Source organism: Enterobacter cloacae complex sp. P47BA (genome assembly GCF_014930485.1).
GTDB lineage: Bacteria > Pseudomonadota > Gammaproteobacteria > Enterobacterales > Enterobacteriaceae > Enterobacter > Enterobacter bugandensis.
The window spans coordinates 171293-228742 of record NZ_JADBRF010000001.1 but is presented as its reverse complement, the minus strand read 5'-3'; the positions used below and the strand labels follow the sequence as shown (position 1 = coordinate 228742).

54 protein-coding genes (2 of these 54 only partly in view) are annotated in these 57450 nt (G+C 58.4%); 32 read left to right on the top strand and 22 right to left on the bottom strand.

What is annotated here, in order from left to right:
• From IM299_RS01085 to IM299_RS01070, 4 genes are all read left to right on the top strand, one after another.
• On the top strand, positions 1-848 hold the 3' portion of the coding sequence (locus tag IM299_RS01085) for a PAS domain-containing hybrid sensor histidine kinase/response regulator (RefSeq protein WP_193356869.1). It extends 1819 nt beyond the left edge of the window; 848 of the gene's 2667 nt are visible here — the last part of the coding sequence; its start codon lies beyond the left edge, outside the window; its stop codon occupies positions 846-848.
• Positions 845-3019, top strand: a complete 2175-nt coding sequence (locus IM299_RS01080; protein WP_193356868.1) for a glycoside hydrolase family 2 TIM barrel-domain containing protein — start codon at positions 845-847, stop codon at positions 3017-3019. Before IM299_RS01085 ends, IM299_RS01080 begins: the two co-directional genes overlap by 4 nt.
• Before the next feature lie 94 nt (positions 3020-3113).
• Positions 3114-3401 (top strand): VF530 family DNA-binding protein, encoded by a 288-nt coding sequence (locus IM299_RS01075; protein WP_041909918.1) that lies wholly within the window; start codon positions 3114-3116, stop codon positions 3399-3401.
• Positions 3402-3408: 7 nt separating this feature from the next.
• Positions 3409-4701: a glycoside hydrolase family 10 protein gene (locus tag IM299_RS01070; protein ID WP_028013206.1), complete on the top strand. Its 1293-nt coding sequence runs from the start codon at positions 3409-3411 to the stop codon at positions 4699-4701.
• Positions 4702-4741: 40 nt separating this feature from the next.
• On the opposite strand, the gene dsbG is transcribed toward IM299_RS01070, so the two are convergent.
• The 14 genes from dsbG to IM299_RS01000 form a co-directional block, all read right to left on the bottom strand.
• Positions 4742-5500, bottom strand: coding sequence for a thiol:disulfide interchange protein DsbG (gene dsbG, locus IM299_RS01065; RefSeq protein WP_193356867.1), 759 nt, complete (start codon positions 5498-5500; stop codon positions 4742-4744).
• A 41-nt stretch (positions 5501-5541) separates the two neighbouring features.
• Positions 5542-6153: a DsbA family protein gene (locus IM299_RS01060; protein ID WP_193356866.1), complete on the bottom strand. Its 612-nt coding sequence runs from the start codon at positions 6151-6153 to the stop codon at positions 5542-5544.
• A 6-nt stretch (positions 6154-6159) separates the two neighbouring features.
• Positions 6160-8184, bottom strand: a complete 2025-nt coding sequence (locus tag IM299_RS01055; RefSeq protein WP_193356865.1) for a protein-disulfide reductase DsbD — start codon at positions 8182-8184, stop codon at positions 6160-6162.
• Between the two features lie 48 nt (positions 8185-8232).
• Entirely contained in the window at positions 8233-8601 is a 369-nt protein-coding gene (locus tag IM299_RS01050; RefSeq protein ID WP_028013210.1) for a hypothetical protein, read from the bottom strand.
• A gap of 87 nt (positions 8602-8688) precedes the next feature.
• Positions 8689-9249: an RNA polymerase sigma factor gene (locus IM299_RS01045; RefSeq protein ID WP_045630592.1), complete on the bottom strand. Its 561-nt coding sequence runs from the start codon at positions 9247-9249 to the stop codon at positions 8689-8691.
• A gap of 5 nt (positions 9250-9254) precedes the next feature.
• The gene (locus tag IM299_RS01040; protein WP_047365118.1) at positions 9255-9674 is read right to left on the bottom strand and encodes a hypothetical protein; all 420 of its coding nucleotides are present in this window, start codon (positions 9672-9674) and stop codon (positions 9255-9257) included.
• Between the two features lie 202 nt (positions 9675-9876).
• The gene (locus IM299_RS01035) at positions 9877-11427 is read right to left on the bottom strand and encodes a methyl-accepting chemotaxis protein (protein ID WP_193356864.1); all 1551 of its coding nucleotides are present in this window, start codon (positions 11425-11427) and stop codon (positions 9877-9879) included.
• An 89-nt stretch (positions 11428-11516) separates the two neighbouring features.
• A complete protein-coding gene (locus tag IM299_RS01030) occupies positions 11517-12533 on the bottom strand; it encodes a LacI family DNA-binding transcriptional regulator (RefSeq protein WP_193356863.1) in 1017 nt (338 codons plus the stop codon).
• A 28-nt stretch (positions 12534-12561) separates the two neighbouring features.
• The gene (locus IM299_RS01025) at positions 12562-13968 is read right to left on the bottom strand and encodes a sucrose-6-phosphate hydrolase (protein ID WP_193356862.1); all 1407 of its coding nucleotides are present in this window, start codon (positions 13966-13968) and stop codon (positions 12562-12564) included.
• Positions 13968-15338: a sucrose-specific PTS transporter subunit IIBC gene (locus IM299_RS01020; protein ID WP_193356861.1), complete on the bottom strand. Its 1371-nt coding sequence runs from the start codon at positions 15336-15338 to the stop codon at positions 13968-13970. Before IM299_RS01020 ends, IM299_RS01025 begins: the two co-directional genes overlap by 1 nt.
• A gap of 66 nt (positions 15339-15404) precedes the next feature.
• Positions 15405-16922 carry a carbohydrate porin gene (locus IM299_RS01015; protein WP_193356860.1) on the bottom strand — a complete coding sequence of 506 codons (1518 nt, stop codon included), beginning with the start codon at positions 16920-16922 and terminating at the stop codon, positions 15405-15407.
• Positions 16923-17094: 172 nt separating this feature from the next.
• Positions 17095-17985: an aminoimidazole riboside kinase gene (locus IM299_RS01010; RefSeq protein ID WP_193356859.1), complete on the bottom strand. Its 891-nt coding sequence runs from the start codon at positions 17983-17985 to the stop codon at positions 17095-17097.
• Positions 17986-18073: 88 nt separating this feature from the next.
• Complete coding sequence (locus IM299_RS01005; RefSeq protein WP_028013219.1) at positions 18074-19285, bottom strand: diguanylate phosphodiesterase; 1212 nt, start codon at positions 19283-19285, stop codon at positions 18074-18076.
• Between the two features lie 95 nt (positions 19286-19380).
• On the bottom strand, positions 19381-20862 hold the full coding sequence (locus IM299_RS01000; protein WP_193356858.1) for an alpha/beta hydrolase: 1482 nt from the start codon (positions 20860-20862) through the stop codon (positions 19381-19383).
• A gap of 267 nt (positions 20863-21129) precedes the next feature.
• Between IM299_RS01000 and IM299_RS00995 the strand changes: the two genes are divergently transcribed.
• Genes IM299_RS00995 through IM299_RS00965 form a run of 7 tightly spaced genes read left to right on the top strand, consistent with a single transcriptional unit; the run spans position 21130 to position 27963 of the window.
• A complete protein-coding gene (locus IM299_RS00995; RefSeq protein WP_045630451.1) occupies positions 21130-21984 on the top strand; it encodes a MurR/RpiR family transcriptional regulator in 855 nt (284 codons plus the stop codon).
• A gap of 12 nt (positions 21985-21996) precedes the next feature.
• Positions 21997-22572 carry a D-alanyl-D-alanine dipeptidase gene (gene ddpX, locus IM299_RS00990; protein WP_028013222.1) on the top strand — a complete coding sequence of 192 codons (576 nt, stop codon included), beginning with the start codon at positions 21997-21999 and terminating at the stop codon, positions 22570-22572.
• A 14-nt stretch (positions 22573-22586) separates the two neighbouring features.
• Entirely contained in the window at positions 22587-24119 is a 1533-nt protein-coding gene (locus IM299_RS00985; RefSeq protein WP_193356857.1) for an ABC transporter substrate-binding protein, read from the top strand.
• A gap of 23 nt (positions 24120-24142) precedes the next feature.
• Positions 24143-25165, top strand: coding sequence for an ABC transporter permease (locus IM299_RS00980; protein WP_041909885.1), 1023 nt, complete (start codon positions 24143-24145; stop codon positions 25163-25165).
• A complete protein-coding gene (gene ddpC / locus IM299_RS00975; protein WP_048958273.1) occupies positions 25162-26055 on the top strand; it encodes a D,D-dipeptide ABC transporter permease in 894 nt (297 codons plus the stop codon). The genes IM299_RS00980 and ddpC overlap by 4 nt, the downstream gene beginning before the upstream one ends.
• Positions 26055-27041, top strand: a complete 987-nt coding sequence (locus IM299_RS00970) for an ABC transporter ATP-binding protein (protein WP_182033811.1) — start codon at positions 26055-26057, stop codon at positions 27039-27041. The genes ddpC and IM299_RS00970 overlap by 1 nt, the downstream gene beginning before the upstream one ends.
• Positions 27034-27963, top strand: coding sequence for an ABC transporter ATP-binding protein (locus tag IM299_RS00965; protein ID WP_041909880.1), 930 nt, complete (start codon positions 27034-27036; stop codon positions 27961-27963). Before IM299_RS00970 ends, IM299_RS00965 begins: the two co-directional genes overlap by 8 nt.
• Here IM299_RS00965 and IM299_RS00960 read toward each other — a convergent pair.
• On the bottom strand, positions 27960-28709 hold the full coding sequence (locus IM299_RS00960) for an SDR family NAD(P)-dependent oxidoreductase (protein WP_193356856.1): 750 nt from the start codon (positions 28707-28709) through the stop codon (positions 27960-27962). The two genes, IM299_RS00965 and IM299_RS00960, sit on opposite strands and share 4 nt — an antisense overlap.
• Positions 28710-28821: 112 nt before the next feature.
• Here IM299_RS00960 and IM299_RS00955 point away from each other — a divergent pair, with 112 nt between their 5' ends.
• Positions 28822-29727 carry a LysR family transcriptional regulator gene (locus IM299_RS00955; RefSeq protein WP_193356855.1) on the top strand — a complete coding sequence of 302 codons (906 nt, stop codon included), beginning with the start codon at positions 28822-28824 and terminating at the stop codon, positions 29725-29727.
• 23 nt (positions 29728-29750) lie between these two features.
• Here the strand turns inward: IM299_RS00955 and IM299_RS00950 are convergent, their stop codons facing one another.
• Positions 29751-30179, bottom strand: a complete 429-nt coding sequence (locus IM299_RS00950; RefSeq protein WP_028013230.1) for an OsmC family protein — start codon at positions 30177-30179, stop codon at positions 29751-29753.
• 115 nt (positions 30180-30294) lie between these two features.
• On the opposite strand from IM299_RS00950, the gene IM299_RS00945 reads away from it, so the two are divergent.
• Entirely contained in the window at positions 30295-31254 is a 960-nt protein-coding gene (locus IM299_RS00945) for a hypothetical protein (RefSeq protein WP_193356854.1), read from the top strand.
• A 7-nt stretch (positions 31255-31261) separates the two neighbouring features.
• Here the strand turns inward: IM299_RS00945 and IM299_RS00940 are convergent, their stop codons facing one another.
• The gene (locus IM299_RS00940; protein ID WP_047365094.1) at positions 31262-32137 is read right to left on the bottom strand and encodes a LysR family transcriptional regulator; all 876 of its coding nucleotides are present in this window, start codon (positions 32135-32137) and stop codon (positions 31262-31264) included.
• Positions 32138-32247: 110 nt separating this feature from the next.
• Here IM299_RS00940 and IM299_RS00935 point away from each other — a divergent pair, with 110 nt between their 5' ends.
• The 8 genes from IM299_RS00935 to adhP all read left to right on the top strand — a co-directional run bounded on the left by IM299_RS00935 (position 32248) and on the right by adhP (position 40310).
• Positions 32248-33099: a Vmh family MBL fold metallo-hydrolase gene (locus tag IM299_RS00935; protein WP_048958280.1), complete on the top strand. Its 852-nt coding sequence runs from the start codon at positions 32248-32250 to the stop codon at positions 33097-33099.
• Between the two features lie 232 nt (positions 33100-33331).
• Positions 33332-33547, top strand: a complete 216-nt coding sequence (gene bdm / locus IM299_RS00930; protein ID WP_023335793.1) for a biofilm-dependent modulation protein — start codon at positions 33332-33334, stop codon at positions 33545-33547.
• 95 nt (positions 33548-33642) lie between these two features.
• Positions 33643-33780, top strand: a complete 138-nt coding sequence (gene sra, locus IM299_RS00925) for a stationary-phase-induced ribosome-associated protein (RefSeq protein ID WP_008501714.1) — start codon at positions 33643-33645, stop codon at positions 33778-33780.
• Positions 33781-33956: 176 nt separating this feature from the next.
• Complete coding sequence (locus tag IM299_RS00920; RefSeq protein WP_028013235.1) at positions 33957-35654, top strand: NAD-dependent malic enzyme; 1698 nt, start codon at positions 33957-33959, stop codon at positions 35652-35654.
• Between the two features lie 248 nt (positions 35655-35902).
• A complete protein-coding gene (locus IM299_RS00915; protein ID WP_041909869.1) occupies positions 35903-36388 on the top strand; it encodes an Hcp family type VI secretion system effector in 486 nt (161 codons plus the stop codon).
• Positions 36385-36867 carry a DUF2778 domain-containing protein gene (locus tag IM299_RS00910; RefSeq protein ID WP_071993720.1) on the top strand — a complete coding sequence of 161 codons (483 nt, stop codon included), beginning with the start codon at positions 36385-36387 and terminating at the stop codon, positions 36865-36867. The genes IM299_RS00915 and IM299_RS00910 overlap by 4 nt, the downstream gene beginning before the upstream one ends.
• Positions 36868-37390: 523 nt before the next feature.
• Positions 37391-39103: an ABC-F family ATP-binding cassette domain-containing protein gene (locus IM299_RS00905; RefSeq protein ID WP_048958282.1), complete on the top strand. Its 1713-nt coding sequence runs from the start codon at positions 37391-37393 to the stop codon at positions 39101-39103.
• 196 nt (positions 39104-39299) lie between these two features.
• Entirely contained in the window at positions 39300-40310 is a 1011-nt protein-coding gene (gene adhP, locus IM299_RS00900; protein WP_041909867.1) for an alcohol dehydrogenase AdhP, read from the top strand.
• 43 nt (positions 40311-40353) lie between these two features.
• Here the strand turns inward: adhP and IM299_RS00895 are convergent, their stop codons facing one another.
• Positions 40354-40860, bottom strand: coding sequence for an Rrf2 family transcriptional regulator (locus tag IM299_RS00895; protein WP_028013240.1), 507 nt, complete (start codon positions 40858-40860; stop codon positions 40354-40356).
• A gap of 130 nt (positions 40861-40990) precedes the next feature.
• Here IM299_RS00895 and IM299_RS00890 point away from each other — a divergent pair, with 130 nt between their 5' ends.
• The 7 genes from IM299_RS00890 to IM299_RS00860 all read left to right on the top strand — a co-directional run bounded on the left by IM299_RS00890 (position 40991) and on the right by IM299_RS00860 (position 49448).
• Positions 40991-42193, top strand: coding sequence for an NAD(P)/FAD-dependent oxidoreductase (locus tag IM299_RS00890; protein ID WP_193356853.1), 1203 nt, complete (start codon positions 40991-40993; stop codon positions 42191-42193).
• A gap of 140 nt (positions 42194-42333) precedes the next feature.
• Positions 42334-43953, top strand: coding sequence for a TIGR04028 family ABC transporter substrate-binding protein (locus IM299_RS00885; protein WP_193356852.1), 1620 nt, complete (start codon positions 42334-42336; stop codon positions 43951-43953).
• 10 nt (positions 43954-43963) lie between these two features.
• Complete coding sequence (locus IM299_RS00880) at positions 43964-44908, top strand: ABC transporter permease (RefSeq protein WP_193356851.1); 945 nt, start codon at positions 43964-43966, stop codon at positions 44906-44908.
• Entirely contained in the window at positions 44905-45756 is an 852-nt protein-coding gene (locus tag IM299_RS00875) for an ABC transporter permease (RefSeq protein WP_193356850.1), read from the top strand. The genes IM299_RS00880 and IM299_RS00875 overlap by 4 nt, the downstream gene beginning before the upstream one ends.
• Positions 45753-47360 (top strand): ABC transporter ATP-binding protein, encoded by a 1608-nt coding sequence (locus tag IM299_RS00870; RefSeq protein WP_193356849.1) that lies wholly within the window; start codon positions 45753-45755, stop codon positions 47358-47360. Before IM299_RS00875 ends, IM299_RS00870 begins: the two co-directional genes overlap by 4 nt.
• The gene (locus tag IM299_RS00865; protein WP_163332288.1) at positions 47357-48346 is read left to right on the top strand and encodes a putative FMN-dependent luciferase-like monooxygenase; all 990 of its coding nucleotides are present in this window, start codon (positions 47357-47359) and stop codon (positions 48344-48346) included. The genes IM299_RS00870 and IM299_RS00865 overlap by 4 nt, the downstream gene beginning before the upstream one ends.
• 10 nt (positions 48347-48356) lie before the next feature.
• Positions 48357-49448, top strand: a complete 1092-nt coding sequence (locus IM299_RS00860) for an alkylhydroperoxidase domain protein (protein WP_193356848.1) — start codon at positions 48357-48359, stop codon at positions 49446-49448.
• A gap of 6 nt (positions 49449-49454) precedes the next feature.
• On the opposite strand, the gene araJ is transcribed toward IM299_RS00860, so the two are convergent.
• The gene (araJ, locus tag IM299_RS00855) at positions 49455-50630 is read right to left on the bottom strand and encodes an MFS transporter AraJ (protein WP_045630463.1); all 1176 of its coding nucleotides are present in this window, start codon (positions 50628-50630) and stop codon (positions 49455-49457) included.
• 166 nt (positions 50631-50796) lie between these two features.
• Here araJ and ppk2 point away from each other — a divergent pair, with 166 nt between their 5' ends.
• From ppk2 to IM299_RS00840, 3 genes are all read left to right on the top strand, one after another.
• Entirely contained in the window at positions 50797-51615 is an 819-nt protein-coding gene (gene ppk2, locus IM299_RS00850; RefSeq protein ID WP_023327546.1) for a polyphosphate kinase 2, read from the top strand.
• Positions 51616-51714: 99 nt separating this feature from the next.
• Complete coding sequence (locus IM299_RS00845) at positions 51715-51903, top strand: type II toxin-antitoxin system CcdA family antitoxin (protein ID WP_165586899.1); 189 nt, start codon at positions 51715-51717, stop codon at positions 51901-51903.
• Positions 51903-52226 carry a CcdB family protein gene (locus tag IM299_RS00840; protein ID WP_041909843.1) on the top strand — a complete coding sequence of 108 codons (324 nt, stop codon included), beginning with the start codon at positions 51903-51905 and terminating at the stop codon, positions 52224-52226. The genes IM299_RS00845 and IM299_RS00840 overlap by 1 nt, the downstream gene beginning before the upstream one ends.
• A gap of 60 nt (positions 52227-52286) precedes the next feature.
• Here IM299_RS00840 and fdnI read toward each other — a convergent pair whose 3' ends face one another.
• The 3 genes from fdnI to fdnG are packed head-to-tail and all read right to left on the bottom strand — an operon-like array spanning position 52287 to position 56879.
• A complete protein-coding gene (fdnI, locus tag IM299_RS00835; protein WP_028013252.1) occupies positions 52287-52943 on the bottom strand; it encodes a formate dehydrogenase-N subunit gamma in 657 nt (218 codons plus the stop codon).
• A complete protein-coding gene (gene fdxH, locus IM299_RS00830; RefSeq protein ID WP_045260592.1) occupies positions 52936-53820 on the bottom strand; it encodes a formate dehydrogenase subunit beta in 885 nt (294 codons plus the stop codon). The genes fdnI and fdxH overlap by 8 nt, the downstream gene beginning before the upstream one ends.
• An 11-nt stretch (positions 53821-53831) precedes the next feature.
• Positions 53832-56879 carry a formate dehydrogenase-N subunit alpha gene (gene fdnG, locus IM299_RS00825; protein WP_193356847.1) on the bottom strand — a complete coding sequence of 1016 codons (3048 nt, stop codon included), beginning with the start codon at positions 56877-56879 and terminating at the stop codon, positions 53832-53834.
• Positions 56880-57100: 221 nt separating this feature from the next.
• On the opposite strand from fdnG, the gene yddG reads away from it, so the two are divergent.
• Positions 57101-57450, top strand: the beginning of a protein-coding gene (gene yddG, locus IM299_RS00820; RefSeq protein WP_028013255.1) for an aromatic amino acid DMT transporter YddG. It continues 529 nt past the right edge of the window; only the first 350 of its 879 coding nucleotides appear in the window; the start codon lies at positions 57101-57103; its stop codon lies off the right edge, out of view.

The window sequence follows — 57450 nt, the reverse complement described above, 5'->3', positions numbered from 1 at the left end:
GCTATCTGCATAAGCCTATCGCCCAGGATGAATTACATCAGGCGATTGCCGCCGCGTTTGAACGTTCGCCAGCACCCGTGGGTGAAAGCACGCCCACGCCTGTCGCCTCGCCTGCAGCCACGGGACTGCGGATCCTGCTGGCTGAAGATAATCTGGTCAACCAGAAGGTCGCCGCGCGCCTGCTCGAGCGGCTCGGCCATAGCTGTCAGATCGTCGACAATGGCGTCGCGCTGCTGGAACGCTGGCGCGCGGATACGTGGGACGTTTTACTGATCGACCTTCAGATGCCAGAGATGGACGGTGAGACCGCCATTCGCCTGCTTCGTGAAGAAGAGCAGTCCCGGCCCGGACCGCCTCAACCCACCGTCGCCATGACCGCACACGCCATGCAGGGGGATAAAGAGCGCTGCCTGAATATGGGGTTCGACGGCTACATTGCCAAACCCATCAGCCAGGAGCGTCTCGCTGAAGAGATTGCCCGCGTGCTCCAGCACCACGAAGACGCCTCCGGTTTTCCGGATGAAGCACGCCTGCTGAAGCAGTGCGCTGACGATCCCACCCTGGTACAGGAGCTGCTGGCCCTGTTTGGCGAAGGGCTAAATGAAGCAATCAAAACCATTACCCAGGCGATCGACTGCAACGACCGCGAGGCGCTGCGACGCGCGGCCCACAAGCTGCGCGGAGAAGCCGTCACCCTGGACTTCAGCACGCTCGCACAGCAGTTGCAGGTGCTGGAAAGCGACGCGCATACGCTGGATGGGCGCCAGCTTGCGGCCCTGAAAGAAAATCTTCGCCAGGAATCGCTGCGCCTGATGGCGTGGCTCAACGCGCGCGGGGTAAACAAATGAACGCTCGCAACTGCACGCTGCTCGTTGCCCTGTTGACCACCCACGCGGTGGCGAATTCTGCGCCGGTCAGTTGGTCTCTGGCCGGAGAATGGCAGGTTCAGGATGCCAATGACAGCGCACATCCTGCCGCATCAGGCTGGCACCCGCTTCAGGTTCCTGCCAACTGGTACAGCGCCGGGTACGATCATCAGGGTGCGCTGTGGTACAAGCACGCGTTTACCCTGCCCGTGCAGCCCCCCGACGTGATGAGTACCCTGGTGTTTGACGGCGTCGATTACCTGGCAGAGGTGACCCTGAACGGCCAGCCGCTGGGCAAGCATGAGGGCTACTTTCAGCGTTTTTCGCTGGACTCCAGCCCGGCGTTACAACGTCACAATCGGCTCATCGTCAGGGTAGACAGCCCCTACGAAGATCCGCACAAGATCTGGCCTTTGCATAAAACGGCCATGAAGGGGGTTCTGAATCAGCATGACACGCGTCCCGGTGGCGCCTGGTCGCCGGAAGGACAGGACGCTAACTCGGGCGGCATCTGGGCACCGGTCCGGCTGCACCTTAGCCGGGGCGCCACCCTTGATGAGACCATCCTGCGGCCCGACTGGTCGCAGGGGCTGACTCTCCCGACGCTAAAAGCGGAGATTCGCTACCGCGCGCTCGGTCAGGGCCCGGCGACCGTGCGGCTCACCGCCACGCCCGCCAACTTCAGCGGTAGGCCCTATCAGGCTGACTTTCCGGTTACCCTCGAAAGCGGTGCCCATTCCGTGCAGGTGACGCTGCCCATGCCGAAGGCAAAGCTGTGGTGGCCGATCGGCACGGGGAAACCCCACCTGTATAACGTTCGCGTGGCGTTGCGGGATGCAAACGGCTTAATGGACACGGCGGTAACCCGCACCGGGCTGCGCAAAATCGTCGAGCAGCCCGACAATAAGGGCTGGCTCATAAACGACAGGCGCCTTTTTATTAAGGGCAGCAATTACATCGGTTCCCCCTGGCTCGGTACCATGACGCGAAAAAAATACCGACGCGACCTTCGTCTGGTGGAAGCCATGAACGCCAACGCCATACGCGTGCACGGACACGTTGCCGGGCGCGCGCTGTATGACGTGGCCGATGAGATGGGCATGATGATCTGGCAGGATGTTCCGCTGCAGTGGGGCTACAACAACAGTGCGGCTTTCACGGAAAATGCGGTTCGACAGACGCGGGAGATGATCGAACAGTTTGGCAATTCCCCCGCCATCATCGTCTGGGGCGGGCATAACGAACCGCCGTGGAACTCGCCGTGGATGCAAAAACGCTTCCCGGACTGGAATAAAGATCTTAATCGCGAGCTCACGAAGCGTGTAGCGGATACGCTTGCCAAAGATACCTCCCGCATCGTGCACCGCTTCTCCGCCGTTGAGGAGCATTACTGGGCGGGCTGGTACTTCGGCACCGTGCGCGACCTGCTTGCCCCAGCCAAAACGGGGATCATTACCGAGTTCGGCGCGCAGGCGCTTCCCCGCCTGTCAACGCTAAAAACCATCATCCCGGCGGCGTCGCTCTGGCCAAAAACGACCGCCGCCGACGATCCCGGCTGGACCGTCTGGAAATACCATAATTTTCAGCCCTTCCAGACCTTTAAGTTCGCCGGTATTTCGCGCGGGAAGAATATTCAGGCGATGATACGCAATACCCAGGCGTACCAGTCTCAGTTGGTGGCCACGGCGGCCGAAAGCTATCGCCGACAGCGATACCAGCCGGTGACGGCCCTGTTCCACTTTATGTTTGTGGAAACCTGGCCCTCCATCAACTGGGGCGTAGTGGACTACCTTCGTAAACCTAAAGCCGGGTTTTACGCGCTCCAGCGCGCGTACCAGCCTGTTTTGCCGTCCATTGAACCGGTTACCGCGCAGTGGCAATCCGGCGCGGCGGCGACCGTGCGCCTCTGGGCCATCAACGACACCTGGAAACCGTGCAGCGAATGCCGCCTGACCTGGCGTATCACGCAGCGCGACAAGGTGCTGGCTAAAGGCACGACGACAATGACGATCGCAGCAGACTCGGGAACGATGGTCAAAACGCTGACGGCTACGCCCGTGGGCCAGGACGACGTGTCGATTCGGTTTACGATTGAAAACAGCGCGGGAAAAATTGTCGGTGAAAATCAGCGCACGGAGTCCGTCATAAAGTGAGCGAGGGGAAAAGGAAAATTGCCGCTTCCCCTGCTTTCTTGTACCCTTTCAGCGTTTACCCCAATCCCCTAAAAATCGAGACATCCGGACACCTATGACTGCACACATTTCCAAAGATCCTTTACATGGCGTAACGCTGGAGATGATGGTCAACGCCCTGGTGGCGAAGTATGGCTGGAGCGAATTGGGCGACCGCATCAAAATTAACTGTTTCAGAAAAGATCCCAGCGTTAAATCGAGCCTGAAATTCCTGCGCCGCACCCCGTGGGCGCGCGCGGAAGTTGAAGCCCTGTATCTGGACTCCCTCAACGATGAGGAAAGCGCAGAACAGGCGGCGCCCGCCTTTAATCCCTGGGCTAACAGTCGGATTATCAAGAGCTAATACGCAAATGACGCGACACGTAAAACGGATCGGTGCGCTGGCTGCCTGCGCGCTTTTACTTGTAAGCTGCTCCTCAAAACCACCAAAATCACTGGTTACCCCTCTTCCCACCGCCAGCAAACCGACGCAGCAGGCAAACGAGCCGATGCGCGGGGTCTGGCTGGCGACCGTCTCTCGTCTCGACTGGCCGCCGGTGGCCTCGGTGAACGGCCGCAGCGCCGACCAGCGCATCACCATGCAAAAGCAGGCGCTGATCGGCAAGCTCGACAACCTTAAGCGCCTCGGGATTAACACCGTATTTTTCCAGGTGAAGCCGGACAGCACCGCGCTCTGGTCATCAAAAATTCTACCGTGGTCAGATATGCTGACGGGCAACATCGGCGAATATCCGGGTTACGACCCGCTGCAGTTTATGCTGGATGAAGCGCACAAGCGCGGCATGAAGGTTCATGCCTGGTTCAACCCTTACCGCGTGTCGACCAATACTAAGCCCTCAACCATCGCCGCCCTGAATCGGACTTCATATCTGACCCCGTCCAGCGTCTATGTTCAGCACCCGGAATGGGTACGCGTCTCCGGCGATCGTTTTGTTCTCGACCCGGGCATTCCCGAAGTACGCGACTGGATAACCAAAGTGGTGACCGAAGTGGTGGCGAACTACCCGGTAGACGGCGTGCAGTTTGATGATTACTTTTACGCCGAATCGCCGGGATCCGCGCTCAACGACGCGCAAACCTGGCGGCAGTACGGCCAGGGATTTGCCTCAAAAGCCGACTGGCGCAGACACAATACGCAGCAGCTGATCGTGCAGGTCTCCCGCGCGATCAAGCAGACCAGGCCCAACGTGGAGTTTGGCGTCAGCCCGGCGGGCGTGTGGCGGAACCGCTCCTTTGACCCGGCGGGTTCGGACACGCGCGGCGCCGCGGCCTACGATGAATCCTACGCCGATACGCGTCAGTGGGTGCAGCAGGGCCTGCTGGACTACATTGCCCCGCAGATATACTGGCCCTTCTCCCGGGACGCCGCGCGCTACGACGTGCTGACCAAATGGTGGGCCGACGTCGTCAAGCCGACCCACACCCGCCTGTATATCGGTATCGCGTTTTACAAGGTGGGCGAACCGTCGAAAAATGAGCCGGACTGGACGGTACAGGGCGGCGTGCCGGAGCTAAAAAAACAGCTCGACCTTAACGATTCGCTGCCCAACGTGAACGGCACCATCCTGTTCCGGGAAGATTACCTGAACCAGCCGCAGACCCAGCAGGCGGTGAACTACCTCAAAGGACGCTGGGGTAGCTAAGTGACTATCAGGCAGAAACACCCCGTTTCTGCCTGATTTCTTACGGCTTCGGCCCGAACATTGCCTCAAGCTGCTGCGCGTCCGGCATACCGACCACCTGCTGCAGTTCGTTTTCCGCATTCAGATAGTAAATGGCCGGCGTGGCGTTTGCGCCCAGGCTGTCCATCAGCGCCTGATGCTTTTGCAGGATCGCTACCGTTTCGCGGGAAGCGTCCCCTTCAGGTTTTGGCAATTTTTTCCCACCGGAAAGCTCGTATTCGCGCCAGGCCGAAACCGGATCTTTCGCATTCAGGATCGCAGAGGCGTTACGCCCGCTGTTGGGGTTAAGAAACGCCACCAGCAGCGTGTTGAGCTGAACCTTGCCCGCCTTCACCCACGGCTGCGCTTCAGCCCAGAACTGCTTGCAGTACGGGCAGAACGGATCGGCGAAGACGAAGACCTTACGCGGGGCGTTATCTGCCCCTTCCTTCAGGGGATGCGCCGCGTTGAGGTTCTTCCACATCTCGCGCCCCATCGGAGCGTAGATCTCTTTCTGGAAATAGCCTTCGCTGAGGTTTTTTCCTTTTTCATCGTACAGATAGCCCGAGATGACGTGCTTGCCGTCCGGCGTTAAAAACAGCGTCACGCCCATGTCCTGATACTGCCCCAGCCAGGCTGGCGCCCCGCCAGGGGCATCCAGTTTCTTAATGATTTTGATCTGCTGCTGCTCGCTGAACTGCTTCACCACATCCGGTATGGCATCAGCGGCCTGGGCCAGCCCTGAGGTCGCCAGCGCCGAAAGTAACAGTAATTTTTTCATTTCCCTCTCCGGTTTGTCGGGGGCATTCCGCCCCCTTCAGGTTAGCGGTTTTTCAGTGCCTCACTGACCATTTCGTCGAACTGTTCAAAAGGAACCCAGCCGGGCAGCAGCCCTTCGCCGATAAGCGTGGCGGGCGTGCCCTGAATTCCCATTTTTTCCGCGACGATCAGGCTGCGTTTGATCGAAACCATGCTCTCATCATCCGGCGCGGTGACGCTCACCCCCGCCCGCTTTTGCGCCTCCTGAATGCTGGCGTCATCGTGATATCCCTTTTTTGCCATCAGGGTATGGTTAAATTTCATAAACTGCTCGGGATGCGCGCGCCAGACGGTTAACGCGTCGCGCGCGGCGGTCAGCGAACTTTCCGAGCGGAAAGGTAAAAACTTAAAGACCACCGCCACATCAGGGTGTTTTTCGACGATCTTCTCCAGGTAAGGATCGAATTTCTTACAGTACGGGCAGTTATAGTCGGTAAACACCACCAGGGTGAGCTTTGGGTTTTTCGCGCCGATGCGCGGCGAATCCGGATCGTTAAACAGGAAATCAGCGATCATCTTCTGCGCGCGCTGTTCCTGGTCCGGCGTCAGCGGTTGGGCTGCCATGACCTGAGCCGAGGTCAGCAGGAGCATAAGCGTAATAAAGAATTTTTTCATAATGCATCAGCCTTTTGCGTTGTTCAGGGTGGTGACCAGGGTGCGCTTGTCCAGCAGCGGCGAGAGGATGTCCCCCTCAGGCGTGCCAGGGCCATAGACCTCATTAAAGGGAATGGCGTAGCGGTTTCGCTTCGCGAGAAACTCTGCGATCAGCGCGGAGGGCTGGCTCCAGTCTCCGCGCAGGGCCACCACGTCCGGCTGGCTCAGCGCGGCAATAACGTCCGGCTGACGCAGTACCCGGTGCTCGTTAACTTTGCAGGTCACGCACCAGTCCGCCGAGATATCCACAAACACCCGTTTCCCCTGCGCCAGCGCCTGCTCAATGGCCTCCTCGCTGAGCGGCTGCCACGGGATGGTCTGTGCGACGCTTTGCGTGGTGGCGTCAGACGGTGTGTTGAGCAACCCGCGCAGCTGATACCCGCCGAACACCGACAGCGCGATGACCACGACCCAGAATAACGGCGAGGAGGTTTGCCCCTTCTTCGCGAACAGCGCCAGCGCGATAACGATCAGCACCAGCATCACGATCTGGCTGACCGCCTCACCGAGATGCAGGCTCAGCAGCGTGACCAGCCAGAGGCTGGAGGCCAGCATCATCAGGCCCAGGATCGTTTTGAGCGTGTTCATCCAGCGGCCGGGTTTTGGCAGCAGCATGGCCGTTTTCGGCACCAGGGCAACGAACAGCCACGGCAGGCTCATGCCCACGCCCAGCATCAGGAAGATCAGCCACAGGGCGTGCAGCGGCGCGCCAAGGGCAAAGGCAACCGCCGTGCCGAGGAACGGCGCGGAGCACGGCGTGGCAAGCAGCGTGGCGAACATCCCTTCGCAGAAGCTGCCGCCAAGCCCTGTGCCCCCTGCCGTTGCCAGCCGCCCGGCGGCAGCTGAAGGCAGCAGCATCTCAAACGCCCCAAACAGGTTCAGCGCAAAGAGGAAGGTCACGGCAACCATCAGGCCGATAAACCACGGGTTCTGGAACTGAATGCCCCACCCCAGCGACGCCCCGGTCAGCTTAAGCGCGGTCACCATCGCGGCGAGCAGCGCAAAGGAGGTGAGGATCCCGGCGCTGGTGGCCAGGAAGCGCAGCCGGATGGCGCGCCTGTCCGATCCCGCCTGCAGGATGCTGTTAAGCTTCATGCCCATTACCGGCAGCACGCAGGGCATCAGGTTCAGGATCAATCCGCCCAGCAGGGCAAAAAGTACCATTTTACCCGTTCCTTCAGGCGCGGAAGGCTCTGCGGGAGTTGCCCCAACGGTCATGGTGGTTTGCTGCGCGTAACCGCCATTGGTCAGCACAAACGATAGCCTCTTGCCTTCCAGCGAGGCGGGTTTATCGCCCCATTCGTCGGTCACGGGTACCGTCACCCGAAGCGTGTTGCCGTCGTGCTTAATGGCCGGCTCGCCGGGCAGAATGTCACCCTCCAGCGGGTCAAAGTAGATCCCCGGATTGTCCCACTTCCCGTCCGTCGTACCGGTAATCACCAGCTTGTCGCCGGATAGCCATGCGGAAAGATCTGCGGATACGCCAGACGTGCCCGGAACGGCGCGCATCGCTTGCTCGAACTCGCTACGGAAGCCCTCATCCACCGGCTGGGTAAAATCGAGATGCAGCGGATAGTCCGTCAGCAGGCAGACGTTGCTGCAGGTGGAGAGCGTGAGCGTTCCATTGAGCGCGTCGCTCTTCACCCCGTCGAGAACGATCGGAATCGTGACCTTATCGTGATACCCCTGCGTGGTCATGCCGGAGATATCGAAGCGCGACGGTACCGGCCAGGACCAGCTGTCCGTTACGCCTTCCGGCCAGCTGATTTTTGGCGCGACGCCGCCCTCGCCCGGCGATCGCCAGTAGGTTTTCCAGCCGGGCTTTAGCTCAACGGTGAGCAGGCCCTTAATGTGCGTTTGTTCCCTCTCCGCCTGAAAGCGGATGCGGGCGTGATCGTTTTGTGGGGAGACCAGCCAGCCGGTGTCTGCCGCATGGGCAATGCCGATGCAGGACAGCCACAGGAGGACGAATCCCCTGAAGAGGTTAACCATGTATTACTCCGTGAACAGTGAAAAATTATCGTGTGGTGACGATGATTTTCATTCACGGAAAACGCAGTTTTTAAGGTGTATTCGGGGAGGCGGAGCCTGAACGGGCTGTTCCGCGGGAGCAAAGGCCCGCCCTTGCGTCAGCAGCTGTAACAGCGCGAAGAAGATAATGATAGCCGGCAGCGCGCCGTCGAAGAACAGCGGCTGGGCACAAAGAAGCGACTGGGCGCCCAGCTGGCAGGGCGATGGCCCGGACTGCTCGGTGCTGCTTTGGGTTGGGGCATCTGCACTCAGTGAAATCTGCGGATCCAGTCCCTGTAAAAAATGGTTGAGCATCACCGCACGCTGCACGAGGCAAATCGCCATCGCGAGACAGGTGATGATCAAAAGCCATTTTCCGAGGAGCTGACGGTTGCGCATAATATTCCAGAGTAACAAGACGCCCCGATCATAAACGATAGTGATGAATCTACAAGTGCCGGAAGTGTAAGGTTTTGTCTGTCGCCGCTATTCCCCCGTCAGCGCGTCGTAGATATCCCGCAGGCGCGTGCGCAGAAACAGCACCGCCTTGTGCTTGCGGGATAACAGCGCCTGCTCGCTGGCCCCCGTCTCCTCAGCCAGCATTTTAATGCTGTACCCGTGCAGCTCGGTCTTTTCAAACACTTCGCGCTGCGGTGGCGGGAGTTCAGATAGCGCCTGCCCCAGCTCTTCCCACAGCAGCGTTTTGAGATACTCCTCCTCCGGCGTTTGCGGAACGCCGAACAGGGTTTCGGCCAGCTCGTCCTCGGGAAAACCCTCTTCGTCTTCGCCCGTAAAATAGCCGGAGAGCGGCACCTCGCGCTTTTTACGCGCCCGGTCTGTCATCTCGTTACGCGCCGCGCGGAACAGCCAGGCCGCGACGTTTTCGACCGGCTGCTCCACTTTCATCAGCTGATACGTGACTTCCTGCAAAATGTCGTCGGCATCATCGCGAACGGACGTCCGTCCGCGAATGAAGGCTTTCAGCCGGGCGCGGCAGGCATTGAGCGCCGACATCAGCATGGATCCGCCCGCCTCCCCGGCTTTCATTTCGCTCACTCGGCTTCGGGGGTTTTGGGCGCGGCGTCATCGCGCTTATCGTCACGATGGCCGTGCCAGCCGCAGTGACCGCGACCGTGACGACCAAAGCCTTCGCGACGCTGCTGAATAAACGCCTCGCGCTGCTCGGGCGTCATGTTCATCCAGCGCTCGTGCATCCGCCGGTGCGCGCCAAACATCCCCGGGCGGAAACCTAATCCGCCAAACAGAATGCGGCTCAGCACCAGAATGCCCAGCGCCTGCCAGAATCCGATGGCCTTCACGCCGAGGATCGCCGGGAGCAAGGCGTTCCACAGGGACATCACCAGCAGGCCGAGCACGATGAAAATCACCGCGCCGATGATTAAGCCCTTACCCATACGGTGGCGACCGAATCCGCGCCCGTGACCTCTGCCGTGCATTTCAAAATCTCTCATGGTGTTTACCTCGTTTACAGTAATTGATTATGGCGTGTGATGAGGTAGACGGATGAGGATGGGAAATATTGCTGGGGGGAATGAAATAATTACTCTGGCCGCACATTCGCGGTTATTGCCCAGCGGCGCGCTGACGCTTGCACGGGCCTGCAGGTTTCGTAGGCCGGGTAAGCGTCAGCGCCACCCGGCACGTGTCAAAGACTTACGCCTGCACCGGCAACCTAAAACTCGAAATACTCCGCGAAAGCTGCTGCGCCTGCTCTTCCAGCGAGGCCGCTGCCGCCGCGGACTGCTGCACCAGCGCGGCGTTCTGCTGGGTTACGCCATCCATCTCGGTCACCGCCTGCCCGACCTGGCTAATCCCGCGGCTCTGCTCTTCGGAGGCGACGGAGATCTGCTCCATCAGCGTATTCACTTTATTCACCGACGAAATGATCGCGTCAATCACCTCGCCCGAGCGGCTCACCAGCTCCGCACCGTTTTTGACGCTGGAGACCGACTGCGCAATCAGGCTTTCGATGTCTTTAGCCGCCACCGCGCTTTTCTGCGCCAGAGTGCGCACTTCGCTGGCCACCACTGCAAAACCGCGGCCCTGCGTTCCGGCGCGCGCCGCTTCAACCGCCGCGTTAAGTGCCAGAATGTTGGTCTGGAAGGCGATGCTGTTGATCACGCTGGTAATGTCTTCGATGCGCTTCGAGTTCGCCGCGATGGTGTTCATCGTGTCGATGACTTCCCGGGTCACCGCTTCCCCGGTGTGGGCATTATTCACCGCGTCCTGCACCAGTTTTCCGGCCTGATAGACATTATCGGTATTGTTCGCCACCGTCGCGCTCAGCTCCTCCATGCTCGCCGCCGTCTGGGTCAACGCGGAAGCCTGCTGCTCGGTACGCGAAGCCAGATCGATATTCCCGGAGGCAATCTCCTGCGCCGCGTGCGTCACGGTATGGCTCGCATCGCGCACCTGGGCGATGGTCGCCAGCAGTGCCTGACGCATCTGCTCCATCGAACCCATAAGGTGGTCGATTTCGTTATGTGAACTGCCCTTCACCGGCACCGGAATGTCCAGCTTGCCCGCCGCAATCTGGCTGCAGTGCTCGCGCGCCAGGTTTACCGGGGCAAAGACAAAGCGCTTCATGAAGATGCTGACTGCAACGATCACCACCACAAACAGGCAGGCAATAACGGCAATCATCACCAGGCCGGAGACGAAATTGCTGCTCGCATCCTCGTTCAGGCTTTTGGCGTATTTCTGGTGGACGGAAAGGACCTGGTCGAGAATGATTTCGTACTGGCGGTCGAGACGGGAAACTTCCGGGATCAGGGCGTTAAATTTGGCGACATCGTGCGCCGCAGCGGCATCGATCAGCGGCGCCAGCCCCTGGTTGCGGTAGTTTTGCCAGGCGTCCTGATAGGCACTCACCAGGGGCGCTTCATCCGTCAGACGCGGCGAAGCCATAAACGCCGCAAAGGCATTATCCGCTTTGGTCAGCGCCTCTTTCACTGCGGCAAGCTTTGCAGACTCGTCCGTCGCGTTGCCCGCTTCCACCATCTTCACGTACTCCATCACCCGCACGCGCAGCGTACGGCTGTGGTTGATGGGGTCAATAATCGACAGCACCACCTGGATCTCTTTGTTTACGTTATCCAGCGAGTTATTACTTTTAATGATGAGGCCAACGCTCGTCACGGTGCTGACGATAAAGAACAAAAGCAGCGAGAACAGGACAATCAGGGACGACTTTTTCAACGACATAAACCAATACCTCAAGGAGAATTATTCCTTATGGTTATCGGCGCTTCCAAAACTTAAATTAATTAAAGTTATTGATATATCGCCTGGGGCTATACCGCTGACTTATAGCGCCGCTGCAGGGTGGCATCCAGCTTGCGCTGCAATGGCTGCGGAGTCTCTCCTTCGATCAATTTGCCAATCAGATCAAAGCAGTGCCACGCCAGCTGGCGGTTGTCCTGACGAATGGTATCCACCGGGATCGTCAGTGAATCGTAGAGATAGTGATCGTCAAAGCTGGCTAATCTGATATCGCTTTGCAACAGGTTATGCTGGCCCATATAGCGCAGTACCCCTTCCAGCAGCCCGCAGGCGGCGGTGAAAAGCGCTTTTGGCGGACGCCCCAGGCGGGCGCAAAGTTCGGCAAACATCTCGTACCCGGAGCTCGGGTGGTAGTTACCGTGAATGATCCACTCGGGGCGAAGCTCCACGCCGGCCTCTCGCAGACCTTGCTTAAAACCGTCCAGACGGTCGCGCGTCGGAGACAGGCGCGGCTGGCCGCCGAGGAAGTAGAATTCATCCGGATGCTGGCGCGCAATGTCCGCTACCAGCGCCGCTGTCGGGGAAATGGAGTCGGTGATCACCAGCGGCAGCGCGCTGTCGTTCATGTGCCGGTCAAAAAGCACCACGGGCAGCTGCTCGCTGAGCTTCAGGTAGTCCGCATCGTTCAGCATGCTGGAGGCCACAATCAGCCCGTCCACCTGACGCGCCACCATATTGTTCACCACCACCGTCTCCTGCCCTGGGTTTTCATCGCTGCAGGAGATCAGCAACTGAACACCCGCCTCGCGGCACAGCGTCTCCAGCTCGTGAGAAAACACGGCAAAACCGTAGTTAGTGATCTCCGGGACCACCAGACCAACGGTGTGGCTGCGGTTATCGCGCAGCGACCGGGCGTGAATGCTGGGCTGATAGTGGTGCTCTTTTGCAATCGCCAGCACGCGCTCGCGCGTCTCTTCCGCCACGCGAAGCTCTTTGCTGCGCCCGTTCAGGACCAGGCTGGCGGTGGCTTTTGACACACCCGCCAGCTCCGCGATGTCTTTTATGGTGACGCGTTTTGTTTTTCTCACAACGACTTAGATCCGGCTGCCAAAACCCTCATTCTATCATGCAGGCGCGCAGCGACCAGTAGCGTAATGTGATGTCGGACGCACCTTCGAATCGCACCCGGGCCGGATGGTCAGGAAAATAGCGGCTGCTCATCACCCCTTCACCGTGATTGATGAAAATTTCAACGCTTGAGCAGTCGCACAGAACGCGTAAATGACGAACCTCACCCTGCCAGTAGCGGGTCAATGTTTCACCGGTTTTCAGGCTCGCGCGTTCAAGGCGTAAACCCTGCTCATCGACCGTGAGGCGCAGCGCGCCTGCGAAATCGACATTCACCTGCGATGCGCCCAGCTCATACTCCAGGCGCGTCGCGTCCAGTTCCGGCGCCTCGCTGGCGCGCCCCTGCCAGCGCTGCTCATCTTCACGCAGCGCCGCCAGCTCGCGCGCCGGGGTCTGCCAGAGCCTGCCGTCGCGATAGCTGAGTTCACGCGGGCAGGTCATCTGGTGCATCCAGCCGTGCGCCCGCGTTGGCTGAAGCATCTCTTCCCCGTCCGGTACGCCCATCCAGCCGATCAGAATGCGGCGTCCGTCTTCTGCTAACGTGGTTTGCGGGGCGTAGAATTCAAAGCCCGCGTCCAGCTCGTGAAGCTCGCCGTGATCGAATGCGGCGCTGGCATAGTCAAACGCCCCGCTCATCCAGATGGCCGGATAGGTATTGAGGTAGCGATGCGGCTCGCGCGCCAGCCCCTGCGGGCAGCAGATCAGGACGTGCGTTCCGTCGAGGGCGAACAGGTCCGGGCACTCCCACATATACCCCGCTTCCGTCAGGCCGTTGACGCCGTGACCAGCGATCTCCCCGCAGGACGTCCAGGCATGCAAATCGGCTGATTTAAACAGCAGCACCTTGCCGCGCTTTTGCACATCCTGCGCACCCAGCACCATGTACCACTCCCCGTCGTGCTGCCATACCTTCGGGTCACGCACGTGGCCGGTGTAGCCTTCCGGCAGCGCCAGCACCGGCCCCAGCTTCGTAAAGGTTCCGTCCTGCTGCTCCACGGCGAGGCACTGCCAGGCGGTGCGGCTGCCGTCATCAAACTTAACGTTGCCTGTGTAGCACAGCGTGAGAACGCCGTGATTGTCCACGGCGCTACCGGAGTAGCAGCCGTTGCGTTCATACTCTTCGTCGGGCATCAGCGCCAGCGGCTCATGCTGCCAGTGCACCAGGTCCGCAGAGCTCCAGTGCCCCCAGCATTTAAAGCGATGCTCGCAGGCCAGCGGGTTCCACTGATAAAACAGGTGGTAGCGTCCGGCAAACCAGATAAACCCGTTCGGGTCGTTCATCAGCCCCGTCACCGGCGCGGGGTGCCACTGCGGGTAATGGCTATCCGCCAGCGCCCGCGGCTGCCCTTTCATAACGGCCTGTAGGATCGCAGGCCAGCGGGAAAGTTGCGTCATTATTCAGAGTCCGTTTTATATTTCAGCAGCAGCGAGACGGTAAACGCCACGCCGAAGGCAATCACCATGCCGATAATATAGTTAAGGAGCGAACTGGCCTGAACGATAGCCATGCCCGGAATGGCGGTCAGCCCGACGGCGGTCATGTAGACATGCACGGAGACCACCCAGGCCCCGCCCACCGCACCGCCAATCAGCGCGGCGATAAACGGCTTCACGAAGCGCAGGTTGATACCAAAAATGGCCGCTTCGGTGATGCCCAGCATCGCAGAGAACGCCGACGGTAAGGTAATGGCTTTGATTTTGGCATCTTTGGTTTTGAACCACACCGCCAGACAGGCACCGCCCTGCGCCACGTTCGCCATGGCCCAGATAGGCAGCAGGAAGTTAACGCCAATCGACGGGTTACCCAGCAGCCCGGCTTCAATCGCGTGGAAGCTGTGGTGAATACCGGTGATCACAATCACCGAGTACAGCCCACCGAACAGCAGCCCGGCCAGCCAGCCCGCGTGTTCAATCAGCGTGCTCAGAATAAAGGAGATGCCGTCGCCCAGCACGCGCCCTGCCGGGCCGATAATCAGCAAGGCGATGAAGCCAGAGATAACGACGGTAAGGAACGGCGTCAAAATCAGATCCAGCGCGTCCGGGATCGCGCGGCGCAGGTTTTTCTCGACGATGCTCATAAACCAGACGGCCAGCAGCACCGGGAATACCGTGCCCTGGTAGCCAATCATCGCGATCTCAAGGCCGAAGAAGTTCATGGTGTGGAAGCCGGAGGCCACGCCCCAGGCGTTGGTCAGCGCCGGGTGAGTCAGAATGCCGCCCAGCGTCGCGCCCAGATACGGGTTCCCGCCAAATTCCCGCGCCGCGGTAAAGCCGATCAGGATTGGCAGAATGATAAACGCCGCCGAGCTGCACATGTCCAGCATGATGTAGAGGGCGTTATCCGCATTGACCCAGCCGTAGGTTTTCACCATGCCGAGCAGGCCCATCAGCAGGCCGGACGCCACAATGGCGGGAATGATCGGGACAAAGATATTGGAAAGCAAACGCGCAATGCGCTGGAACGGGTTCAGCTTGCGCGCCGCGATATCCGCCGCTTCAGACTTGCTGGACTCGCTAATCCCCGCCGCCTGAATAAACGCGGCGTAGACCTTATTCACCACGCCCGTGCCGAAAATGACCTGCATCTGCCCGGCGTTATGAAAACAGCCCTTCACGCCCTCAACCTTGCCAATCGCCTGCCGATCGGCAAGCGCGTCGTCGACCAGCACCAGACGAAGACGCGTAGCGCAGTGCGCGGCGCTGGCGATATTTTCCTTGCCGCCCAGCAGCGGAATAAGCTCGTGGGCGATTTGATTAACATCCATAGATACCTCTGCCTGACTTCTTTTTATGATGTGCGAAACGCCCCCGCCGGGCGGGAGCGTGATGGGTTAAAACCAGGTTTCCATCTGGACCCCAAAGTTCCATTCCCCGCCAGCGTTGAAGCCGCTGCTGCCAAAGGCATCATCGCTGGCGTAATTATCCAGTTTGCTGCTCCAGTCCATCCAGGTGGCAAACAGGCGCAGCTCCGGGCGGCTGAAGAAATCGCCGATTTTGCTCGCTTTTAACGTTGGCGCAAAGGTCAGCTTGTAGAAACTGCCGTTAACGGCGTTGCGGTCCTTATAGCCCTCCGGATGTAAATCCATGTACTGATAGCTTCCCTCAAACGCCAGCGCGAAGTTCTGGGTTAGCTCTTTAATCAGGCGGGTGTTGAGCGTCACCCACTCATAGCTGTCGCCCTTGACGTAGCGATCTTTGCTGCTCTGCGCCAGCACGGCAGGCGCGATACTCCAGCCACCGCCAACAGGCGTGACACCGTAACTTGCGAAGCGCCAGGTATCGGCGTCAGACAGCAGCGCCCCGTCGGAACCGATGCTCTTAACTTCTGCACCCAGGCCGTGACCGTACAGCAGCGCCGTTTTGGCATTCCCTTCCCGCAGGCCATAGAAGCTCTCGTTGTGCAGCCCCACCAGGGCATGAACGCCGTTATTGGCCGCGTCGGTTTTGATGAGATCGCCGTTAGCGTCTTTACGATCGTCGTTATCCTTCGCCCGCAGGCCGCTCACCATCACCTGCAGCGGGCCGGCGAAGTGGTTCATGCTGAGGATGTAGTTCTGAACGTTATTGTCGGTCTGCTCCACGCTGCCGAAGTTGCGGCCGTAGATCGAGAAGTTGCTGCGCAGCGAGTCGTTCCACTTCACGTCGTAGACGCCGCCGCCGGTACCGGCCAGGAATACCACGTCGGAATCCAGCCAGTGAATGTCAAAGTTGTCGCGGTCGAAGCGTTTACCCGCCCAGAATGTGCTGCCCTTCAGCGCGCCGGTAAAATCAGGCAGGTTACCCAGCTCCGCAAAGGCCTGGCGAATATTGAGATCGCTGGTATCGGCTGACCAGTCGTTATAGGTTCGCTGACCGTCGGCCAGCATCGCCTTGAAGCGCGTGGTCGCCCCGTTATCCAGGGTTTGCTTGTGCTCCAGGTTCAGCTCGACGTAGGTGTCGGCTTCGTTACCCAGACGCCCTACCGCACCGCCGGTTTCCCCGGCTGGCGTCAGGTAAGGGCCGCTTTTGCTGCTGGAGGCCGCGTCGTTCATCAGCAGGCCAGAGCGGGCATAGCCGTGGAACTCAAACCCGCTGCTCTGATCCGCCTTCTTCTCCAGCGCGGTGGTGCGCTGCGCCACCGCCTGGGTTGTGGTTTGCGTCTGCTGCTGGGCGGCGACCAGCTGCTGCGTTTTTTGTTCGGCTTCGGTGGCGCGTTTTTCAGCGACCTGCGCACGCGCTTCAGCAGCCTGAAGGCGCTGCTCCATCGCGGCAAGGCGCGCTTCGATACTTGTCATATCCGTCTGGGCAAAAACAGAGGTACTGCCGGCCAGCATGCCTATCATCACGGCAAGTCTGCGTTTTTTATACATTTTGTCGCATCCCTAAAAGTATTAATCGAACGTGCTAAATTGCTAAACCGGTTTAGGTTGCTGATACTAAACCTGGGAATTTTGGATCGGCAATCTTTTTTGCTAAACCGATTTAGTAAGTGTGATCGAGGCGACAATTCAGGCCGCCGGACGGCGGCCAGTGAAGGAAGGATTACAGGTCGTGCTGCCAGGGCAACGCGGTCATCGCCCCCTTTGCCGTGGTGGCTAACGCGCCACAGCGCTGGGCTAAGGCGATTGCCGGAACCAGCTCCTGACCGGCGGCCAGCCCGTAGAGCAGCCCGGCGACGAAGGCATCGCCCGCGCCAGTGGTATCGACACATTGCACAGGGGTAGCCGGATAGTGTTTCACCGCGCCCTGATGCCAGGCGATAACGCCCTCTTTTCCCTGGGTGACCAGCACCAGGCGCGCCGGGCAGCGCTGCATCAGCGTGTTCAGACCTTCTCTTACATCCGCATCGCCGGTTAAAAATGCCAGTTCCTCAACGGAGAGCTTGACCACGTCGGCGCTCTGCAGGGCCTGTTGCAGGCAGCGACGCAGCGCGTTCTCATCCGGCCAGAGATCCGGGCGAATATTGGGGTCGAAGCTCACGTAGCCGCCCGCCTTCCGGATGGCGTCCATCGCCTGAAAGGTCGCCGAGCGGCTCGGCTCTGCGCTTAGCGCGATGGAACAGACGTGCAGCCACTCGCCCGCGCTGAACGTCGGCAGGTCAGCGGGTTCAAGAAACAGATCGGCGCTCGGGCGCACCATGAAGGTAAACGAGCGTTCGCCGTGGTCGTCCAGATCCACCACCACCGTAGAGGTGCGGTGGGCCGGGTCAAGGCGCATATGCTTCACGTCGACCCGCTCGTCAGCGAGCGTTTTCGCCATAAAGCGCCCGAAAGGATCGTCGCCAACCCTGCCGATAAACGCGCTTTTGCCCCCCAGCCGGGCAATGCCCACCGCGACGTTTGCCGGTGCGCCACCGGGGCACTGCAGTAATTTCCCTTCGCCATCGGGCAATAAATCCACCACCGCATCGCCAAGTACCCAGATTTTTTCCATGTGATCCTCTTAGCTAAACTATGTTAAACCGTTTTAGCTATTTAAGCACAGGCAGGGAAAAGGGGAAATAACGCGGGAGGAAAATTGCCTAACGCTTCAGATGAGGCCAGCGAATATCGCCAACGCCGTTAAGCTGCGGACGGGCAAACAGGAAGCCCTGGAAGCGGCGGATCCCGGCAGATTCTAACCAGCACCACTCCTCTATTTTCTCGATCCCTTCGGCCACCAGGGTAATTTCAAGATCGGAGCAGCAGCTGATGATGGAGCGCACAATCGCCTGCTTCGGGCCGCTGAGATGGATATCGCTGATGATTTCGCGATCGATTTTGATTTTATCCGGCTGGAAGCGGGTCAACAGCGAAAGCCCGGCATAGCCGGAACCGAAATCATCAATCGCCAGGCCAACCCCCTCACCGCGAAGCCGTTTTATGGCGCTGTTAAACTGGTTAAACCCGGAGATCATCTCGTTTTCAGTGACTTCAATGACCACCTGCTCCGGCTGAAGGCCATGTTTTTTAATCTCATCGACCAGAAATTCCACCGCGCCAGGGACATTCACCAGCGACATGGGCAGCAGGTTTACCGCGATTTTATGGCTACCAATGCCCAGCTTTTCCGCCAGCGCGAAGGCATACGCTTTCGTCTGGAGATCGACTTCATAGATTTTCGCCGGGTCCAGGGAGCTGAAGAAATGTTCCGGGCTGCCGCCGTCATTGCTACGGATAAGCGCCTCAAGGGAGCTGATTTTCCCTTCCGAGGGCTCGACAATTGGCTGCAGCGCAAACTGGCAGGTTTGCCCGGCAATCAGGCCCAGATGTTCGCCAAAGGGTAGCGCTTCGGTCGAGAGCGTCCATTTGTCCGAGGTGTAACGCGTCCCCGACGGGGCCGGACGTTTACCGGTTATAAAGGTCTGAATAAATTTGAACACCCGATCGTCGGAGGTCAGATAGCTGTCCAGCTTGCTGTAGCGCAGCACCGACTGCAGCACCTCTTTCGGCGACTGCGTTTGCAGGTCGAACAGCAGCATACCGACGTTTTCGAAGCGTCTGCGCGGACCATAGTCCCGCAGCAGTTCAACCACCCCGCTGTGACGCTTGTCCTCACGGATGGTGTGGAACAGTTTGACCACACTCTCTTCCGACCCTTCGAGGATCTGCAGAACGTCATTCCCTTTTGCCAGGAGGACGCCGGTAATATCCAGTTTTGTGTTGCGGCCTCTGGCGCGCTCCACCAGCTCCCGCAGTTCGGTAGACGGGCGGGATAAATTCAACTGGCTTCGGTAGATCAGCGTCGTCAGCACAAAAAGGGGTTCCAATGATAAAGAGAGGTGCCTTGAAGCTACTATGTAACATACTTAATCAATGCGACCTAACATATTCACGCCACAAGGGAACGTTACTTTTCCCCATCGCCAATCCTGCTGTCGATCCTCTCCTGCATATAGTCGTAAAACGGGTTCGAGGTGACCCGCATCAGCGCCTCTTTACCAACGCTCAACACGGACGTTTCTCCCCACAGCGCAATCGTTCCCAGGCTTATCCCGTAGCGGTTTTTCACCCCAGGTTCACGACCATAGAGATCGTCATCCGGCGGGAACGGCACGGCGATATGCGACAAGGAATAGACATCCTGCGGCCAGGTCTGCACAAGCGGCACAACCGTCTCCCGCGTGCTGCCTGCTGGCGTTGTTTTCGCCACCGTCGAGAAACTGTGTGCGTCCGCATTGGTAATAATCGTGACACCGTAACGTCTCTGCGCAACCGGCAGCAGCTCCGAGGTTGCCGTCCACGACGACGGCTTGAACAGCGGGCGGAAGCTGGCCGCCTGGTTGATATCAAACACCACCAGCTCGCTGCCGTTTGCCGGAAGCTGGTCAAACAGGCCGGTCACCACCGCGCGGGTGCTGACCGTAGAATCCATGACCGACTGGAACGCCAGCACCGGTGGCAAATTCGCCAGCCTGTTCTCCCGCGCCTCACGGCCAATCTGCTCCTGCAGGGCCTTCGTCAGCAGCCACGACTGGCGGGCGGCGTTCACCGGGAACGAGTTGTATTTATACGGATTATATTCCGGGGAGATATTCAGCCACGCCGCTTTGGCAAACGGCGGCAGCAGCGCCGGTAGCCCCGCAAAACCGGCAAAGCGCGCAAAGGCCGTCACGCCGATCATCGGTGAGAGTAAGATTACCTGCTGCGGTCGACGAAGCGCAGAGGAATCCAGCGCATCGAGAGCATATTTCATCGCCAGCGCCCCGCCGTTGGAGTACCCCACCAGATGCAGCGGCACGTTATCCCCCGTCAGGCGCGTGGCTTCCCGCACGGCAAGACGCGTCGCCGCGAGCCACATCTCCCAGTCAACGTCGGTCAGCGCGCCGGGCGCGGTGCCGTGTCCGGGCAGGCGCGGAACCACGGCCACGAAGCCGTGCTGTTGATAATTTTCGGCAAGGTGCCTGACGCTATAAGGCGAGTCCGTCAGTCCGTGCAGCAATACCACCGCGCCACGGGGTTTTCCTGCTGGCATCAGCACAAACGAACGGTTGGCATCGGGCGTGAACTGTCCCGGCCAAACCAGGCTTTGGCGATAATAGCGGTTTAGCGGCGTTTGTTCCTCGCCCGCTGTTTTCGCCGTCACCGCCCTATCAAGCTCGGCGAAAATGGCGTTTTCCCGGGCAACATACCCGGCAAAGTTGGTGTTATCGAGTTCACGCACGGACATCTCGTTCGCCCGCCAGGTGTGCCAGAGGTGCAGGTCCGGCCCCTGCTGCGAGAGATAGACCCGCACCGCCAACAGGACGACCAGGACGATCCCCACGACCATCCCTGTTTTCTTTGCAAGCGCCGTCAGGCGCACGCTGATTCGCCGGGGCAAATTCGCCATGCCGGGATCCCTTTTGTGTTCACTGTCCTTTTATCTTATCAAAAATGTGAACGGACTGACGTATTCATCAAATTCATACCTGCCGCGTCAGCCGCTGCACCAAAAGTGAACTACGCTGCACAAATGTTGATCATTGGTTAACTAAATATTGCGTGAAATTAACAGCACGGCGGGTTTTTTACCTCACCGTGAACATGGCACGCGTCGTGCATTGTTAACCCGGTAACACAAATCCAGCTTTTGACAGCCAGTTAACAGCGAGGCGGTATGACGACGAAACCCGAGATGTTGAGCCGTATCGAAGCGACGTTCAGCCAGCTCACTCCCAGCGAAAAGCGGGTCGGGAGCTGGCTGCTGGCGCACGCCGCGCAAATCCCGTTTGAAACCGCGGAAAGCGTCGGTCTGGCGAGCGGGACCAGCGGGATCACCGTCGGACGCTTCCTGCGCAAGCTGGGGTATCGCAACCTGGAAGATGTCAAAAAGAGCCTGCGCGATCCGTATCAGCCCTGGGGCATGAACGAGCGGCTGGACTCCTGGCAGCAGCAGCGTCCCCTGCCCAACCGCCTTCAGCATGCCCTCTCGCTGGAGGTGGACGCCATTACGCAGGTGTATCAGCTGGCGCAAACGGACGCCTTCCGTCAGGTGGTGCACAACCTGGCTCACGCCGACGCGGTGTTTGTGCTCGGGATCCAGTCCACGCGCGGGATCGCCAACGCCTTCTTCAGCCATCTCGAGTACCTTCGCCCGCGCGTGAGCTATTCCGAAGGCGCGTCCGGCAGTTGGGTGGAATCCCTCAACTCCGGGTTTTCGCACCCTTACGTTGTGCTGACCGATACGCGCACCTACTCCACGATGGCCCGCCAGTACTGCCGCGTGGCGAGCGAAAAAGGGATCCCACTGGCCTTAATCACCGACATCTGGTGCCCGTGGGCACGAGATTACCCGATGGATTTACTGCAGGTGAAAACCGATACCGGTCATTTCTGGGATTCGCTTGCCCCCGTGAGCTGTCTGTTCAACCTGCTGCTGTCGGGCGTGGTGGAAGCGCTGGGTGATGCGCTCCCGGCGCGTCTGGCGGTAAACCGACAATTACAACAAGAGTTTGGTCAATTCGAACGCTAAAGGAGCGGAGCTATGCCCGATGAGAGTGAACTGATTGACGTGGCGAAGACGTTTCCCACGCTGCATATCGATCTGAAGTACGCCACCGCCGACAACATCACCGGCAGGCCGATCTATCAGGAGGCGCTGTGCCTGCTGCATACCGACGCCGCCACCGCGCTGGCAAAAGCCATCAGCATTGCCGCCCTGGCCGGGCTGAAGCTGGTGGTGTACGACGCCTACCGGCCGCAGCAGGCGCAGGCCCAGCTGTGGGACGCCTGCCCGAACCCGGAGTATGTGGTCGACGTGGCAATTGGCTCCAATCACAGCCGCGGTACGGCCATCGACGTCACGCTGATGGACGAGCATAACAGCGTGCTGGATATGGGCGCCGGTTTTGACGAAATGCATGACCGTTCGCATCCCTATCACCCTTCCGTACCCCCGCACGCCCAGCGCAACCGTCTGCTGCTGAACGCCATCATGTTCGGCGGCGGTTTTGTGGGGATTAGCAGCGAATGGTGGCACTTCGAACTGCCGAACGCCGCCAGCTACCCGCTGCTTGATGACCGTTTTGCCTGTTTTCCCCTGACGCACACCTCTCTTTAACCTGGAGCACTGCCATGAAAACATCGCTTCTCACGACTCTGATTGCCGCCACGCTGGCGTTGAGCGCCCCGCTGGCGCTGGCCGCCGTCCCGAAAGACATGCTGGCGATCGGTAAAGCCGCCGACCCGCAAACGCTCGACCCTGCCATCACCATCGATAACAACGACTGGACCGTCACCTATCCTTCCTACCAGCGTCTGGTCAAGTACAAGCCCGGCTCTACCGAGGTGGAGGGCGATCTGTCGACGGGCTGGAAGGCGTCCGACGACCAGAAAGAGTGGACCTTTACCCTGGCGGATAACGCCAAATTCTCCGACGGCACGCCGGTCACCGCCGAAGCGGTCAAGCTCTCCTTTGAGCGCCTGCTGAAGCTCGGCCAGGGGCCGTCTGAAGCCTTCCCGAAAGATCTGAAAATTGATGCCGTCGATGACCACACGGTGAAATTCACCCTCAGCCAGCCGTTCGCGCCTTTCCTCTACACGCTGGCAAACGACGGGGCGTCCATCATTAACCCGGCGGTGCTGAAGGCTAATGCCGCGGATGACGCGCGCGGTTTTCTGGCGCAAAATACCGCCGGTTCCGGGCCGTTTATGCTGAAGAGCTGGCAGAAAGGCCAGCAGCTGATCCTGGTGCCGAACCCTCACTGGCCGGGCGACAAGCCGCACTTTAAGCGCGTCTCGGTAAAAATTATCGGTGAAAGCGCCTCGCGCCGACTGCAGCTTTCCCGCGGCGATCTGGACATTGCCGACTCCCTGCCGGTCGATCAGCTGGCGGCCCTGAAGCAGGAAGGCAAAGTCGCCGTCGCGGAATACCCCTCCCTGCGCGTGACCTATCTCTATCTCAACAACAGCAAAGCGCCGCTCAATCAGGTGGATTTACGCCGGGCCATCTCCTGGGCGACGGACTATCAGGGAATGGTAAAAGGCATTCTGAGCGGCAACGGCAAGCAGATGCGCGGCCCGATCCCGGAAGGGATGTGGGGCTTTGACGCCGCGGCAATGCAGTACAGCTTCGACGAAGCCAAAGCCAAAGCGGCGCTGGATAAGGTCAAAGACAAACCCGCCAGCCTGACCTTCCTTTACTCGGACAACGATCCGAACTGGGAGCCTATCGCCCTCTCCACTCAGGCGAGCCTCGGCAAGATCGGCATTAACGTCAAGCTGGAAAAACTGGCCAATGCCACCATGCGCGACCGCGTCGGTAAAGGCGATTACGACATTGCCATCGGCAACTGGAGCCCGGACTTTGCCGACCCGTACATGTTCATGAACTACTGGTTCGAATCGGACAAAAAAGGGCTGCCGGGCAACCGCTCGTTCTATGTGAACAAAGAGGTGGATTCGCTGCTGCAGGCCGCGCTGAAAACCACCGACCAGGCGGAACGCACCAAAGATTACCAGCAGGCGCAAAAGGTGGTGATTGACGAAGCGGCCTACGTCTATCTGTTCCAGAAGAACTACCAGCTGGCGATGAACAAAGAGGTCAAAGGCTTCACCTTTAATCCTATGCTCGAGCAGGTGTTCAACATCGCCACCATGAGTAAATAACGGTTCTCGTCGGGGGAAAGCGTATGACGTTCTGGAGCATCGTGCGCCAGCGCTGCTGGGGGTTACTCCTGGTGGTGGCCGGTGTCTGTATTATTACCTTTATTATTTCACACATGATCCCCGGCGACCCGGCGCGTTTGCTGGCGGGCGATCGCGCCAGCGACGAAATCGTGCAGAACATTCGCCAGCAGCTGGGGCTGGATCGGCCGCTCTATGTGCAGTTTGGCCGCTACGTGGACGCCCTGGCCCACGGTGATTTAGGCACCTCCATCCGTACCGGACGCCCGGTTGCGGAAGACCTGAAGGCCTTTTTCCCCGCCACGCTGGAGCTGGCCTTTTGTTCTTTGCTGCTGGCGCTGGTTATCGGCGTGCCGCTGGGGATCTTGTCGGCGGTGTACCGCAACCGCTGGCTGGATCACCTGGTGCGTTTAATGGCGATGACCGGGATTTCCACGCCTGCATTCTGGCTTGGGCTGGGCGTGATTGTCCTGTTTTACGGGCATCTGCAGATTCTGCCGGGCGGCGGCAGGCTGGACGACTGGCTCGATCCGCCGACGCACGTCACCGGGTTTTATCTGCTGGACGCCCTGCTGGAAGGCAACGGTGAAGTCTTTTTCAACGCGCTGCAGCACCTGATTTTACCCTCGCTGACGCTGGCGTTTGTTCACCTGGGCATCGTGGCGCGCCAGGTGCGCTCGGCGATGCTGGAGCAGCTTAGCGAGGACTACATCCGCACCGCACGCGCCAGCGGGCTGCCCGGCTGGTACATCGTCCTGCGCTACGCCCTGCCGAATGCGATGATCCCGTCCATTACCGTGCTCGGGCTGGCGCTGGGCGACCTGCTTTACGGCGCCGTCCTGACCGAAACCGTCTTTGCCTGGCCGGGTATGGGCGCCTGGGTGGTGACTTCCATTCAGGCGCTGGACTTCCCGGCGGTGATGGGCTTTGCCGTCGTCGTTTCGCTGGCCTACGTGCTGGTTAATCTGGTGGTCGATCTGCTTTACCTGTGGATTGACCCGCGAATCGGGCGCGGAGGTGCCGAATGATGTTAACGCAGGAAACACCCGTCCCGGTGAAAACCACCAGACAACGCATCAACTGGGCAAAGCTGTTCTGGATGCTGCGCCAAAGCCCGCTCACGATTGTCGGCGGCGTCATTATGGTCGCGATGCTTTTGCTGATGGTGACCTCGCCGTGGATAGTGCCGCATGACCCGAACGCGCTGGATCTCACCGCCCGCCTGCAGGCACCTTCTGCGCAACACTGGTTTGGCACCGATGAGGTGGGACGCGACCTGTTCAGCCGCGTGCTGACGGGCAGCCAGCAGTCGATTACCGCCGGGCTGGCGGTGGTGGTGATTGCGGGCGGCATTGGCTCGCTCCTGGGCTGTTTGTCCGGCGTCCTGGGCGGGCGCGGCGACGCCGTCATCATGCGGGTGATGGACATTATGCTCTCCATTCCTTCTCTGGTGTTGACCATGGCGCTGGCCGCCGCGCTCGGTCCGAGCCTGTTTAACGCCATGCTGGCGATTGCGATTGTCCGCATACCGTTCTACGTGCGGCTGGCGCGCGGGCAAACCCTGGTGGTGCGTCAGTTCACCTACGTTCAGGCCGCCCGCACCTTTGGCGCCTCCCGCTGGCATTTGATCCGCTGGCATATCCTGCGCAACGCCCTGCCGCCACTGATCGTGCAGGCGTCGCTGGATATCGGCAGCGCCATTCTGATGGCCGCCACGCTGGGGTTTATTGGCCTGGGCGCGCAGCAGCCCACCGCCGAATGGGGCGCGATGGTGGCCGTGGGCCGTAACTACGTTCTGGACCAGTGGTGGTACTGCGCCTTTCCAGGTGCGGCAATTTTGATTACCGCCGTGGGCTTTAATCTGTTTGGCGACGGTATCCGCGATCTGCTGGATCCGAAGTCAGGAGGCAAACAGTAATGACCGAACCGGTACTCAATATTGAAGACCTGCATCTGAGCTTCCCGGTTTTTCGCGGGGAGGTTCATGCGCTGAACCACGTTTCGCTTGAGATCGGCAGGGGCGAAATTGTCGGCGTGGTGGGCGAATCAGGGTCGGGCAAATCCGTTACCGCCATGCTCGCCATGCGCCTGCTGCCAGAGGGCAGCTACCGTATTCATCACGGTCAGGTGAGATTACTCGGTGAAAACGTCCTGACGGCGTCCGAGAAACAGCTTCGCCAGTGGCGCGGCGCTAAAGTGGCGATGATTTTTCAGGAGCCCATGACCGCCCTAAACCCGACACGGCGGATTGGCAAACAGATGGTGGAGGTGATTCGCCAGCATCAGCCGCTTTCCCGGCGCGAGGCGCAGCAGAAGGCGATCGCCCTGTTGGAAGAGATGCAAATTCCGGACGCGAAGGAGGTCATGGCGCGTTATCCGTTTGAACTCTCCGGCGGCATGCGCCAGCGGGTGATGATCGCCCTTGCCTTCTCCTGCGAGCCGGAGCTGATCATCGCCGACGAGCCGACCACCGCGCTGGACGTAACCGTCCAGCTCCAGGTGCTGCGCTTACTGAAGCATAAGGCGAAGGCCAGCGGCACCTCGGTGCTGTTTATCAGCCATGATATGGCCGTAGTGTCCCAGCTCTGCGACAGAATGTACGTAATGTATGCGGGCAGCGTGATAGAGAGCGGTGCCACGCAAACGCTGATCCACCGCCCTGTGCATCCCTATTCTATCGGCCTGCTGCGGTGCGCGCCGGAAAACGGCCAGCCGCGCGATCTGCTGCCCGCCATTCCCGGAACGGTGCCCAACCTCAGCCAGCTTCCGCAGGGGTGCGCTTTCCGCGATCGCTGCTTTGCCGCGGGGGCAAAATGCAGCGAAACGCCGCGCCTGCAGCCCCATGGCGCAGAGGGCCAACAGGCTGCCTGCTGGTATCCACAACGGGAGAAACACCATGTCTGATGTACTGCTGGAACTGGATAGCGTGCACGTGAACTTTGCGGCGCGCAAAAACTGGCTGGGCCGCGTGACGGAACGGGTCCATGCGCTCAACGGGCTGGATCTCCAGATCCGTCGGGGCGAAACGCTGGGCGTTGTCGGGGAGTCCGGCTGTGGGAAAAGCACGCTGGCGCAGCTGCTGATGGGGATGCTTAAACCCAGCGCCGGCGCATGCCAGCGTGCCCACCATGCCGGTGGCATGCAGATGGTGTTTCAGGATCCGCTCTCCTCGCTCGACCCTCGATTGCCGGTCTGGCGCATCATTACCGAGCCGGTGTGGGTGCAAAAACGCAGCAGCGAGCGCGAGCGCCGTCAGCTGGCGGCGGATCTGGCGCTGCAGGTGGGCATTCGCCCGGAATATCTCGACCGCCTTCCACACGCCTTCTCCGGCGGGCAGCGCCAGCGCATTGCCATCGCCCGGGCGCTTTCGTCCGACCCGGATATCATCGTGCTCGATGAACCCACCAGCGCGCTGGATATCTCCGTGCAGGCGCAAATCCTCAACCTGCTGGTGACGCTACAGCAGCAGCGTAATCTGACCTACGTACTGATCTCGCATAACGTCTCGGTGGTCAGACACATGAGCGACCGCGTGGCGGTGATGTATCTCGGACAGATTGTGGAGCTGGGCAGCGCCGCGCAGGTACTTGGCGAGCCGCGCCACCCCTATACCCGCCTGCTGCTCGATTCGGTTCCCCGCACCGGAGAGCCGCTGGATGAAACGCTGGCGTTACGCAAAACGGAGCTTCCCGGCAACCGTCACCTGCCCGAAGGCTGTTTTTTCCGCGACCGCTGCCCGATGGCCGCGCAGGGGTGCGAACGTCCTCAGCCGCTACAGCCCTCTCGCGAGGGCCGTCACGTTCGCTGCTGGCGCAGCCTGGGTTAAATTTGCGCCATCCCGCCGTCCACAAACAGCTCGGTGGCGTTGATAAAGCTGGCCGCGTCGGAGGCCAGAAACGCCACCGCTTTACCCACCTCGAGCGGCGCGCCTAAACGTCCGAGCGGCACCTGCGCGGCCAGCGCGTCGTACAGCCCCTGGCGGTGTTCTTCCGGCACCAGATCCCCTAAACCAGGCGTTTTGATCGGGCCCGGGCTTACGACATTGACGCGGATCCCACGGCCCTGCAAATCCAGCGCCCAGGAGCGGGCAAAGTTACGCACCGCGGCCTTACTGGCGCTGTAGACGCTGAAGTTAGCCGTCCCCTTAACCGACACCGTCGAGCCGGTCAGAATGATCGACGAGCCTGTTGATAACAGCGGCAGCGCCTTCTGCACCGTGAACAGCACCCCGCGAACGTTGGTGCCAAAAATCCGGTCAAACTGTTCTTCGGTGATCGCGCCCAGCGGCAGCATATCGCCGCCACCCGCATTGGCGAACAGAATATCGAGACGGCCTTCTTCTTTTGCTATCCGGGCATAAACCGCATCCAGATCGGCAAGCTTAGAGACGTCCGCGCGAATGCCCACTGCGTCAGAAGCAATCTCTTCTACCGCGGCGTCAAGTTCGGCCTGACGACGCCCGGTGATGTACACCTTCGCGCCCTGTGCCGCCAGCTCCTGCGCCGTGGCAAGACCAATACCGGTGCTGCCGCCGGTGACCAGTGCAATTTTTCCTGAGAGAGTCGTGTTCATGTCATTTACCTTTTTGTGTTTGCGTTGGACAGACTTTATCCCTTGCGACATTTATGAAAAATGGGCAAAAATGAAAATGACTATTCACCCATGGAAATAATCAGAGGTCATCATGGATCAGCTTATGGCGATGCGCGCCTTCACGCGGGTGGTGGAATCCGGCAGCTTTACCCGCGCGGCGGACTCGCTGAATATGCCGATCGCCACGCTGAGCAAACTGGTTAAATCCCTTGAGGCGCACCTGGCGATACGTCTCCTTCACCGGACGACTCGTCGGGTGGTCACGACGCCTGAAGGGCTGGAATACTATGAAAAAGCGCGCCGGGTGCTGATTGATATCGAAGATATCGACACCTCGTTTCGCGTTTCCCGCGCGACGCCCAAGGGACATTTGCGGGTTGACGTGGGCGGTTCCACCGCACGGGACGTGCTCATCCCCCTGCTGCCGGATTTTATGCAGCGCTACCCGGATATCCGTATCGATCTTGGCGTGGCCGATCGTCCGGTCGATCTTATCAGCGGTAACGTAGACTGCGTGATCCGCGGCGGCCCGCTGAACGATTCAACACTTATCGCACGTCATCTCGGTGACGCTCAGATGGTCACCTGCGCGACGCCGGGTTACCTTAAAAACCACGGCGTTCCGGCCTATCCGCAGGAGCTGCGCAACGGCCACAAGCTTGTTAGTTATCTCTCTCCCGTCACCGGGCGGTCGTTTCCGTTTCGCTTCCGGCAAAACGGCGAGGCGCTGGAAATCACTCTTCCGCACTATCTCGGCGTCAATGAAAGTAACGCTCATCTGGCGGCAGCCGCGGCGGGTCTGGGGATCGTTCAAACCTTTGAGTATTCAGCAAAGACCTATTTGCAGGCGGGAGCGCTGGTGGCGATTCTGGGTGACTGGCAGCCTGCCGCGTACCCGTTTCACGTGGTCTACCCGCAGAACCGGCATTTGACGCACAGACTGAAGGTGTTTATCGCCTGGCTGGCGGAGGTGTTCCCCGCCGCGCTGAAGGGATAGCCGGGCACAAACCCGGCTGTGATTTAGTTAAGCTTATAGTCCAGGGTAATTTCGGCCTTGAGCAACTGCGACACCGGACAGCCCGCTTTGGCTTTCTGAATAATGCCGTCAAACTGCTGTGGCGCAATGCCCGGAACGGTGACCTTACTTTGCAGCGCAACCTTAGTGATGGCAAAGCCGCCGTCGGTTTTATCCAGAGAGACGTCCGCGGTCGTATCAATCGAATCAGCGGTATAGCCCGCTTCACCCAGCATCAGCGACAGCGCCATGGAAAAACAAGCCGCATGTGCCGCGCCGATCAGTTCTTCCGGGTTAGTCCCCTTTTCACCCTCAAAGCGGGTGTTAAAGCCGTAAGGCTGTTGGTTGAGAACGCCGCTCTCGGTGGAAACCGTTCCTTTCCCGCGCTTAATGTCGCCAGACCAGTGTGCCGAACCGTGCTTATGAATCGTCATTCTTGCTCTCCTTTTGGCTTACAAAGGGTTAAGTATAGACTACACATCTGACACGCCCTGGAACACAGACGATTCCGTGTCTTTCACCTGCTGTACCGACAACAAGGATAATGATATGACGCTAAAAATCAGGATGGCCGTCGCGGTAGCCACGCTGGCTCTCTCTCTTTCTTCACTGGCCAAAACGCCGGAAAACTTTATCTATACCAGCTCAGGCGACCTCGACGCGGCGCTCCCGCTGGTTGCGCGTGGCGACATCGGCGGCGTGCAGATCGTGTACAACTGGCGCCAGCTTGAACCCGAGAAGGACAGCTATGACTTCTCGCGGATTGAGCAGGATCTGGCGCGTCTTAAGGCCGCCCGGAAAAAACTCTTTATTCAGATCCAGGATCGTTTCTTTGAGCCGGACGCCCGCTACGTCCCGGACTATCTGATGCACGATAAGCAATACAGCGGCGGGATTGCGCCGCAGTTTGATAACCCCGGCGAGGGCAAGCCTGTCGGCGCGGGATGGGTAGCGCGTCAGTGGGACCCCACGGTGCGCCAGCGCTACCAGGCACTGCTGGCAGCGCTCGCAAAACGCTTTGATGGCGAGGTGTATGGCGTAAACCTGCCTGAAACCGCGATTGATATTGACGAGAAAAATCCGCCAGCGGGCTTCACCTGCGATAGCTATTTCGCGGGTGAGATGGAAAATCTGGCCTTTGCGCGCAAGGTTTTTCAGAAATCACATGTGGTGCAGTACGTGAACTTCTGGCCGTGCGAGTGGGATAACGACCACAACTATATGGGACGTGTTTTTGCGTATGCCAGCGCCAACAATATCGGCCTGGGCGGGCCGGACATTGTGCCCAACCGCAAGGCGCACATGAAGAATGCCTATCCCTTCTTCCATAAAAATAAACAGGCGCTGCCGCTCATCGCCATGGCGGTTCAGGAGCCGACTCTGACCTATAAGGATCCTCAGACCGGAAAACCGTTCACCAAAGCCGAGTTTGTCCGCTTCGGCGAAAATTATCTCGGGGCCAATATTATTTTCTGGAGCACGGCCTCTCCCTGGCTAAAGGCAAAATAATCGCCCCTCAGGCAAGGTGGCGGGACAGTTCGTCAAGAAACACGCGCAGCGCGGCAGGCTGGTATTCCCGTGACTGATAAATGCCGTGGATGGCAAGCGGTTTCGGCTCCAGCGACGCCAGTACCGGCACCAGTAATCCCTGCTCAAGCGCGGCGCGCGCTTCGCGCTCCGGCAGCATGGCGATGCCGCAGTGCTCGATCGCCGCGTTCATGAGCAGTGAAGAGATACTGGCGCTCAGGTTGCCGCTGACGGCCACGCTCAGGCTTTCGCCTTCCGGGGTCAGGAAGTGCCAGGACTGCCCGGCGAAAAAGCTGTAGTGCAGGCAGTTATGCTGCGCCAGTTCTTCGGGGCTGACGGGCGTGCCGTGCTGTGCCAGATACGCCGGCGAGGCGCAGAGCACCGATCGACACTCCCCCAGCCGGCGGGCGATCATGCCGGGCTCCGGGTTATCGGTAATGCGCACCGCGACGTCAATGCGCTCTCCCACCAGGCTGACCGGATGGTTGTTCACGTCCAGCTCAATGCGCAGCTGCGGGTAGCGCGAGAGCAGGCCGGGCAGGACCGGCGCAATCAGGTGCATGGCGGTAAAGTGCGCGCAGGCTACCCGTAGCGTGCCGGACGGCAGATCTTTTTCCGACTGACCTTCGATTTCCTGCGAGATCTGCGAGAGCGTCCGCGTTTTTTGCAGCACCTTTTCCCCTGCCGCCGTCAGCGTCAGCTTGCGCGTGGAGCGGTTTACCAGCCGCGTCCCCGCCCACTTCTCCATTTGTTCAAGGTAACGGCTCACCATCGGCCGGGAAATGCCCAGCGCGCGGGCGGCCGCGCTCAGGCTTCCCAGCTCGCATATCCGGTTATAGACCTGAGCGGCAATAACGCGATCCATATAAGCTCCATCTGCTCGATTTATGAAACTAAGCATGTCTTGTTTCAGGAATTCTGGCAAATGAGAATATCCGTACAATAGAGACATTCCTGAACAACAGAGACAACAGCATGAAACTCCCCCATATTGCCCTGCTTTCCACCCTTTTCGCTCCGGCCGTTTTTGCCGCGCCGTTGACGATTGATACCTATAACCCGCAGGATAAAGGCATTTTCGCGGTCTCCTCCACGCTCGTTTCCGGCCCGAAAGAGGCGGTGCTGTTTGACGCGCAGTTCAGCGTGAAGGATGGCGAAGCGCTGGTAGAGAAAATTCGCCGCAGCGGTAAAACGCTGAATAAGATTGTGATCACCTCCGGCGATCCGGATTTCTATTTTGGCCTGCAGCCGCTGGTGAAGGCCTTCCCGAACGCCAAAGTGGTGGCCACGCAGCAGGTGGTTGACCATATTAAGGCCACCAAAGACGCCAAGCTCGCCTTCTGGGGCCCGCAGATGAAAGACGGCGCGCCAACGGAACTGGTGGTGCCGCAGGTGCTTGCCTCCACCACCTTTATGATTGACGGGGAAAAGGTCGATATCGAGCAGCCGGACAGCTATGCGGCCTACGTGTGGATCCCGTCCGTGAAAACCATCCTCGGCGGCACCGGGGTCTCCTGGGGGATTCACGTCTGGACGGCTGATACCCAGACGCCGGCTCGCCGTCAGCAGTGGCAGCAGACCCTGGACAACATGGCCGCGCACAAGCCGGAACGCGTGATCCCAGGCCACTACCTGGGCACGCCACCGTCCGGAACCGGGGCTATTGATTTTACCCGTGGCTATCTGCAGCATTTTGAACAGGCGTTGTCGGCACATAAAAACTCTGCGGGCGTCATCGGTGCACTGAAAAAACAGTATCCGGGTCTGGCAGAAGAGAGCTCTCTGGAATTAAGCGCCAAAGTGAATACTGGCGAAATGAAGTGGTAATTTAAAAACGGCTCCTGCTATATTCCCGCGATAGCAGGAGCACCGCCATAATATCCGCACTGCCTCACGCCAATATATCCCTCCGTTTTAAAAGCGCATAAAAGCATGCACTTATGTCATTTTTATTTCTAAGATGAATCTGAGACACAACCGGGGAAATATTTGCCATTCTGTTTATGAATTAAATTTTTTGCGAGCCGTACCATTAAACAGACAACGACACGGAGGCAGCATGTTTACTTATTACCCGGCTAATACCACAGCAGCACAACCTGAACTCGTTAACGCGATTGCGCAGGGTCTTCACGCCGAGCACGGTGCTGTGACTGAAGATGACATTTTAATGGAACTGACCAAGTGGGTGGAATCCACGGATAATGACATCCTCAGTGACATCTACCAGCAGACCATTAACTACGTCGTCAGCGGGCAAAACGCACCTTTGTAAAAACCTGCTAAGCTGGATCTGCAACCTAAGGGGTTACATTTCGTTTGCGAAAGCAAACTGGTCCTTAAAACTATCAACAGGATTGAGGAGTTAACATGAAATCGAACCGTCAGGCACGCCACATTCTGGGACTGAACTACAAGCTTTCAAATCAGCGCAAAGTGGTGATTGAAGGCGACCACGAAACGCAAGTCACTCACGCCACCGGCAGAAAACGCCACGCGGGCAAGTAAGTTCCAGACTGAGATCCAGAACACCATCGGCAAAACCGATGGTGTTTTTGTTTATGTGTTGCGGTAATTAATATTTAGCTCCTTTATAATACCGCCTGACCGCACCCCGTAGCACAGGCCAGAAAGATGACAAACAGCAGTGTCAGGGACGGATCTTCAAAAAAAGAGTGAGTGACATGGACAACAAACTGAAAAAACATCGTTCCTTATATATCCCTTATGCCGGCCCGGTTTTACTCGAATTCCCCCTGCTCAACAAAGGCAGCGCCTTCAGCATGGAAGAGCGCAGCAGCTTTAACCTGCTTGGCCTGCTGCCGGAAGTGGTTGAAACCATTGAAGAGCAGGCAGAGCGCGCGTGGATCCAGTATCAGGGCTTCAAAACCGAGATCGACAAACACATCTACCTGCGCAACATCCAGGACACCAACGAAACCCTCTTCTATCGCCTGGTGCAAAACCATCTCGAAGAGATGATGCCGGTGATCTACACCCCAACGGTGGGTGCGGCGTGCGAACGCTTCTCTGAGATCTACCGTCGCTCACGCGGCGTCTTTATCTCTTATCAGAACCGTCACAACATGGACGACATTCTGCAGAACGTGCCGAACCACAATATTAAAGTGATTGTGGTGACGGACGGGGAACGTATTCTCGGCCTCGGCGACCAGGGCATTGGCGGGATGGGGATCCCAATCGGTAAACTCTCTCTCTACACCGCCTGCGGCGGCATCAGCCCGGCGTACACCCTGCCGGTGGTGCTGGATGTCGGCACCAACAACCAGCAACTGTTGAACGATCCGCTGTACATGGGCTGGCGTCATCCGCGTATTACCGACGACGAGTACTATCAGTTTGTCGACGATTTCATTCAGGCCGTGAAGCACCGCTGGCCGGACGTTCTGCTGCAGTTTGAAGACTTTGCGCAGAAAAACGCGATGCCGCTGCTGAACCGCTATCGCGATGAGATCTGCTCCTTTAACGACGACATCCAGGGCACCGCAGCGGTGACCGTGGGCACGCTTATCGCCGCCAGCCGCGCGGCCGGCAGCCAGCTGAGCTACCAGAAAATCGTCTTCCTGGGCGCAGGCTCTGCGGGCTGCGGCATCGCCGAGCAGATTATTGCCCAGACGCAGCGCGAAGGCTTAAGCGAAGAGCTGGCCCGCTCCCGCGTCTTTATGGTGGACCGTTTCGGCCTGCTGACCGACGGCATGCCGAACCTGCTGCCGTTCCAGACCAAGCTGGTGCAGAAGCGCGAGAACCTGAAGAACTGGGACACAGACAACGAAGTGCTCTCCCTGCTGGACGTGGTGCGCAACGTGAAGCCGGATATTCTGATCGGCGTTTCCGGGCAAACCGGTCTCTTCACCGAAGAGATTATTCGCGAGATGCACAAGCACTGCGAGCGCCCTATCGTGATGCCGCTTTCTAACCCGACCTCCCGCGTGGAAGCGACGCCGCAGGACATCATCGCCTGGACCGAAGGTAACGCGCTGGTTGCCACCGGCAGCCCGTTCGATCCGGTGGTATGGAAGGATAAAACCTATCCGATCGCCCAGTGCAACAACTCCTATATCTTCCCGGGCATTGGTCTGGGCGTGATCGCCTCCGGCGCGTCCCGCATTACCGATGAGATGCTGATGTCAGCGAGCGAAACCCTTGCGGGCTATTCGCCGCTGGTCAACAACGGCGAAGGGCTGGTGCTGCCGGAACTGAAGGACATTCACAAGGTGTCGCGCGCTATCGCGTTTGCGGTGGGTAAAATGGCGCAGCAGCAGGGCGTGGCGGTGAAAACCTCTGCCGACGCGCTGCAGCAGGCTATTGATGATAACTTCTGGATGCCTGAATACCGCAGCTATCGCCGTACCTCGATTTAATTGGCTCCGACCCTTCCCTCTCCTCAAAAGGGAGAGGGAACGTGAACACCCTCCTCCCTTTATTTTCTTTGCCGCTTCTACAGTATTCCCCTGACCATTATTTAAAAAATCAATATTCCGACAACAATTCATATCTCATTGAAATATAAATATTTTGCATAACATTTTTTGCCTATTAAACAGTTTCTTTTAAAGGTTTAGTAACGTTCCGTATCACTAAATTCATTAATTGAAAAAGGAGTTTTGAAATGGCAATTCCGGCTTACCTTTGGCTTAAAGATGACGGCGGCGCAGATATCAAAGGCGCTGTTGATGTACAAGATCGCGAGGGAAGTATCGAGATATTAGGGTTCGGTCATGGACTGTATCTGCCAACAGATAACATGACAGGAAAAATAACGGGTACGCGCGTTCATAGTGCGCTGGTATTTGAAAAGGAGTTTGACAGTTCTAGCCCTTACTTATACAAGGCCGTGGCAAAAGGCCAAACGCTGAAAAGTGCCGAGTTTAAGTGGTACAAGATCGACGACGCGGGTCAGGAAGTCGAATACTTCAACATGTACCTGGAGAACGTAAAAGTTGTCTCAATATGCCCCTTGATGCATGACGTAAAAAACTCGGCAATGGAAAAACATAATCATCTAGAAAATGTTTCCCTGCGTTATGAGAAAATCACGTGGCAACATTGCGACGGTAATATCATCTTTGCAGACTCATGGAATGACCGTTCATGAATCTCCTGCAATGCTATTTCCACCTCAACGGCGGTAAGTACGCAACACTGTCTGTGCCCGGAGTGGGCTTTTTCCCAGCATTTTCGGGGAATGGCAATGCAACAAATCGTCCCGAAAGCGCGTCTCTACCCGACATAGGCCCTCTCCCTCCGGGCCGATATTACATACTATTACGTGGATTAGGTGGTTGGTATACTCAAACAAAGGACAGTGTAAATGCATTTTTCACGGGTTCCAATCGGAGCGAGTGGTTTGCTTTATATCGCGATGACGGATTGATAAATGATGAGACTTTTGTGAACGGTATAAGGCGAGGAGAATTCAGATTGCACCCTATCGGACCATCTGGATTAAGTAAGGGATGTATCACGCTTTACAGTCAGAGCGATTTTAAGGTTCTGGCATCAGCCTTGCTACGAACGGGAGGGCTGCAACTGGGAAACTATATGATTGCTCATGGCGTTGTGCAGGTTTATTAATGAAGGTGATACTACTGGCACTGCTATGGTGTACGGCAGTGTTTCTTTCGTTACTCACACTATATAAAGTTATTCCACCGGAAGCGCAGTACTCTATTGCGGAGCATTTTAAAATATATGGCGACGAATTGATCATGGATTTCGTTCTGTACCTTTTTTTAGGTGTTTCCGCATTCAGTGCGTCAGTTCTCACACTAGCCCTGTATGTTCTTATACGAAAAAAATAATTCTGGGCAGCACTGCTGCCCCTCTGTTTGGTATATGCAGGAAAACGTTGTATAGTGATAGTCACCTACAAACTCATAACATATAAGGAGGCCAATTATGCTGTATCGTGAAATTTTCAATGTTTCACATACATTTGGTGATCGCACCAGCTCAAGCGTTATCGGTATCGTGCTGCGATAACTTCTGCTTGAGCGAAGACACCAACCCCTGAAATCCCTTCTCTCGGGCTTACTGAGTTATCGTCAGCGATGTTTGACGAGGCATAAACATGCCTGTAACTCTTGGGTAAGCAACAATGAGCACTTTACTCACTGCACAATCTTTACGCGTTGATACGGCGTTTGGCACGCTCTTCGACTCTCTCTCCTTTACGCTGAAAAAAGGCGACCGCATCGGCCTGCTGGGCGACAACGGCTGCGGCAAAAGTACGCTTTTAAAGGTGCTGGACGGAACAAATATCCCAGCCGCCGGAACGGTAGCGCTGGCCGGGCACTGCCTGATGGCGCGCGTGGAGCAACATCTCCCGGACGCCATTTTCCCGCTGACCATGCTGGATGCCGTACTCGCGCAACTGCCTTTAGCTGAGCACGACAGCCTGCGCTGGAAAGCCGAAACGCTGCTGGCGAGCATGGGCTTCACGCCGCAGGATATGACGCTGCAATCCGCCACCCTGAGCGGCGGACAGCACACCCGCCTGCTGCTGGCGCGGGCGTTGATTCACGAGCCGGATCTGCTCCTGCTGGATGAACCCAGCAACCACCTGGATCTGCCGACCATGCTCTGGCTGGAACACTTTTTACAGAACTGGTCAGGCAGCTTCGTGCTGGTTTCGCACGACAGACAACTGCTGGATGCCGTCACAAACGGCAGCTGGATCCTGCGTGATAAGACGCTGCACTACTTTGCCCTTCCCTGTACGGCCGCCCGTAAAGCGCTTGCAGCAAAAGACGAAAGCGATGCGCAGCGCCACAAGGCGGAGCAAAAGGAGATCGACCGCGTGACCGCCAGCGCCAAACGTCTGGCGACCTGGGGTAAGGTTTATGACAACGAAGACCTGGCCCGCAAAGCCAAGCAGATGGAAAAACAGGTCGAACGACTCAAAGAAAGCCAGACCGCGCTCACGGCGGGCAGTCCATGGACGCTAACCCTGCGCGGCGACGCGCTGCGGGCGGACCGTCTGCTGGAGATGGAAAACCTCAGCGTCCCGCCTGCGCCCGGGCTACCGCCGCTGTTTAACATCGAAACGGCGCGGCTGAAAAGCGGCGATCGCGTGGCAATTGTCGGTCGTAACGGCTGCGGTAAATCGTCGCTGATGAAGCTTATCTGGCGACATTTTGTGGATGAACCGACGGACAGCGGGCTGAAAATCCATCCGCGCGTCTCGCCGGGCTACTACGACCAGACGCTGCATCAGCTGCCTGATGACGCCACGCTGCTCGACGCGCTGGAACCTTTCGCTCCCGACCCGCAAAACAGGAAGATGGCGCTCATCAGCGCCGGGTTCCCGTGGGCGAGACACGGGCAAAAAGTCAGCACGCTCAGCGGCGGCGAGCGCTCTCGCCTGCTGTTCGTCGGGCTGACGCTTGCACGATATAGCCTGCTGATGCTGGATGAGCCCACCAACCATCTCGACATGGAAGGCAAAGAGGCACTGGCGGAAACGCTGCAACAGTTCGAAGGCGGCGTGCTGCTGGTCAGCCACGATCGCCAGTTAATTAGCCAAAGCTGTAACCGCTTCTGGCTGATTGAGGACGGCTGGCTGAGCGAGTGGCACGATGCTGAAGCCGTGTTTGAGCGGCTGCGTGAAAGCGCGGGGCTGGGGACATCCGCCGCGCCCGTCGTCACCGCTGGCGAGATTCAACCCTCGCCGTACGACGATCTGCTGGAGCGGCTGATCGCGCTGGAAACGCTGCTGGAAGACGATCTGGCGCGTAAGCCGAAACATCAGAAGCCGCAGCTGCAGGCGCAATGGCGTAGAGAAATTGAGGAGATTGAAGCCCAGCTGTAAATCTGCGCCCGGCGAGCACCTCGCCGGGCCAGCATTTTCCCCCTTAATTATTAGAGGATCGCCGTATTCTTAATCTGAAATCGAATCAAATGATGACATTATGTTGCCGCAGCCTTGCATTACCAGGCTAATGTATTAATCCTTAAGGGGTACTACACCTGCTATGCAGATTCTTATCATGAACAAGGAGATACACATGAAGGCTGCTGTTGTTACTCAGGATCATCAGGTCAATGTTACTGAAAAAACCTTACGCCCGCTTAAGCATGGGGAAGCCCTGCTGAAAATGGAGTGCTGTGGTGTATGCCATACCGACCTCCACGTGAAGAACGGTGATTTTGGCGATAAGACCGGGGTAATCCTGGGCCATGAAGGTATTGGTATCGTGAAAGAAGTCGGCCCTGGCGTGACGTCGCTGAAAGTCGGCGACCGCGCAAGCGTGGCCTGGTTCTTTGAAGGATGCGGTCATTGCGAATACTGTAATACCGGTAACGAAACCCTGTGCCGTGACGTGAAAAACGCCGGTTACTCCGTTGACGGCGGCATGGCGGAAGAGTGCATCGTCACCGCGGATTACGCGGTAAAAGTGCCGGATGGTCTGGATTCGGCGGCGGCCAGCAGCATCACCTGCGCCGGTGTCACCACCTACAAAGCGGTGAAAATCTCCGGCATAAAACCGGGCCAGTGGATCGCGATTTACGGTCTGGGCGGGCTGGGCAACCTCGCGCTGCAGTACGCCAAAAACGTGTTTAATGCCAAAGTCATCGCTCTGGACGTTAACGATGAACAGCTGAAGCTGGCCGCGAGCATGGGTGCGGATTTAACCATCAACTCACGCAGCGAAGATGCCGCTAAGATTGTGCAGGAAAAAACCGGCGGCGCGCATGCCGCAGTCGTCACCGCCGTCGCAAAAGCGGCCTTCAACTCGGCGGTGGATGCCGTGCGTGCCGGTGGCCGCGTGGTCGCCGTTGGCTTGCCGCCTGAAGCGATGAGCCTGGACATTCCGCGCCTGGTGCTGGACGGTATTCAGGTGGTAGGTTCGCTGGTTGGCACCCGTCAGGATCTGCAGGAGGCCTTCCAGTTTGCGGCCGAGGGCAAAGTAGTGCCGAAAGTGACGATGCGTCCTATCGAGGACATCAACGCCATCTTTAAAGAGATGGAACAGGGCCAGATCCGTGGCCGTATGGTGATCGACTTACGCTCGTAAACACCTTTTGCCGGGTAGTGGCTACGCCTTACCCGGCTCATTGCTACGACGAACGACGAACTGAAATCCACTCCTGAACCTCAATCTGGAAGGTGTCCGGCGCTTTTCGGTACATTTTACGCGCCAGGTCGAGAATAGTATGACGCGCGAGCTCCTCTTCCATCCGCTGCTGCGCGCTATCCATGACTGAACGTACTCCGCACGGGCCGTCGCAGACCCAGGCAGGCGGTGCTTCATCAAACACGGCCAGCCGCTGGCGCACTTCACGACATTCGAACATGTTTTTCTCGCCGTCAATGGCATGCGCCACATCCAGCACGCTGATCAGCTCCGCCGGACGCGCCAGCTTAAAGCCCCCGCCCTTGCCTTCCGTACTGATGACCAGCCCGGCACGTGACAGGCGTGTGAAGATTTTGCCGAGGTAGTCATACGGCACGCCCTGCAAGGCAGCCATCTCCCGGACGCTCATCTCACGCTCGTTGCCCTTCGCATCCACCATACACATCAGGCTGTGAATGCCGTATTCCACACCGGAACTGTAAAACGCCATGGTTAACTCCGAATTAGTGTTCGGAGCATTATAACGATTTTTAACTCAGAAAGAAGTTGTCGGAGTTAACTCCGACAAGTATAGTGGCAGTTATGTCAGGCACGAAGCCTGGCGGGAGAAAGGATCGAATATGAAAAAGCAGATTTTAATCGTAGGCAGTGGTTTTGCGGGTATGTGGGCAGCCGTGAGCGCGGCACGTCTCTCTGAGCAGCAGGGTAATAACAGTCTGGAGATTGCGGTACTGGCCCCCTTACCCGAACTGCGCGTACGGCCACGCTTCTATGAGGAAAAGGTGTCAACGCTGGTCGCCCCGTTGACTGACCTGTTTGCCGAGCTTGATATCACATTCATCGCCGGACACGCGGAACAAATTGATACCACGGCAAAAACCGTTTTATACCGGATGTCCAATGGCGCGCATGCTACGGCTTCCTACGATAGGCTGATCCTCGCTACGGGCAGCCAGACCAAACGCCCACCGATTGCCGGCCTGGCTGACTACGCCTTTGACATCGACCAGCTGGAATCCGCACAGGTATTTGAGCGTCACCTTGATTCACTGGCGTTACGTCCCTCCACGCCCGAGCGCAACACCGTGGTAGTCTGCGGAGGCGGCTTTACCGGCATTGAGCTGGCAACGGAGCTACCTGCCCGACTGCGTGCCCGTTTTGGTGACAATACGGAGATTAAAATAGTCGTAGTTGAAAGGGGGCCAGTCATTGGCGGCCGTTATAGCGACGCATTGCGTAAAACAATTGCAGAGGCGAGTGAGGCGCTCGGCGTCGAATGGCGGCTGAAGAGTGAAATTGAAGCCATTGATGCTCACGGCGTAACGCTGAAAAACGGTGAACGTATTGCTGCTGCGACCGTCGTCTGGACCGCAGGCGTCGAGGCAAATCCTCTCAGCCTGCAGATAGACGGTGAACGCGATAGCCAGGGCCGCCTGGTTGTGACAGAGACGTTGCAGGTCCCCGCACATCCTGACGTCTATGCCACCGGCGATATGGCTCACGCCAAAACAGACGATGCGGGCAACACGGCGCTGATGACCTGCCAGCACGCGATCCAGCTAGGCAAATTTGCCGGTCATAACGCTGCCGCCAGCCTGCTGAACGTTACTCCTTACCCTTATCGTCAGGTAAATTATGTTACCTGTCTGGATTTAGGCGCGTGGGGCGCGGTTTATACCGAGGGCTGGGATCAGGCCGTCAAATCCGTCCACGACGAGGCGAAGAAGATCAAAATCGCCATCACTAATGAGCTGATCTATCCGCCATTAGCAGACAAAACGGTCGCCTTTGCCGCCGCCGACCCGCTGGCGAAATTCGTTTAGGCCCCCGCCATCGCCCCGCTAACGGGGCGTTTTTATTTTCAGATTCCGGCAATCCTTATCTTAATTCCTTTGTTCCCTTGTTTTCCCCCGCGCCCGATGATGAATCCGACGCTAACAAGAAGATAACAAAGGAATTCACCATGCAAACCCCATTTCGTCTGCCGCTGCTGACGGCGCTGATTCTGACGACAACCGCAGCCTGGTCCGCCGATGCGCCGGTCAAAGGCGGCACGCTGATTTATCTGGAACAACAGGCGCACACCAACCTCTATCCGCCTGCCGGCGGCTTCTACCCGAACGGCGGCATTCTGAACCAGATCACCGACAAACTGACGTGGCAAAATCCAAAGACGCTGCAGGTCGAACCGTGGGTGGCCGAAAGCTGGACCACCAACGCCGATAAAACTGAATACACCTTTAAACTGCGTCCCGGTATTACCTTCTCCGACGGCACGCCGCTGGACGCCAACGCCGTAGCAAAAAACTTTGATACCTACGGTTTGGGCAATAAGGCGCAGCGCCTGCCGGTGTCAGAAGTGATCAATAACTACGATCGCAGCGAAGTGGTCGACCCGCTGACCGTGAAGTTTTACTTCAAAAAACCGTCGCCGGGGTTCCTGCAGGGCACCGCCACGATTGGGTCGGGTCTGGTCTCGCTCAGCACGCTGAAGCGCAACTTTGAAGAGCTGGGGGATGCCCGGCATATCATTGGCTCCGGCCCGTTTGTGGTGAAGGACGAGAAGCTCGGCCGCGAAGTGACGCTCGAAGCCCGCAAAGACTACCAGTGGGGACCCAAAAATCTGGCGCAACAGGGTCCAGCCAATCTGGACGGCATCAAGTTTATCGTGACCCAGGAGGACAGCGTGCGCGTCGGTGCCCTGCTGGCAGGCCAGGCCGACTTTATTCGTCAGGTGCAGGCGTATGACGAAAAGCAGGCGACCGATCAGGGCTATAAAATCTACGCTGCCCCAACGCGCGGGGTGAACGACAGTATCAGCTTCCGCCCGGATAACCCGCTGGTCTCCGATATTCGCGTCCGCCAGGCGCTGCTGCATGCCACGAATGCAAAGCAGGTGGTCGAGACCCTCTTCTCGGCCAACTATCCGCAGGCGAAGTCGGTGATTGCCGATTCCGCCGCAGGCTTTGTCGATCTCAGCGACAAATTGACCTTTGACCCGGCAAAAGCTAACCAGTTGCTGGACGAGGCGGGCTGGAAAGCGGGCAGCGACGGGATCCGCGCCAAAGACGGCCAGCGGCTGGCGCTGACGGTATATGAATCTCTGCCGCAGCCGCAAAACAAAGAGGTGCTGCAGCTGGTTGCTCAGCAGTGGCGTCAGGTGGGCGTAGTGCTGAGCGTGAAAGCCGGTGACGCAGGCAGCCGCACGCTGGATAACCTTGATCCGCTGAAGACCCCGTTAACCGTCTCCGAAGTTGGTCGCGCCGATCCTGACGTGGTGAAAAGCATGTTCTACCCCGCTAACCGCGACGCGCTGCTGCAAAAAGGCGGCTCCAGCGACAAGGTCAAAAGCTTCCGCGACGACAAGCTGAATGCGCTGCTGGTAAATATCTCCTCAGAGGTCGATCCGCAAAAACGCCTGCAGCTTACGGGAGACGCGCAGCGCTACCTGCTGGATAACGCTTACGTTATTCCGATTTTCGAGGAGCCACAGGTCTTTGCCGGTGCGCCGTGGCTAAAAGGCGTCAATTTTGAAGCGGTCGGCCGCCCGTCGTTCTACGGCGCTTGGATTGAGAAACACTGAGGAGCTGACGATGCGCCACGCACTTCTTCAACGTCTTGGTCACGGGCTGCTGGTGCTGTGGGCCGCCTTTACCCTCTCGTTCGTGTTGCTCCAGGTACTGCCTGGCGACGCGGTGCTGATTAAATTTCAGAACCCGGACCTGGGCCTAAGCCCGGCGCAAATCGAGGAGATGCGCGTGGCCTACGGCGCGGACAGCCCGCTGTGGCAGCAATACGGCCACACGCTGCTGGCGATGCTGCGCGGAGATTTCGGCTATTCATTACAGGCAGGGGTGCCGGTCAGCGAGCTGATTGCCAGCAATCTGCCGGATACCCTGAGCCTCGCCCTGCCCGCCTTTTTACTCGCGGTCCTGTTGGCGTTTGCGCTGGCCTTTGCGTCGCGTCTGCCGGGTCTGCGCTGGCTGAGTAATACCCTCCAGTCTCTGCCGGTTCTGTTTATCTCCTTACCCACGTTCTGGCTGGGGATTGCCCTCATTCAGCTTTTTTCTTTTCAGTTGCGGCTGATCCCGGTGATTAATCCGACGCCGCTGCAGGGGCTGATCCTGCCGATCGTGACCGTCGCGATCCCGATCTCCGCCCCGCTGGCGCAAATTCTGATGCGCAGCCTGGACCAGGTGGCGACGCAGCCGTTTGTCGCCGTCGCCCGCGCCAAAGGGCTGAGTGAAACCGCCGTCCTGTGGCGCCACGTCACCGGCAACGCGCTGCTGCCGGTACTCAATATTGCCGGGCTGCTGCTGGGCGAACTGATTGCCGGAGGGCTGATCACCGAAACCGTATTTGGCCGCAGCGGGCTCGGGCAGCTGACCCAGCAGGCGGTGAACAACCAGGACATCGCCGTGCTTCAGGCGGTGGTGATGATTTCCGCTCTCGGCTTTGTCCTGATCAATCTGCTGGTGGACCTGCTGATGCCGCTGCTGGATCCACGTCTGCAAACCGTTACCGGAGGTGCATCATGAGCCTGGTCGATTACGCTGCCGCCGCGCGAAAACGCGTTCCCGGCTGGCAGGGCGTCGCGTGGCAGCCGGGACTGTGGCTGGCGTGGGCGGTGATTATTCTCGCGATTTTTGCTGCCGTAGCCCCCGGCCTGTTAACCCACTACAGCCCGATTGAGGGCATCGCCGGAGCGCAACGTCTGGCACCGCAGGCGGGCCACTGGCTCGGCACCGATCAGCTTGGCCGCGATGTTTACACCCGCATTGTTTATGGTGCGTCCCACTCCCTGAGCGCAGCGCTCGCTGCCGTCACGATGGGGCTGGTGGTGGGCACCGGTCTGGGGGTGATCGCCGGCGCGTTCGCGGGACGCGTCGAGTCTTTCCTGATGCGTTTTGTCGACGTGCTGCTGTCCATTCCGTCTCTGCTGCTCTCGCTGACGGTCATTATTCTGCTCGGGTTTGGCACCGTTAACGCCGCGATTGCCGTCGGCGTGGCCTCCATCGCCAGCTTCGCCCGCCTCGCGCGGGGTGAAGTGGTGCGCATCCGCCATACGGATTATGTCGAGGCGGCGTTTGGCAGCGGTGGGACGTTCGTGGCGGTCCTGTGGCGACACATCCTGCCCAACGCCTTAACCGCCGTTCTCGCCTTTGCCACGCTGCAGTTTGGTCAGGCCATTCTGGCCCTCTCCACGCTGAGCTTTCTCGGCTACGGCACCCCGCCGCCCGTTCCTGAATGGGGCTTATTGATTGCCGAAGGCCGTAACTATCTCTCTACCGCCTGGTGGTTAACTACCTTCCCCGGCGTGGTCGTCATCGCCGTCGTGCTTGCCACCAACCGTATCAGCCAGCAGTTCAGCGGAGGCCTGAAATGACCGTACTCTCGGTAGAAAACCTGACCATCAGCTACCGTACCGCGCGCCAGTGGCGCGAGGTGGTGCATAACGTCAGCTTCACCCTCCGTCGGGGGGAAATGCTGGCCTTTGTCGGCGAATCCGGCTCAGGTAAAACCACCACGGCACAGGCGATCATCGGTCTGCTGGCGGATAACGCCCGACGCGATGCCGGGAAAATCGTGCTCAACGGCGAGGAGATTAGCCGGTGGTCAGCGAAGCGTCTCGATACCCTTCGCGGCGCGCGAATCAGCCTGGTTCCGCAGGATCCGGGTAATTCACTCAACCCGGTAAAGACGATCGGCGTACAGGTCGGGGAAATTATTCAGCAGCACCAAAAGGTAACGGCACTCCAGCGCGACGAGCAGGTGCTCGCCCTGCTGACAAAGGTCGGCCTGAGCCATCCCGAGCAGCGCATGAAGCAGTATCCGCATCAGCTCTCCGGCGGGATGAAACAGCGCGTGTTGATTGCCATCGCCATCGCCCTGCGCCCGGACGTGATCGTTGCCGATGAGCCCACCAGCGCGCTGGACGTGACGGTGCAAAAACGCATTCTCGATCTGCTGGATATCCTGCGTCGGGAATCGGGTACTGCGGTTCTGTTTGTCACCCACGATCTGGCGCTGGCTGCCCAGCGCGCGGAGAGGCTGCTGGTGTTTCGCAACGGTGAGGTTCAGGAGCACGGCGACACCGCCGACATTGTCCGCACGCCGCAGCACGCCTATACCCGTCAGCTACTGAGCGATCTCCAGGGCCAGCGCCTGACCATCGCCCCGGTAGCGGGCCTTCCGCTGGCGTCACCGGCTATTCGCGCCCGCGCCATCAGCAAACGGTTCTCGCTGGGCAAAGGTCATCACCTTCAGGCGCTGGATCGGGTGACGTTTGACGTCAGGCGCGGCAGCACGCATGCGCTGGTCGGTGAATCCGGCTCCGGGAAAACCACCCTCGCCCGTATTTTGCTGGGTTTTGAACAGGCGGACAGCGGACAGGTCATTATTGATGATATTGATGCCACCGACCTCAGCCGCGAGGCCCGCCGCCAGCTGCGCCAGAAGATCCAGTTTGTCTACCAGAACCCGTTCGCCTCTCTCGACCCGTGTCAGACGCTGTTCGAGATCGTCGAAGAGCCGCTGAAGAACTTTGCTCGCCTCAGCAAGGCGGAGCGCAAGCTCCGGGTGGAGACCGTGGCGCAGCGGGTTGCCCTGCCCGTCGAACTCCTGACCCGCACCGCCCGGGAACTTTCAGGCGGGCAGCGCCAGCGCGTAGCCATCGCCCGGGCGCTGATTCTGGAGCCGACTATTCTGGTGCTGGACGAGGCCACCTCCGCGCTGGACGTCACCGTACAAGCGCAGATTCTGGCACTGCTTCAGCAGTTACAGCAGCAGCTGGGATTAACCTACCTGTTCATCACGCACGATCTCTCTATCGTTCGCCGGATCGCCCACAGCGTCACGGTGCTGCGCAGCGGTCAGGTGGTCGAACACGGTGACGTCGAGACCTTATTCACGTCGCCACAGAACGACTATACCCGCGAGCTGATTGCCGCCATTCCCCATTTTTCACCCGCTACGGAGGAGTTCGCATGACGCGAAAACGCCTGGGATTTTTCACCCGCCTGCTTGACGACGCCACGCCGAAGGAGCGCTATCGTCTGGCAACCGAACAGATCCGCCACGCCGAACGCCACGGTTTTGACAGCGCCTGGATCGCGCAGCACCACTTCCACGAAAGTGAAGGCGGCCTGCCGTCGCCGCTGCTGTTTCTGGCCCACGTTGCGGCGCATACCGAAACCATCCGCCTGGGCACGGCCATCATTACCCTGCCGATGGAAAACCCGCTGCGCGTGGCGGAAGATGCCGCCGTGCTGGATCTACTCGCCGATGGGCGTCTCGAAGTCGGTTTTGGTTCGGGCGGCACGCCGACCTCTTTCCTGCCGTTCGGACTGACGTTTGAACAGCGCGGCGCGGCCTTTGCTGACCATTTGCATGTGATCCAGAGCGCCTGGCGCGGGGATTCGCTCACCCATCCGGATAATCACCTTTACCCGCCAGCGCCACAGCTGGCTGAACGGATCTGGATTGCCACCTTTTCCGTCGACGGTGCCGTTCGCGCCGCGCGGGCCGGACACGGTTTGATGCTCTCCCGCACGCAGCCGCGCCCGGCAGACCAGTTGGATTTAACGCTCGACGCGATCCAGAACCCGATTGTGGATGCCTACCTTGAGGCACTGCCTGCGGGCATTGCGCCGCGTATTCTGGCCTCCCGCACGGCGTTCGTCGCCGACAGCGATGACTACGCGCTGAAGGTCGCCACGCCGGGTCTTACCAGGCAGGCCCAGCAGCATCGCGCTGCCGGACACGCGGTTAAAGGTGACACTGTCACCGATTTTCGTCGCCAGTTCGACGCCCATATCGGTTCGCCAGATACGGTGCTGCATTCGCTGCAGGCTGATTCCGTTCTCCGGCGCGCCACGGATATCTCGTTCCAGGTTCATTCGGTCGAGCCCACCCATCGCGACACGCTGCGTTCCATCGAACTGATCGCCGAACATATTACCCCCCACATCCTTTGAGGAGACACCTATGTCATTAAGTCAGGACATTCTCGCCGAGCTGGCGGAAATTAAACCCGGTTCCCCTCTGGCAGAGGCGTGCACCACGCGGGACGCCGCCACGCGCCACGCCCAGGGCAGCTATGAAATCTTATTTACCCAGCAGGATAGCGATTTTGCGCTGGACGAGCGCTTCGCCGTCGCGGCAAAAGTCGCCAGGTGGCACAACGCGGAGGCGCTGGCCGCGCACTATGCGGGGTTTGGCCTGGCCGACCCAACATCCGAACGCCTGACCCCTGCGCTGCACTTCGCGCGCCTGCTGACGTTCTCTCCCGTCGAAGCCACGCCGTCCGCGTTGACGGCGCTGACCCGGGCGGGCTGGAGCAAGGAAGGCATTGTTACCCTGGCGCAGCTTGTTGCGTTTGTCAGCTTTCAGAGCCGACTCGTCGCCGGGCTGCGGCTGCTAAATGACAAGCCGGTGGTGGCAAGCGATGCGCCGGTGGCAGCAGGCATCTGGCATACAACCGCAACCACGGTCTCCGGGAAGACGGCTCCCGTCGCGTTCACCCAGCAGGAGCTGGGCTGGGAGCCGTGGATCGACGCCAAACCGCTGGCGGACTTCCATGATGACGAGGTTGCCGTTCTGGCGAAATTTGGCCATACCGATTCCGACTACTTCCGCCTGCTGGGGCGCAACCTGCCGGTGCTTGAACAGCGCACGCTAACTGATAAAGGAATTTTTTATACACCGGGGGGATTACCGCGCGCCGAGCGCGAGCTGGCCGCAACGGTAGCCAGTAAAATCAACGGCTGCATCTACTGCGCCTCTGTCCATGCGCGTAAAGCCAGCCAGCTGTCAAAGGATGATGCTGCGGTAGAGGCGCTGCTGGCCGTACGTCCGGGACGCTCCCTGAGCGAGGGGCAATCTGCGCGCTGGCAGGCGGAAATTAATTTTGCGGCGGCGCTGTCGGTTACCCCGCCTGCCGCCACGCCGCTGCACCTCGCCGCTCTGGAAAAAGAGGGGCTGGACACCTTAGCCCAGCTGGACCTGGTGCAGTCCGCTGCGTTCTTCGCCTGGGCCAACCGCCTGATGCTGACCCTGGGTGAGCCCTGGCTTGCCTGAATGCAATCAGGCTAGCGCGCGAGCGTTAGCCTGAGCCTGTCTGGCCCGCAGGTAACCGTAGATCAACAGCGCGCTCATGGCCGAGAACGAGAGGAGCGCCGCAGGCAGCGTGACGTAGCGCCAGCTAAAGCCGAGGGTAATCATCATCCCACCAAAGTACGCCCCGATCGCGCTGCCGAGATTAAACGCCATCTGCCCTCCGGCTGCCCCCAGCATCTCACCGCCCTTCGCATTTTGCAGAAGCAAAATTTGCAGCGGTGCAGAGAGCGCAAACAGCCCGGCACAGCAGATAAAGCCCATCACCAGCGAGGCCGTTTTCAGTTCGCCCAGGGCGAAAAGCAGCAGCAGCGAGGCGACAATCACCATATCGGTGATGGCCGCAATGCGCAGCGGGCTAAAGCGCCCCGAGATTTTGCCGCTCAGCAGATTGCCCAACACCATGCCAAGGCCCATCAGCATCATAATGGCCGTCATCATTCCTTCGGAAAAGCCAGAAACGTTGACCATAAACGGCTTAACGAAGCTGAACCACGCGAACACGCCAGCATTGCCAAACATGGTGGCGGCAAAAATCAGCCAGGGCTCCGGCTTCTTCAGGAACTGAAACTGCTCGGACAATTTGATTTCTGATTTGTCATGGATGTCCGGCACCCAGAGCAGCACCGAGAGGATCACCAGCGCATCGAACAGGGCTATCAGGAAAAAGGTATAACGCCAGCTGAACTGGTGCCCCAGCCAGGTGCCGAGCGGGACGCCCACCAGGTTGGCCACGGTCATCCCGGCGATCATCCCGGCCACCGCGACCGTCACCTTCCCGGGTGGCGCAATTTTAGAGAGGATAATCGCCCCGACGCCAAAAATGGCCCCGTGCGGAAAACCGGAGATCAAACGCCCCAGCGCCAGCCAGAAATACGACGTAGAAAACGTAAACAGGGCATTTCCGACTGCGCACATGGCAACCAGAAACAGCAGCGTCGTTTTTAACGAGAACTTGCCGGAGAACAGCGCCACAATCGGCGCGCCAATCACCACGCCGAAGGCATAAAACGAGATCATATTCCCGGCGGAGGGAATCGAAATACCGGTGTCATGCGCCAGCTCGGTTAACACGCCCATGATGCCAAATTCAGCCATGCCCAGGCCAAATGTGCCAAGCGCCAACGAAAATATTGTCTTTTTCATGCCTCAACCACCGGTTAATCATTCGCAACGGGCATTATTGAATAATCTTGTATGGTGAGCCAGTTCAAATCAGCTGGCTGACAGGTTAATCCATTAATTCAGGTGGATTACACTTCATAGTGCGGCCTCGCTTTTTCCCGCGCCGGACAACCTGAGGATGACAATCATGGGAAGCAAAAAGAAAACCCCTGTCGCTGTTGATGTTGTATCGAATGCACCGCTTAAGACCAAAGAGTATGAAAAAGAGCTCCGCCGCCTGCACGTTGAACTGGTTAAGCTCCAGCAGTGGGTCGTCGCCAAAGGGTTAAAAGTGTGTATTGTTTTTGAAGGACGCGATGGCGCCGGCAAAGGCGGTACCATTAAAGCGATCACCGAGCGCGTCAGCCCGCGCGTGTTTCGCGTGGTTGCGCTCCCTGCCCCGACGGAAAAAGAAAAAAGCCAGCTTTACTTCCAGCGCTATGTGCCGCATCTGCCTTCGGCGGGTGAAATCGTGATCTTCGATCGCAGCTGGTATAACCGCGCGGGCGTGGAACGGGTGATGGGGTTCTGCACGGAGGAACAGGCGGAGAAATTTTTAGACGGCGCGCCGGTTATGGAAAAAGCGATGGTCGATGCCGGGATTATCCTGCTGAAGTACTGGCTGGAGGTGACGCCGAAAGAGCAGGAGCGACGCCTGCGCGACCGTATTAACGATGGCCGTAAGATCTGGAAGCTGTCGCCGATGGATATTAAATCCTTTAACCTCTGGGACGAGTACACCCGCGCGCGCGACGCCATGTTTGAAGCCACTGACACCGCCTGGGCACCGTGGTTTGTCGCGCGTTCTGAAGATAAAAAACGCGTGCGTCTGAATATTATTTCGCATCTGCTTTCGCAGATCCCGTATAAAGAAATTCACGTCGACAAGGTGGATTTACCGAAACGCAAAATCGGCAAAGTCAAACCCACGAAATACCCGTTCCGGTATGTGGAAGAGCGATTCTGATATAACTGGAAGGCGGCTCGCAGAATAGAGATGACCAGGGGATACAGTATTGTTTTTTGTTGGCGGCGGTTGATAATGACCGCACCAACAAAGGAGATAATGATGAAACATACCACAGAAACAGATCCGGGCCAGAACATCATATCGCGTAAGCCCTTGCGTCATGCAGAACATCGATCGGCAAGGCAGCAGCCATCAGAAGAGGATCGCGCATTTATACGGGCAATGAATGAGTTTGTAGAGAAACATGGAACCATTACTGATGATGACTTTTTCAGGGTGCTTTAATGCTGAGACAATTTAATGTTTATCGCAATACATCTGCGGCTACCCGGGACAAGCTTCCCTACTATATGCTCATTCAGGATGATTGTTATGATGATCTTGCCACACGCGTAATTGTACCGCTCGCAAGAAATAATAAGTTACCGTTATGGCAGAGCCATTTGGCTCCGGGCATAAATATCGACTTTGAAACGTTTCTGATTTATTCACCGATGATAACCAACCTTAACAACAACAAAATCAATCCTAAAGACTATGTTTGTAATTTACGCAACGCTCGTCATGACGTTATAGCGGCATTTGATCGTTTATTGACTAACACATGAAGGCCTGCAGGTAGGCCCGCGCAAGCGCAGCGCCGCCGGGCAGAGCCGACGGCGCAGGTCTTACTTCATCCCTTCCGTACTTTCCTGTTTCGCCTCCAGCCGTTCCACATCACGATACCAGCGCGGGTGATGTTTCTGCGCCCAGCGGCGGCTCACCTTCCCTTCAATCATCCCTTTGATCGACCCTTTAACCCAGAACGCCATATACATATGGATCAGGATGGCATGAATCAGGATGATGGCAGACGTCGCGTGAATTAGCAGCGCGTAACGCACCACCTGGATCGGGAAGTACTGTGCAAAATACGGACGCCAGATCATCACCCCGGTCACCAGCAGCACAAAAATCATGCTCATGATGGTCCAGAACATCATCTTCTGTCCGGCATTGTATTTCCCCACCTTCGCGACTTTATGCTCGTTACCCTTCAGGACTTCGACAATCCCTTTCACCCACGGGATGTCCTGCTTGTCCGGAATATTGTGATGGACAAAGCGCACGAACATAAACATCAGCACCACGAAAATCAGCACGCCGAAGAACGGATGCAGAATGCGCCCCATCTGCGGCGTCCCGAAGGTTTCCGTAAGCCACTGTAGCGTCGGGAAAAAGAACGAAATGCCGGATACCGCCACCAGGAAGAAGCAAATGACCACCGTCCAGTGACAGGCGCGATCGACAAATTTGGTGCGCACTATCATTTTCGACTTACTCATGATGCTCCTCCTCGTCGTCATCCACCTCTTTATTCGGCCCGATACCGATGTAGTGATAAATCAGCCCCGCAAAGGTCGCGATAAAGCCCGCCGCTGAGAGCGGTTTAAGCGCCCCTTTCCACAGGTTGATGGAGGTATCGATCGCCGGATCTTTCGGCAGGTTGTGATACAGCTCCGGCTGGTCGTTATGATGCAGCACATACATCACGTGCGTGCCGCCTACGCCCTGCGGGTTGTAAATGCCTGCCTTGTCGTAGCCGCGCGCTTTCAGCTTGTCCACGCGCTCTTGCGCCACGTCGAGCATCTCTTTTTTGGTGCCGAAGTGGATCGCCCCGGTCGGACAGGTCTTCACGCAGGCAGGCTCCTGCCCGACGCTGACGCGGTCCACGCACAGGGTGCATTTGTATACCCGGTTATCCTCTTTATTGAGGCGCGGGATATTAAACGGACAGCCCGCGATGCAGTAGCCGCAGCCGATGCAGTTATCCTGCTGGAAGTCGACGATCCCGTTGGCGTACTGAATTATCGCACCGGCAGACGGACACGCCTTCAGGCAGCCCGGATCTTCACAGTGCATACAGCCGTCCTTGCGGATCAGCCACTCCAGCCTGCCGTTCTGGTCGGTTTCGCTAAAACGCATCACCGTCCAGGATTTGGCGCTCAGATCCGCCGGGTTATCGTAAACCCCGACGCAGTGCCCCACCTCGTCGCGGATATCGTTCCACTCCGAACAGGCCACCTGGCAGGCCTTACAGCCCACGCAGGAGGAGACGTCGATAAGCTTGGCGACCTCTGCCTTGTAGTCCCGCGCGCGAGGCGCGGGGGTAATCGGGTTAGTCGCGGAGCGTTTAATAATGTCTTGTGTTTCCATCGCCATTTAATCGCTCCTTACGCTTTCTCGATGTTGACCAGAAACGCTTTGTACTCCGGCGTTTGCGAGTTGGAATCGCCGACGTTTGGCGTCAGGGTATTGGCGATATAGCCTTTCTGCGCCACCCCTTCAAAGCCCCAGTGCAGCGGAATACCGACGGTTTCCACCTGTTGGCCGTGCACGTTCAGACTTTGCAAACGACGGGTCACCACCGCCACGGCGCGAATAAAGCCGCGCTTGCTGCTCACCTTGACGCGATCGCCGTTGGCAATGCCTTTCGCCTTCGCCAGCGTTTCGCTTATCTCCACAAACTGTTCCGGCTGCGCGATGGCGTTAAGCCGCGCGTGCTTGGTCCAGGTGTGGAAATGCTCGGTCAGGCGGTAGGTCGTCCCCACGTACGGGAATTTGTCCTTTTTGCCTAAGCGCAGCACGTCCTCTTCGTAGATGCGCACCACCGGGCTTGAGACCACGTTCGGGTGCAGCGGGTTGGTCCCCAGCGGCGTTTCCATCGGCTCGTAGTGTTCCGGGAACGGCCCTTCTGCCAGCTTGTTGAGGGCGAACAGGCGCCCCAGCCCTTCCGGCTGCATGATGAATGGCCCGGTGTTGCTGCCCGGCGCGGCGGTGTTGTAGTCCGGAATGTCGTTCCCCGTCCATTTCGCCCCGTTCCACTGGATCAGCATGCGCTTCGGATCCCACGGCTTGCCGTTGATATCCGCCGACGCGCGGTTGTACAGCACGCGACGGTTCAGCGGCCACGCCCATGCCCAGCCCAGGGTGTTGCCCAGGCCTGACGGGTCAGCGTTATCGCGGTTCGCCATCTGGTTACCCTGCTCCGTCCAGCTGCCGGCGTAGATCCAGCAGGACGATGCCGTTGTCCCGTCATCGCGCAGCAGCGCAAAGCTGTTCAGCAGCTGGCCTTTTTTCGCGACCAGGTTGCCGCTCGCGTCATACAGATCCGCCAGCGCCACGCCGTTGTTCTCTTTCGCGACTTCCTCAGACTCAGGACGATCCGGCTGCTTGTAGTGCCAGCTCATCTTCAGCAGCGGCTCCGCGCCTTTGCCGCCTTCGGTGCGGTACATTTCGCGCAGACGATGATAAATGCCGGCCAGGATTTCGCCGTCGTTACGCGCTTCGCCCGGTGCGTCCTGCCCTTTCCAGTGCCATTGCAGCCAGCGGCCGGAGTTGGCAATAGAGCCGTCCTCTTCTGCAAAGCAGGTGGACGGCAGGCGGAACACTTCGGTCTGAATCGACGCCGGATCGACATCGTTAGATTCCCCGTGGTTCTGCCAGAAGGTGGAGGTCTCGGTCACCAGCGGATCGATAACCACCATGTACTTCAGCTTGCTCAGGCTGCGCACGACTTTATTTTTATCCGGGAATGACGCCACCGGGTTAAAGCCCTGGCAGATATAACCGGTGACGTCGCCCTTATCCATCATGTTGAAATACTTAATGACGTCGTAAGCCTGATCCCACTTGGGCAGCCACTCAAAGCCCCAGTCGTTCTCCTTCTGCGCCGCGTCGCCGTAGAAGGATTTCATCAGGCTGACGTAGAACTTCGGATAGTTGCTCCAGTAGTTCACCTGATCCGGCAGCGTTGCTTTTGGCGTATTAGCTTCAAGATACGCTTGCAGACTGGCCTGCTTTTCCGACGGCAGCGTCAGGTAGCCCGGCAGGCTGGTGGAGAGCAGACCGAGATCGGTTAAGCCCTGAATGTTAGAGTGGCCGCGAAGGGCGTTCACGCCGCCACCGGCCATCCCCATGTTGCCGAGCAGCAGCTGGATCATCGCCATGGTACGGATGTTCTGCGCGCCCACGGTGTGCTGCGTCCAGCCCAGCGCATACAGGAACGTGGTGGTTCTGTCAGCTGCGCTGGTGGAGGCCAGCACCTCGCACACCTTCAGGAAGTCCGTTTTCGGCGTGCCGCAGATGTTCTCCACCACGTCCGGCGTATAGCGGGAAACGTGCTGCTTCAGCAGGTTCCACACGCAGCGCGGATGCGTCAGCGTTTCATCCCGCATCGCATAGCCGTTTTCATCGAACTGATAGTTCCAGGACGTTTTGTCGTACTGGCGTTTTTCAGCGTCATAGCCGCTGAACAGCCCGTCATTGAAGGCAAAATCATCCCGCACCAGCAGGTTCGCGTTGGTGTAATGCTTAACGTAGTCCGCGTTAATTTTGTTGTTTTCGATCAGGTACAGCAGCACGCCGGAGAGGAACGTAATGTCCGTACCGGAGCGGATTGGCGCATAGATATCCGCCACCGATGCCGTACGCGTAAAGCGCGGATCGACGACGATAAGCGTCGCATCGTTGTTGTTTTTCGCTTCCATCGCCCAGCGGAATCCCACCGGATGGGCTTCAGCGGCGTTACCGCCCATCACCACCACGACGTTTGCGTTTTTAATATCAACCCAGTGGTTGGTCATCGCACCGCGACCAAATGTTGGAGCAAGACTTGCTACCGTTGGTCCGTGTCAGACGCGCGCCTGGTTGTCTACCGCCAGCATGCCGAGAGAGCGCACAAATTTTTGCGTCAGCATGCCGGTTTCATTGCTAGCCGCAGATGCGCACAGCATCCCGGTAGACAACCAGCGGTTGACCGTCACGCCCTGCTCGTTCTTTTCAATAAAGTTGGCGTCACGGTCGGCTTTCATCAGTTTTGCAATACGGGAGAACGCCTCATCCCAGGAGATACGCTGCCATTTGTCGGAGCCCGGCGCGCGGTATTCCGGGTAGCGGAGGCGGTTTTCGCTGTGGACATAGTCCAGCAGTCCCGCCCCTTTCGGGCACAGCGCCCCACGGCTCACCGGATGATCCGGATCCCCTTCAATATGGTAAATAGCTTCTCTGGCGTTCTTCGCGCCATCGCCCAGGCTATACATCAATAGCCCACAACCCACGGAGCAGTATGTGCAGGTGTTACGGATCTCTTTCGCACGCAGCAGCTTATAGTTGCGTGCCTGAGCCAGCGCCATTTTGGGAGCAAATCCCAGCATTGCGGCTGTGGTTCCGGCCATACCGCCCGCGCAGATTTTGAAAAATTGTCTGCGGCTGACGTCCATTGTTGTCCTCGTTATCTGATAAGACTTCGCGCCGCAAACTAACATTAAAGCCCCTGTTTTTTTTGCGTCAAATCAAGGTCGCCTGACGTCGCCCCCTTAATAGTCACCGCTGCCGCGTTTGAATACCCCTTAAGGGTTAAACACGTAAGAGAATAATTCGCGACAGGGTCAGAATTAATGCTATACATTTTCCCTTTGATTTTATTAGCGATGAAAACGTAATGGACAGAAAGAGAGCAACGCTCACGGGGCTGGCGGCGATACTGCTATGGAGCACAATGGTGGGCCTGATTCGCAGCGTAAGCGAGGGGCTGGGGCCCGTCGGCGGCGCGGCGATGATTTACACCCTCAGTGGGTTATTGTGCCTGGTAACGGTAGGATTTCCTGATATTAAACGTTTTTCACCCGGGTATCTTATTGCAGGCAGCGTACTATTTGTCAGTTACGAAATTTGTCTGGCGCTGTCGTTAGGCTATGCCGCCACGCGAGCGCAGGCCATAGAAGTCGGTATGGTTAATTATCTCTGGCCGAGCCTGACGATCGTCTTTGCTATTTTATTCAACGGACAGAA

Coding starts and splice junctions, on each gene's coding strand:
- IM299_RS01080 (WP_193356868.1), top strand. CDS start 845: ATGAACGCTCGCAACTGCACGCTGCTCGTTGCCCTGTTGACCACCCAC.
- IM299_RS01075 (WP_041909918.1), top strand. CDS start 3,114: ATGACTGCACACATTTCCAAAGATCCTTTACATGGCGTAACGCTGGAG.
- IM299_RS01070 (WP_028013206.1), top strand. CDS start 3,409: ATGACGCGACACGTAAAACGGATCGGTGCGCTGGCTGCCTGCGCGCTT.
- dsbG (WP_193356867.1), bottom strand. CDS start 5,500: ATGAAAAAATTACTGTTACTTTCGGCGCTGGCGACCTCAGGGCTGGCC.
- IM299_RS01060 (WP_193356866.1), bottom strand. CDS start 6,153: ATGAAAAAATTCTTTATTACGCTTATGCTCCTGCTGACCTCGGCTCAG.
- IM299_RS01055 (WP_193356865.1), bottom strand. CDS start 8,184: ATGGTTAACCTCTTCAGGGGATTCGTCCTCCTGTGGCTGTCCTGCATC.
- IM299_RS01050 (WP_028013210.1), bottom strand. CDS start 8,601: ATGCGCAACCGTCAGCTCCTCGGAAAATGGCTTTTGATCATCACCTGT.
- IM299_RS01045 (WP_045630592.1), bottom strand. CDS start 9,249: ATGAAAGCCGGGGAGGCGGGCGGATCCATGCTGATGTCGGCGCTCAAT.
- IM299_RS01040 (WP_047365118.1), bottom strand. CDS start 9,674: ATGAGAGATTTTGAAATGCACGGCAGAGGTCACGGGCGCGGATTCGGT.
- IM299_RS01035 (WP_193356864.1), bottom strand. CDS start 11,427: ATGTCGTTGAAAAAGTCGTCCCTGATTGTCCTGTTCTCGCTGCTTTTG.
- IM299_RS01025 (WP_193356862.1), bottom strand. CDS start 13,968: ATGACGCAACTTTCCCGCTGGCCTGCGATCCTACAGGCCGTTATGAAA.
- IM299_RS01020 (WP_193356861.1), bottom strand. CDS start 15,338: ATGGATGTTAATCAAATCGCCCACGAGCTTATTCCGCTGCTGGGCGGC.
- IM299_RS01015 (WP_193356860.1), bottom strand. CDS start 16,922: ATGTATAAAAAACGCAGACTTGCCGTGATGATAGGCATGCTGGCCGGC.
- IM299_RS01010 (WP_193356859.1), bottom strand. CDS start 17,985: ATGGAAAAAATCTGGGTACTTGGCGATGCGGTGGTGGATTTATTGCCC.
- IM299_RS01000 (WP_193356858.1), bottom strand. CDS start 20,862: ATGGCGAATTTGCCCCGGCGAATCAGCGTGCGCCTGACGGCGCTTGCA.
- IM299_RS00995 (WP_045630451.1), top strand. CDS start 21,130: ATGACGACGAAACCCGAGATGTTGAGCCGTATCGAAGCGACGTTCAGC.
- ddpX (WP_028013222.1), top strand. CDS start 21,997: ATGCCCGATGAGAGTGAACTGATTGACGTGGCGAAGACGTTTCCCACG.
- IM299_RS00985 (WP_193356857.1), top strand. CDS start 22,587: ATGAAAACATCGCTTCTCACGACTCTGATTGCCGCCACGCTGGCGTTG.
- IM299_RS00980 (WP_041909885.1), top strand. CDS start 24,143: ATGACGTTCTGGAGCATCGTGCGCCAGCGCTGCTGGGGGTTACTCCTG.
- ddpC (WP_048958273.1), top strand. CDS start 25,162: ATGATGTTAACGCAGGAAACACCCGTCCCGGTGAAAACCACCAGACAA.
- IM299_RS00970 (WP_182033811.1), top strand. CDS start 26,055: ATGACCGAACCGGTACTCAATATTGAAGACCTGCATCTGAGCTTCCCG.
- IM299_RS00965 (WP_041909880.1), top strand. CDS start 27,034: ATGTCTGATGTACTGCTGGAACTGGATAGCGTGCACGTGAACTTTGCG.
- IM299_RS00960 (WP_193356856.1), bottom strand. CDS start 28,709: ATGAACACGACTCTCTCAGGAAAAATTGCACTGGTCACCGGCGGCAGC.
- IM299_RS00955 (WP_193356855.1), top strand. CDS start 28,822: ATGGATCAGCTTATGGCGATGCGCGCCTTCACGCGGGTGGTGGAATCC.
- IM299_RS00950 (WP_028013230.1), bottom strand. CDS start 30,179: ATGACGATTCATAAGCACGGTTCGGCACACTGGTCTGGCGACATTAAG.
- IM299_RS00945 (WP_193356854.1), top strand. CDS start 30,295: ATGACGCTAAAAATCAGGATGGCCGTCGCGGTAGCCACGCTGGCTCTC.
- IM299_RS00940 (WP_047365094.1), bottom strand. CDS start 32,137: ATGGATCGCGTTATTGCCGCTCAGGTCTATAACCGGATATGCGAGCTG.
- IM299_RS00935 (WP_048958280.1), top strand. CDS start 32,248: ATGAAACTCCCCCATATTGCCCTGCTTTCCACCCTTTTCGCTCCGGCC.
- bdm (WP_023335793.1), top strand. CDS start 33,332: ATGTTTACTTATTACCCGGCTAATACCACAGCAGCACAACCTGAACTC.
- sra (WP_008501714.1), top strand. CDS start 33,643: ATGAAATCGAACCGTCAGGCACGCCACATTCTGGGACTGAACTACAAG.
- IM299_RS00920 (WP_028013235.1), top strand. CDS start 33,957: ATGGACAACAAACTGAAAAAACATCGTTCCTTATATATCCCTTATGCC.
- IM299_RS00915 (WP_041909869.1), top strand. CDS start 35,903: ATGGCAATTCCGGCTTACCTTTGGCTTAAAGATGACGGCGGCGCAGAT.
- IM299_RS00910 (WP_071993720.1), top strand. CDS start 36,385: ATGAATCTCCTGCAATGCTATTTCCACCTCAACGGCGGTAAGTACGCA.
- IM299_RS00905 (WP_048958282.1), top strand. CDS start 37,391: ATGAGCACTTTACTCACTGCACAATCTTTACGCGTTGATACGGCGTTT.
- adhP (WP_041909867.1), top strand. CDS start 39,300: ATGAAGGCTGCTGTTGTTACTCAGGATCATCAGGTCAATGTTACTGAA.
- IM299_RS00895 (WP_028013240.1), bottom strand. CDS start 40,860: ATGGCGTTTTACAGTTCCGGTGTGGAATACGGCATTCACAGCCTGATG.
- IM299_RS00890 (WP_193356853.1), top strand. CDS start 40,991: ATGAAAAAGCAGATTTTAATCGTAGGCAGTGGTTTTGCGGGTATGTGG.
- IM299_RS00885 (WP_193356852.1), top strand. CDS start 42,334: ATGCAAACCCCATTTCGTCTGCCGCTGCTGACGGCGCTGATTCTGACG.
- IM299_RS00880 (WP_193356851.1), top strand. CDS start 43,964: ATGCGCCACGCACTTCTTCAACGTCTTGGTCACGGGCTGCTGGTGCTG.
- IM299_RS00875 (WP_193356850.1), top strand. CDS start 44,905: ATGAGCCTGGTCGATTACGCTGCCGCCGCGCGAAAACGCGTTCCCGGC.
- IM299_RS00870 (WP_193356849.1), top strand. CDS start 45,753: ATGACCGTACTCTCGGTAGAAAACCTGACCATCAGCTACCGTACCGCG.
- IM299_RS00865 (WP_163332288.1), top strand. CDS start 47,357: ATGACGCGAAAACGCCTGGGATTTTTCACCCGCCTGCTTGACGACGCC.
- IM299_RS00860 (WP_193356848.1), top strand. CDS start 48,357: ATGTCATTAAGTCAGGACATTCTCGCCGAGCTGGCGGAAATTAAACCC.
- araJ (WP_045630463.1), bottom strand. CDS start 50,630: ATGAAAAAGACAATATTTTCGTTGGCGCTTGGCACATTTGGCCTGGGC.
- ppk2 (WP_023327546.1), top strand. CDS start 50,797: ATGGGAAGCAAAAAGAAAACCCCTGTCGCTGTTGATGTTGTATCGAAT.
- IM299_RS00845 (WP_165586899.1), top strand. CDS start 51,715: ATGATGAAACATACCACAGAAACAGATCCGGGCCAGAACATCATATCG.
- IM299_RS00840 (WP_041909843.1), top strand. CDS start 51,903: ATGCTGAGACAATTTAATGTTTATCGCAATACATCTGCGGCTACCCGG.
- fdnI (WP_028013252.1), bottom strand. CDS start 52,943: ATGAGTAAGTCGAAAATGATAGTGCGCACCAAATTTGTCGATCGCGCC.
- fdxH (WP_045260592.1), bottom strand. CDS start 53,820: ATGGCGATGGAAACACAAGACATTATTAAACGCTCCGCGACTAACCCG.